Source organism: Microbulbifer marinus (assembly GCF_900107725.1).
In the GTDB taxonomy this organism is placed as follows: Bacteria; Pseudomonadota; Gammaproteobacteria; order Pseudomonadales; family Cellvibrionaceae; genus Microbulbifer; species Microbulbifer marinus.
The window spans coordinates 691,026-748,696 of the sequence record NZ_FNQO01000002.1 but is presented as its reverse complement, the minus strand read 5'-3'; the positions used below and the strand labels follow the sequence as shown (position 1 = coordinate 748,696).

Sequence of the window (57,671 nt, the reverse complement as noted above, 5' to 3'; positions counted from 1 at the left end):
ATCGAACTCTGCATTCCAGTCTTCCAGGTTGCGCTCAAACTGCTGGGATAGCTGTCGAATAATATCGGTTTCAGTCTCCTGCCATGCCACAACTACTTTTTGCACCCGCATCATAAAAGCGATGGCAATAAACAGAAAAATCACCATCAACGCCGCCATCAGGTCCGATACCGTCAGCCAATATTCGCCCGAGGTTTTTCCACTGCGAACAAAGCGATTCCAAGACTGCATAACCGCTCCTTAGGTATCAGGCTGTAGCGTTTGCTGGACCTGAGACATGGTGCCATTAATTTGACTGAGCATAGACTTGTAGTCATGCACAAAGGCACCGCTAACAGCACCAAGTTCATTGGCAAGCGCCTGGATGACACGGCTGACTTCCTGCTGCATGGCGGTATCCCAAGAGTCCCATTGGCCTTGCAGTAAATCTTTTAGCTTGAATTCTGTACGTTCGAACTGAGTGAAGATCTGCTGAACTTGTTCGTTTACCGACCGCTTCAAGTTCTCACCTGTGGACTGCATATCCAGCTTCATATCGTTAGTGACTTCACGGACACCTTTAACTAGTGAGTCACTACTACTGCGTACATCATCGGCGACATCGCCTAGGGATTTACTGATCGCCTGACTACCCTCGCGGGTCGCTTCCTTGAATTCTCCGGCGAACTTCTTACTGGTGGAAGAAAAGTCGTCCAGCATGGTGCGAGAATCCGTAAGCAGATTCTGGTAATGGCCGCTGGCGCGCTCTACCGCCTGCTCGACCGTCTTGATGGCGGACGCGATATGCTCATCGATTACCGGCAGAGCTTCTTCGGCCTTCTCACGCAGTTTGGCAAAGGACCCGAGATTAGCCGTTAATGCCTCCAACTGATCCGCATTGGCTTTCAGAATCGCATCCATCTGGCTCATATGATCAGGAATAGCTCGGGTAGACTGCTCTACTTCTGTCAGAGCCTGAGCCGTTCGCCCTTGTTGCTCAGCCGCTGATTCAAACGCTTCCGTTTGCTTCTCTATCTGTTGTTTGTATTGCTGCTGCCACTCCAGCAAGGCTTTTACCGACTCATCCAAACGCTTGAAGTTCTCTCCAAATTGCTCTGCCAGATTTTCGTTGAAATCGCGGATTACCTGCTCCAGCTGTTCGATAATCGCCTTGGTGCTCTGCTCGGCCAGCTCTTTGATGAAGTTGGCCATATCTTCACGACTTTCATTGTGGTGAAGCTGGCGCTGGGCCAGTAGCTTTTGGCTCTGGTCAGCCAGATCATTGCGGACCTTGGCAAGAATGCTGGAAATAGAGTCTTCCTTATTGCTATTCAGGTTTTCTGCCACCACTTTCATGGTTTGCGTCAGTTCCGCCTGACTATCCAGATGCCCCTGGAACATCTGCTGGAAACGCTCAGGGGTGAATTCTTCTACTGGCGAGCTGGCCAACAATTTCAGCTTTTTGTGTTTAATCCCCAACCCAAGCAAGATGCCGAAAATACTGGTCAGGAATGCGGTCTTCAGCCCTTCCAGTAGAGGGGGGATACTCCCCTGAATATCCTTTACATCGAAATTCGCCAAGCCGAGTGAAATACCTATAAAGGTACCTACAACACCGATGGTCGTCAGAGTGGTAGGGCCATGCTCCAGGGCCTGCTCGTCATTTGCCTGCCAATACCTGATAAATTGCCAGACAAGCAAACCATTAATTAGCCAAAACACCCACTCCGGCTTCAGCTCGGATAAAAACTGGGATATGGACTCCATCAGATTCCCCTCAAAAAAACATCTTTATCGATTGTTGTAATAATTGTTGGGAGCGTATTACGCCCCGCTATTAGGTTTATTGTTTTTCCACTTCCAGACTTTCAGCATTAGCCGTCGATTGATTAGCTTGGCGCTCGCTGAACACCTCCCAGGCGATCCGGTAATCCTCCTCACGGTTGGGTAGATACCAGGGTGACTCATAGGTAATCGTTTTCTCCCGCGGACCGCCGGGCAGAGTGTCATCCATTACAGTTCGATGGATACGGGTGCCGTTGGGCAAGTGCTTAGCGTCCTCCCACCCCAGAGGGCGGACTTCGGTGTGACCATCCAAAAACTCAATGGAGACAGGCGAGTCATTTTTGGCGACTTTGCGCGGCAGGCCCACTCCCAGCAAGCCTTTGCTGGGGGTAAAGACGATGCGGCCATTTTGGTCATAGTAGGTCTCGCGCTCGTACTGGCGCATGACCGGAAACTGGACACGATAAATGGTGAGCAGTTCATCTAGAGTCATACGTAAAGCCATGGCTACCAGCACATCGATTTCTAGAAGCGCTTGGCGGCGCTCGAAGTCACCGCGTAATGCTGAATCACGACTCCATTCTGCGGAAAGATCAGCAAAGAAACTTGAATTAAGCATTGGACTTGAAGTAGTCCAGGAATCTTCACCAGAGACCAAACTAAAACACTGCGACCAAAAATCTTCGAAATGATTTGTAAGAGCCGTCAAACATAGAGCCCTCAAAGAGGCCTCTTTAATCCGCAAAACAGGAAGCGTCTTCAATGTTGATGCGTACAAGTCCGACCTACCTGTTGACTTCAAATAGAAGTCATAAGGTATAGCCAATGTCGGAGTATAAACGCTCAGAAGATCGTAATTGTTATTTGCCACAGTGTTTACTGCAGCGTTGATAGTTGCCACACCAGGTGGAATTATTGAAGTAATGAGTGATCTTTCTAGGCTAAGGCCGATCATCCGACGATTTACTAATCGATAGCACTCTGAAACCCTGCTTTGATTACTTTTTTGAGATCTATTCCAAGAACTTGGAATTTTTGGTGCAAGCGTTTCGTATTCCTTTATATCGCAGGCGGGAATATAGTTAGTGCGAGGAAGGTAGTCAGAAGGCAAGCTCCTCAGATCTATCACATCATAGTCACTATTTTTTGAACAAATAGCACGAGGCGTTTTGTAGAAGGGCAACCCGACAAAAAAATGTGGGCCTGATAATATCCATTGTTGTGAACTTTCGGCGAATTGGGTCTTGCGCAGGATAGACCCATTTTTTTGCGCTTGCGTCTCGTCGAAGTGCACATCAAAAAAGTAAAGCGCATCGACCAAATCTTTTAAACGTAGCGGCTGATTGGCAAACTTTTCCTGTACGGATATCAGTTCCCGAGAATGAATGGCCGGCAAGCGCGCCCGTAGTGGCGACGCCCCAGTATCGTCGTACATCTTTGTAAATGTAATAAGAGCCCGTTGATCCACATGAACCACGCGATGAGCATGAGCCTCAGTATTCCATTTGTTTTGATCATTCTTGATACCTGGAACTGGCCCCGACCCGTCATGTATAAAACAGGCGTCCAGTGTTGCAACAGAATATAAATTAGCAATAGTTAGGAATTCAGCGTTGCTGCTTTTCTGCGAATCATAGATGTTGATGGAAAATTTCGTGTGGTGATGCACTTCTGCAAAGAGCGAAAGCTCGTTAACAAATTGAAAGTGCGCACTTAATCGCGGATAAAGCTGCTCTCGAAAATCGCCACCTTTCGAATCATCATAAACCCCCTCTGGATGCAAAAAACCACTGTTACCCTGCTTATTACCCCAACGCCAAGCTTGGGGCAGGAAGCACTTATATAGATTTGCCTTCTGTCCGCCCAGCTCAGGATAATTCTGATACGCATTGAGGAAGTTTTGCATCCCCTCTGCCTCTTCAAGCTCCCCGTACCAAGCCTGCTCGAGATGCGAATTGCGATCGAACGCTGCTTGGCGCTCGTTGCGCAACTGAGTGGCGCTGAGTTTGTGTAGCACGAAGCGAGGGTTGTAATCACCGAGTACGCCGCCCTCCTGCCACTCCACCTTAAGCCAGGGAGGGTTCCCTAACATCAGGTCGAAACCGCCTCTGAAAGCGAAGACATCGGCAAACGCCAGCTCCCAATGGAAAAAGCTATAGCGCTGCCCCAAGTCATTGGCAAGCTTGAGAGTCTTAAATACCGATTCTCGAAACAGTTTCTCCAGATTCAGTTCGCCCTGGCGATTAGTGACATTCTGCACGGCTTGGGCTTGCGGACGCAGGGTAGGTTGCGGGTCGTCGCCGAATAGAGAACTTTGCGGCGCCTCCAGTCCTGTCGCGGCGGTATTGCGCCCCCCCGCTGCACTATCAAAATCAAGGCCGCTTTGTTCCGGCGCCAATGCGAAAGTGCCGGAGCTGTTGAGAATGGTATTGAGGTCGAACAACCACTTGTCGCGGTCCGGCAGCTGGTCCACCTGATCCAACGGCCAGAACCAGAGGGCACACCAGTAGTCCATGGCCAGCTTGAGGCGACGGTAAGGAGACGCGAGGCGCGCATTGGTATTGAAGATACCTTCCGCGCGAATGCGGTCTTTAGCGGCAGTAGCCGTGTGGTGCTCCTCGCCCTCCTGACCCCAGATAGAGAACTGATCTTCGGTATTGGCGCGATCGCGGGCGAGCATTTTGGTGTGCTCGGCCCAGAGTCTATCCACTGCAGCACTTAAGGTTTGCAGGGTGGCAATTTCGTCATTGTCCAAGGGCTTGAGGAAGTCCTTCTTCCACGCCTTGATCTTGTCGAACGCCTCCGGCTTGAGCTGCTTGGCAACCTTGTCGTTCACCCCCAGCATGCCGGGGTCCGGCAGCAGGAAGTGGTAAATCTCATCTGCCTGCCGGCCGCCTTCGGCCTGATTGTCGCCCAGGGTCTCTGGCTCCAGGCGGCGCGGCACGCGGTTGTACCAGAGATCGTCTTTCGGCTGTTTGCTTAGACTGTGGGCTGGGTACACCTGGCGGCGGGCACCGACCAGGGAGTTACCGGTAAACAGCTGGTAGCCGAACCAGGGCACCTGATGCTCGCCGTTCAATGCGTTAAGCCAAAGGGAAACCTCGGCCAGCTCCACGGCGATCGGGTTTAGGTCCACGCCGAACACATTGTGGTCGGCGATATGCATTTTTACCCGCTGCAGCACAGCGGCGTATTCCTCGTGGGGAATGCGCTGGCCCAGTTCGCGCTGCTTGCGGGTGAGGTAGGCCTCGGCCAGCTGGTTGACGGCCTCATTCAAGAAGGCCGCGCTGCCCATGGCCGGTTCGCACACGGTGAGATTGAGGATCTCGTCTGCCGGCATGTCTTCGTGCAGGCGTTCCTTGAGGGTGTACTTCACCAGGGTCTTGGTGAGGGCTTCTGGAGTGTAGTAACTGGCACTCTTCTGCCGGTCGCGCCCGGCCAGGCGGTAAATAAATTTGCCTTTGGGGTGCACGCGGAGCTTTTTCTTGCCCTCTATTTTGTCGTGTACCCGCTCTTCCTCGCTGAATTCCTCCAGTTGGGCGCGGGTAACGAAGTAGCCGGTCTCCAGATCGTCCGGGTTGATGTTTTTCTTTTTCTCCGCCACCTCGTAGAGATCTTCGCTGGCGAAAAAGCCACGGTAGCTGAGCAGCGCTTCGTACACGGCACCCAACTGGTTAATACCCAGCTGCGCATAGCTCACACGGCCGCGACGGCGCCTGCCCTTCTGCGGGCGGGTCAGGGACATGGAGCAGATGACTTGCTGCAACGTCTCGTTGGTGAAGGTGACGCGGTTTAACAGCGGCGTACGTGCGGGGTCGAACAGGTGGCTATCAAGCCCTTGGAATTGGAAAGTACCGCGTGCGCCGCTGGCAGCCTGCCCCGGCTCCTCATTGGCTCCGCGTAGCTCTGGCTGCATCTGCGGACCACAACCGCGAAAGATCAAGTCGAACATCCGCTGCAGGCTGTGATGGAAGAAGGTGCCATTGCGGCTGTCGTCGCTGGTGAGGCGCACCAGCTCCAGATCCCGTAGTGAATCGAGGCTGTAGCCGCTGCGCCAGACTTCGTTGTTGGCTGGCACATAGCCCAGCTCCGGGCGCGCCTCGATATAAAACAGGAACAGGATGCGGTACATATACCGCAGGCACTCCATAGAGAGCTGTCCAGCATCCAGAGCCTGCTGGCCGCTGAAGATCCCCTTCTTGTCTTCGCGGGCTTGCTCAATCAGCTGTACGGCGGCCTCGTTGCCCAGTAGCTCGATGGCGCTGCGCAGGGCATACTTCAGATCCTCGGAGACGGAGAAGGCGTGCTTGTGGCTGTTCTCATCCAGCGCATCCAGGCGTGATTCGCCTTCGGCGGGGACCAGGCTCTCGCGATGCAGCAGGACGGCGGTGGCCTTGAGGGTGAGGTCGTCGCGGCGGCCGAGGATCTCTTCCCAGTCGAAGCGCAGCATACGGTTCTGCGCCCACTTGTAGCGGTCGACCAGCAGGCACTGGCGATCGCTCAGCAATAGTACCCAGCGGGGCGGCTCCTCCTGGCGGAAGACCTCCTCGTTCAGCAGGCGATACCAGTCGCGGTTTTTCAGCGCATCGAAATGCGGGCCCTCACCGACAAACTGGTCCGGGTGCAGGGTCAGCGACAGCGGATCCTCGCCTTCGTTTTCCGGATCCAGTGCACCCAGCACCCAGAGCTTGCTCTGAGCGCTGCCGGCCACTTCCGCCAGTAATGGCAGCTCTCGGTTGGGTGCCACGGTGACATTGACCGGCTGCCAGGGGATCTCCAGCGCCTGCAGCAACTTCTGGAAAAAAGCGCGCTGCAGCTTGATGCGCGCGCGGACGCTGCGTTCGCGTTTAAGCTTTTGGCGCAGGGCGAAGTAGTCCTGGTGCAGCGCGCGCAGGGCTTTGTGCGGCGCGGTGTAATCGCTGCTTTCCTCTGCTTGGGCGTCCCAGTCACGCACAATGCCGGCGAGATCACCTTTGAATACTTCCGCCAGGTAGTGAGCGCTATAGAAATCGTTTTCGTTGGTCAGGCCGACAAAGGTGGCGGCGGTTTCCTGTACAGCCATGAGTTAGTGCTCTGCTTCGGTATTGGCGGTAATGGCGGCAATGATCTGCAGGTGCGGCACCGCTTCGATACTGATGGTGTCGCGCACCCAGGATTCGTAATCGGCGAAGGCGTGCTTGATTTCCTTCATGCGCTTCTCGCGGCGGGCATTGATGAATACCTCGTCCTGCTTGGAATTTCCAAGTTGCAGCTCCAACTGTTCGACCTGACGGCCGCGCAGGGTCTCCAGCTCCGCCAGGCGCTGCTGGAGCAGCGGTGCCATTTCTTCGGTGTATTGACGCTGACGCACCTGCATCTCAGCGTGCACCGCCGCAATTGCCGGGCGGCGGAGCGCAGCCAGCGCTTCCAGGTCCAGTGGTTCGGCACGGTTAGGACGCTTTTTGGTGAGGTCCAGCTGCTGGAGCCAGGGCACCGCTGCCTCCACATCGGTTACGGCACCATCGCGACAGTGCACGGCGAACCACTCCCAGATGACTGGATGCGCCTTGCGGTTAGGGATCAAAGCGGAGACCAGGAACACGGTCTCGCCTGGTTGCAGCGCGTCTTCCTGCCCGGCATCGAGTGCCAGCAGCGGCGCGCTGTGGCGGGCCACTTCTGCAAGGATGCGCGACTGCAGCCAGTCCACCGCAGGATGTTGCGGCCAGAGGTAGTGCATCTTGGGCCAGGCATCTTCATCCTGACGGCTGCGACGGATCTCCTCCTCGAATCGCGGCTTGTCGGCGGTGAGCGTCAACAGGCCGTCCTTTGGGCGTACTTCTTGCGGCAGGAAGCGGAATCGGTAGTCCAGGTCGTCCGGCGGTGTCAGCGTCAGGCTGCTACTGCCGCTGTTAGCGGTGAAGTCTACGCGGCTGCGTTCGCGGTTTAGGGCCTCCAGCGCCTGAACACAGAAATCGTAGTCGGAGGCGAACAGGCTGTAGCCGTCGACCGTGTGCTGTGGTGCTTCCTCTACGGGAGCGGCCGCACTCTCCGGATTCAGGAATGCCGCTAACAGGTCGTCGCCCTCGTTGCCCTCGGGCTCGGGCTGATAGGCCTGGTCGAAGTCGCCAGCGTCCATACCCTTGGCCATGGCTTCGGCAGTCAGGCGGGTCTCTTCATCGGTGTCGTGCACTTTCATAAAAGTGGCCGGGTCGCCGATGTTTTCGTAGGCCTGCTGGTCCTTTTCTTTGAGGATCTCCAGGATGCGGGTATCGCCGCGCACCTTTTGATTCTGGCTTTCGGTAATGAGGTAGGTAATGAGCGGCGTGTGCTGCTGGCCGTAACGGTCCACCCGACCGTTGCGCTGCTGGAACACCATCAGTGACCAGGGCAGATCGAAGTGAATCAGCCTATGAGACAGGTAGTGGAGGTTGATACCTTCGGAAGCCACATCGGAACAGAGGAGAACCCGCAGGGGCGTCTCGGGTTGGCCGAAAGCCTCCACGATTGATTGCTGTTCGATATCACTCATGCCCCCGTGGAGTTGAGTAATGGCGGCAGGCTTCAGCTTGAGATCCTTTATTAGCTGTTCTTCCAGCCAGCTAAGGGTCTCGATGCGCTCACTAAAGATTACCAGGCGGTCCTCGGCGCTGCGGGGAGACCAACCGTAGTTCTTGTCACGCAGCTGCTGGAGTAGACGCTGGTATTTACCAAAAGCTGCCGGTGTGACGTTGTTTAGCGCTGAGCGCAGGGCTTCAAGTGCACCGATCTCCTCTAGCTCGTCCGCGGTCGGCGGCTCTCTGCGGTTTAACTTACGCAGTCGCTCATCCGTAGACTTGATCGCAGCCGCGGGTGAACTAAACAAGGCTTTCTGCAGGCCGATGCGTACCAGCTGCCCACGCAATTCGCCGCTGTATTCCCCTTTGTGGGTAAAAGGTACCGCCAGAAGGGCATCGTAGGCGCCCTCCTCTTCGGGGCCGGCCTGTACATAGTGATCAAAAACTCGGCGCTCTTTGAATTCCTGCGCCACCTGATCGCGGATATCTTTCTTGAAGCGGCGGATCACCAGACCTTTATCGCGGAAGTCTTCCTTTGCGTAGTCGTCCGGGTCTGAGATTGCTGTCGGATCCAGCATATTCATCAGGCTGGCAAAGGAGCGCGCCTTGCCGTCGTGAGGCGTGGCGGACAGCATGATCAGGGTATCTGAGCGATGAGCCAGCAGCTGTGCCAGCTTCGCGCGCTGGGAGCTGGTCCCGCGCTCGGCCACGTTGTGGGCCTCATCAATCACGATGATGTCCCAGTAGGCTTGTTCCAGATGGCGACGGAACTCGTTGTCCTGCTTGAGGGTGTCGATGGAGATAATCGACTTGTCGTAGTAGTAGAACGGGTTGTGGTTGCCGGGGATGTTATTACGCACCCGCTGTAAGCCTGCGGAGTCCAGCCGGGTGAGCGGGATGGTAAAGCGGTTCCAGAACTCTTTCTGGAACTGAGTCATCATGCTCTTGAGGGTGAGCACCAGGATGCGCTTGCCGCGGCCGCGGCGCATCAGCTCTGTGACCAGGATACCCGCTTCCAGTGTCTTACCCAGGCCAACGGCGTCTGCGATCAAGATGCGTTGTCTCGGCTGCGCTAGTGCCTGCATAGCTGGCTGCAGCTGAAAGGGTACCGGGTCCATAGCGGCCTTGTGGCCGAGGTGGATATGGCCATCGGCAGGAGTGATTTGTCGCAGCTGGGTTTCGATGAACAGCCGGCTTCTTTCGAAGCCGGGGCTCAGATCCTGCTCTAGTTTGGTCTCGGCAGGGTCGAGCAATCGGATATTGTCTCGCTCGAGACTGGTCAAAAACTGAGCTGACTTGCCATTTACTAGCTCTGACAGCCCGTCAACGGTCAAAATATAGCCACCGTCTTCCGCTTGATCAGCCCGACGAACGATCCATTCACAATCGCGGATTTCCACCCTGGCGCCGGGTGCGTAGCGGAGTTCGGATACCATGACCTTACGCTTCCTGAGACTTAGTCAACAAATTTAACCTAGACTATTCGACGCCCCATGATGGGGCAAGAATCTGCTTTCACTTTCGTGCTAATAACGCCCGCCGCACAATTTTTGATCGCTTTCTCCTTTCGTCGACCCGGCACTGTCCGCACCAAGCTAATTGGCCCTAAACCCGCCACAACGGATTTCGAAGACCACGTGGTGTTAACCCTAACCAGATACTCGATTTTAAAATTAGCCAGCGCAGCCGTATGTAAACAAGCCGGCATCCATTTGCGAAAATTTAGCAATCGCTTACCGCCAATCTTTTGATGACAATTCGCTTTAAATAAAGGGGAGCGAAAACTGGAACGTGTTGGCTGTGCCACTTAACTTAAGTGGTCAAATAAGGCTGAAAAAAATTATCTCTTCGTTGGAGTGAAAGCTTTTCCCTTTAATAGACGTTTACGCTCCAAATCAAAAAATCAGCGAGTTTCATCTCGGCGAATTTTTACATTCTTCAGAATTAGGAGTATTTCTAGGACAAAGGAAATCGGCGACGGATAATTACCCCCAACCGCCATTAACAAAGTGAAAAGTATCCGAAATAAAAAATATTGCGAACTGGCGATCAATACCTAAGGGCCAACCAAATGAAGATAATTTGACAGCCCTTGGGAAATGAATTTCCTTTCTATATTGAATATTTAACTTCTCTATGCGACCGTTTCTTGAGCACCTAGCTTAAAAGCGACTTTAACATTCCGAACTTTTCAGAATCTAAAAAAACCCCCTCTTTCAATGCTTCAGAGAATAGCCGGCCCCAACCAGGAGCATCTATATCCGCCGGACGCATAGTTTGCCGTCCATTTTTCCACCACGCCATTCGGATCTCTTCGCAGCCACCTTTTGTAAAAATTCGCTCCAGGCAAATGGAGTTAAACGGCTCTGCCTCCCAAGCCTGAGCAATAACATAGCAATAATCAGTCTCTTTTATTGCTATGGATTTAGCTTCTTCTTCCGTTATCATTTTGATCCTTTAGGTAAATTATTCGCGGCGCCGCGCGTTCGTATCGCAGTAGAATTAAAATCGATAGCCTTACGATTTTTTTGCTTCGGCAACGAACCGCTCCATCTGCTCCTCGAGCATCTCCATCGGCAACGCCCCATTCGCCAACACCGCATCGTGGAACGCACGCAGATCAAACTTATCCCCAAGCTCCTTCTCGGCTTTGGCTCGCAATTCGCGAATCTTGATCTCCCCCATCTTGTAAGACAGCGCCTGCCCCGGCCAGGAGATATAGCGGTCCACTTCGGCGCGCACGTTGGCGTCTGACAGGGAGGTGTTGTTGGAGAGGAAGTCCAGCGCCTGCTGGCGGGTCCAGCCCTGGGAGTGGATGCCGGTGTCGATCACCAGGCGGGCGGCGCGCCACATTTCGTAGCTGAGGCGGCCGAAATTTTCGTAGGGGGTGGTGTAGATATCGTCCATCTCCTTGCCGAGGCGCTCGGAATAGAGCGCCCAGCCCTCGCCGAAGGCGCTGAGGTAGAGGTTGCGGCGGAAGTCGGGGACGTTTTCCAGTTCCTGGCTCAGCGCGCCCTGCAGGTGGTGGCCGGGCACGGCTTCGTGCAGGGTCAGGGCCGGCAGTTCGTACAGCGGGCGCTGGTCCAGTGCGTAGGTGTTCACCCAGTAGGCGCCGCCGCGGGTGCCGCCGATGGCGGCCGGGTTATAGGAGGCGGTGGTGTAGTTGGGGGCTATCTCGTCCGGCACCGGCACCACGCCGTAGGGCAGGCGCGGCAGCTTGCCGAAGAATGCCGGCAGCTGGTAATCGATCTTCTTGGCGATATAGGAGGCTTCCTTGAGCAGGTCCTTCGGCGTTTTGGCGTAGAACTGGGGGTCGGTACGCAGGAACTCGGTGAATTCCTCGAAATTGCCGTCGAAGCCGCTGTCCTCGATCAGTTGGTCCATTTCCGCGCGGATGCGCTTCACTTCACTGAGGCCGATCTTGTGGATCTCGGCCGGGTCCATATCCAGTGTCACGTAGGTCTTGATCGCGTGGCGGTAGTAGTCCTTGCCACCGGGCAGGTCCTCTACGGCGATGGAATCGGGAGCGGCCTGCATATAGTCGCCCTCGAGGAAGTCGGCCACACGGGCGAAGGCGGGGATGGCGCTGGCCTTAATCGCGCGCTGGCCCCGGGCGCGCAGGCGCTGCTGCTCCTTCTCCGAAATGGACTCGGGCATATTCTCGAACGGCTGATAGAGCTTGCTCTGCTTCGGATCCTCCTTCACCTGCGCGCGCACGGTCGGCGCGACACCCTCGACCACGATCTTCGGCTGCACGAAACCATCCTGGATGCCCTTGCGCATATTGGCGATGTTCTCGTCGAAGTAGCGGCCGAAATCCTTGATGCGCGCGATGTAGTCCTCGTAGTCCTGTGCCTTCGTCATCGCCAGGCCGTCGTTGGCCTCCAGCGCATTGGCCCAGAAGCTGTAGAAGGTGTTGAACGGCATGCGGTCGATGAAGAGCTGGTTGCCCTCGACGGAGTTCTGCAGCACCCAGGTGAGCAGCTCGTGGTTGACCCGGTCGGCTTCGCTCAGCTGGTTGGCGTCGATCTGCTCGAGGCGCGCGAGGAATTCCTTCTCGGCGGTCAGGCGCCGCGCGTGGTCTTCCCGGGAGACACCCGGCAGGCGGTCGTTGTAATCCGGCACGCCCATGCGGCCGGCCATGATCGGGTCTTCTTTGAGGCTGTACTGCCAGTGATCGTCGATGACGCTCTGTAGCTGCTCGGTGGCGGTGGCGGCCCAGACCAGCGGGGTCAGCAGCCACAGGAGTGCGATAACGGGGAGTGCAACAGAGCGAAGCGCGATAGGGAACAGAAACGGGTGGGGCCTCGACGCCATCTTGTGTCTCCATGGTCATGGTTTTTATAACCGTCAACCATACCATGGCGGCGCACATTTGCGGCCCTCATCCCGTCGCACGGCGGCTGCGCTTTGTGGGCATAAAAAACGCGGGCCGGGGCCCGCGTTTTTCGATCAACAGAGTGGCTGCTATCCGTCAGGCGGGTTCCGCTGCGGGCACCGGCTGATCGCGCAGCTCGCGCCGCAGGATCTTGCCGACGGTCGATTTCGGCAGTTCCTTGTGCACGATCACATGCTTCGGCACCTTGTAGCCGGTCAGCTCCTGGCGGCAGTACTCGACGATCTCCTGCTCGCTGATGTCGCCCGCCAGCACCAGGTGCGCGACCACGGCTTCGCCGGTTTTGTCGTCCTCGGTGCCGGTGACGGCGGCCTCGATAATCTGCGGGTGGCGGGTCAGCACGTCCTCGACTTCGTTCGGGTACACATTGAAGCCGGACACGATGATCATGTCTTTCAGGCGATCGACGATCTTGATATTGCCGTTGGCCTGCACCATGCCCATGTCGCCGGTGCGGAAGAAGCCGTTGTGCATCACCTTGGCGGTCTCGTCCGGGCGCTGCCAGTAACCCAGCATGACCTGCGGGCCGCTGATTACCAGCTCACCCACTTCGTCCACCGGCAGCGTGTTGCCGTCCTCGTCCCAGGCTTCCACCTTGGTCTGCAGCAGCGGCGAGCCCACGGTGCCGATCTCCTCGGCGTCGAAGGTGTTCAGCGTGGCGACCGGTGAGGTTTCCGAGAGGCCGTAGCCCTCGGTCACCGGGCAGCGGGTGACGGACTGCCACAGCTCGGCCGCGGCGCTGGTCAGCGCGCTGCCGCCGGAGAAGGTCACCTTCAGGCTGGAGAAATCCAGCGCCTGGAAGCCCGGGTGGCGGCACAGGCCGACAAACAGCGTGTTGATGCCGGCGAGGCCGGTGAACTGGAACGGCTCGATGGTTTTGACAAAGCCGTCCAGGTCGCGCGGGTTCGGAATCAGGATATTCATCGCGCCCAGGCTGAACAGCGCCAGCATGTTCACGGTAAACGCGTAGATGTGATACAGCGGCAGCGGGCAGACAAAAATCTCCTCGCCTTCCGCGCAGCGCTGGCTGATGCGGTCGAGCATCTGTGCGGCGTTGGCGAGAATATTTTCGTGGGTCAGCGCTGCGCCCTTGGCGACGCCGGTGGTGCCGCCGGTGTACTGCAGCACGGCGATATCTTCACGGGTGGCGGTCAGCGGCTGCAGTTTCGGCAGCGCGGCGCCCTGCTCCAGCGCGGCGACAAAATCGTGATAGCCGTGGGTTTTTTCTTTGGGCGGCGCGATCAGGTCGGCGGCGCCGGTCACCAGCACGTTTTCGATACCGGTATCGGCTTTGATCTGTTCGAACTTCGGCAGCATGTCAGACAGGATCACCAGCGCGCGGGCACCGGAGTCGCTGAACTGGTGCTGCATTTCCCGCGGCGTGTACAGCGGGTTGGTGTTGACCACCACCAGGCCGGCGCGCAGCGCGGCGTAGGCGGCAATCGGGTATTGGGTGATGTTCGGCAGCTGGATGGCGATGCGATCGCCGGCTTGCAGGCCGCACTCGTACTGCAGCCACTTGGCCAGGCTGCGGGACTTTTCTTCCAGCTCGGCGAAAGTCAGCGTCTGCCCGAGGCAGTGGTAGGCCGGCTTGTCGGAAAACTTGTTGCAGTGGAACTCGATAAACTCCGCGGCGTTGCGGAACTGCGGATATAACTTCTGTTCACTCATTATTATTTTCTTACCTCTCTCACCAAGCGTTGTAGGCGCCGGAAGCGCCGGGGTCATTAGTGCCCGCCACCGGGCACTATTGGCTTTTTGCGTCACGCCTGTATCCGCTTACGGGGAGTACAGAGCGGGCAGTGTCCATTGTGCCGGCAGCTTCATCGAGCAAACTGTCAAATTGTTTACTTTCTTGCACCCTAAAGCTGACCGGTTTACACGAACCGGTCCGTGCATGCCGGAGGCGACAGCTAAACTGAATCTGTACTTCTCCCACGGAATCGGGAGCGACGACGCAGAGGAGGCGCGGAGTGACTGTAAAAGTTTCCCTATCCCGGCCGGCAGGTGCCGGTACTTGCGCGGCTGCAATGGCCGCAGCACTGACCCTGCTGCCGGCGTCGATGCCGGCCAACGCCACCGAGGGCGGCATCGGCTACTACGTGCCGGGCACCATGGCTACGCTGATCGACCGGGCGCCGGTGCAGGCCGGCTGGGTGATCAAACCGCAATACCTGCATTACAGCGGCGATTTCGGTGCCAGCGCCGATACGCCCATTGCCGGCGTGGTGGCGCTGGGGCTGGATGTCGACCTCGATGCCTTTGCGCCCGGTGTCATCTATACGTTCGAACAACCGGTGCTGGGCGCCAAATACAGCCTCGGTGCCTTTCCGTCTTGGGTCGATGTGACGGTTTCCGGTGCGGTCGAGACCAGCCTCGGCAACGTGCGCCGGCGGGATTCCGTCTCGGGGCTGGGGGATACCACGCTGATCCCGGCGCTGATGGCCTGGGTGGACGATTGCTGGCAATACAACTTGCTGGTTGCCGCGCACGCGCCCACTGGCGACTATAAAGTTGGCCGGCTGGCCAACGAGGGGCTCAACTACTGGGCCCTGGACCTGGTCGGCGGCGCGGCCTATTCGAACCTGGCCGCGGGTTTTAATTTCTCGGCCTTTGCCGGTGTCATGTTCAACGAGGAGAATTCGGACACCGACTACCGCAGCGGCCGGCTGTTTCACCTGGATGCCAGCATCCAGCAGATGATCAAGGCCGGCAGCGGTTTCATTACCCTGGGCCTGAACGGCTTCTGGGCGGAGCAGCTGAGCGCGGACCGCAAGCCGGGAATAATCATACCGGGTGACTTCAAGCAGCGCTCGGCGGGAATCGGGCCGGTGGCAGGCTATTTACTGCCGATGGGCAGTGACAACTTCCTGGTGGAACTGAGCTGGTTGCCGGAACTGGATACCGAGAATACGCCCGAGGGTGATTACGTCTGGCTCAAGCTGGTGTACCAGTTCCAACCGGGCAAGTAGCCGCGGTTCGCAGCGGCCCTGTCGCTGCGGAATTATCTGGGGCGGCCAGCGGCGAATGAAAAAAGGGCGATTAAAAATGGGGGAGGAATGAAAAATATCTGTGTCTACTGTGGAGCCAACGCCGGGCGACGTGCTGAATACACGGCAGCGGCCGAGGCACTGGCGGCGGAGCTGGTAGCGCGGGATATCGGCCTGGTCTACGGCGGGGCCAGTATCGGCATTATGGGCGCGGTGGCCGACGCGGTGCTGGCGCGGGGCGGCCGCGCGACGGGAATTATTCCGGAGGCGTTGGCAGTCAAAGAGGTGCCGCACCCGGGCCTGACGAAAATGCACGTGGTGGGCTCGATGCACGAGCGCAAGGCACTGATGGCGGATCTGTCCGATGGTTTTATTGCGCTGCCTGGCGGACTCGGCACCATCGAGGAACTGTTCGAAATTCTCACCTGGTCGCAGCTGGGCTTCCACACCAAACCCTGCGGGCTGTTGAACGTGGAAGGCTATTACCGGCACCTGATCGCCTTTCTCGATCACAGCGTGGCCGAGGAACTGCTGCGCCCGCAGTACCGACACATGTTGCTGGAAGCGGACGATCCGGCGCACCTGCTGCAGCAGATGCAGGACTACCGCGCGCCGGCGATGGACCAGCGTCTCAACCGCGAACAACTCTAGCGGTTGGCCACGCTCAGTGTGACGCTGCGGTTACTCACACATTACCTGGATAGATCTGTGAATAACATCGGAGTATCGGACGCGAGCCGCGTAACTACTGGCCCTGGCGGCGGCGGGTGAAAATGCAACAATAGCCGCATGGCCTGTGCGGGCGGCAGACGGGAATACCGAACAGGGTGCGAAGGAAACAATAAAAAAGGCCACCTACTGGTGGCCTTTTTTGTTCGCGCTGGCGGCGTTACGCCTGCTCCACCGTCTGCTCGATGCGGCCGAAAATGGACTGGCCGTTTTCGTCCGCCATCTCGATGGCGATGTTGTCACCGAACTGCATAAACGGCGTGCTCGGCTGGCCGTTCTGGATCGTCTCGATCATGCGGATCTCGGCGATACAGCTGTAGCCAACGCCGCCCTCGGCCACCGGCTTGCCCGGGCCGCCGTCCAGCTTGTTGGACACGGTACCGGAACCGATGATGGTGCCGGCACCCAGCGGGCGGGTCTTGGCCGCGTGGGCGATCAGCTGGCCGAAGTGGAAGGTCATGTCCACGCCGGCATTCGGCTCGCCGAACTTGCTGCCGTTCAGCTGCGATACCAGCGGCAGGTGCAGCTTGCCTTCCTTCCAGTTGTCACCCAGCTGCGCCGGCGTCACGCACACTGGCGAGAAGGCGCTGGAGGGTTTGGACTGGTAGAAGCCGAAGCCCTTGGCCAGCTCGTTCGGGATCAGGCCGCGCAGGGAAACGTCGTTCACCAGCATCACCAGTTTGATGTGCTTGAGCGCGTCTTCCGCGGTCACCCCCATTGGCACGTCATCGGTGATCACGGCGATTTCTGCTTCGAAGTCGATACCGAAGCCTTCACTCTGCGGCATTTTTACCGGCTCGCGCGGCGCGAGGAAGGTATCGGAACCGCCCTGGTACATCAGCGGGTCGGTCCAGAAGCTCTCCGGCATTTCCGCGTTACGCGCCTTGCGCACCAGCTCAACATGGTTGACGTAGGCACTGCCGTCGGCCCAGTGGTAGGCGCGCGGCAGGGGCGAGTGGCACTTGGCCTGGTCGAAGGCTTCGCCCTGGATCTCGCCGCTCTCGAGTTTCGCGTGCAGCGCTTCCAGGTCCGCCGACGCGGCCGCCCAGTTGTCCAGCGCGGCCTGAAGGGTCGGGGCGATGTCGCTGGCCACTGCCATGCGGGTCAGGTCGTTGCTGACGACGACCAGCTGGCCGTCGCGGCCGGATTTAAGACTGGCTAACTTCACTGTGCCTCCACTTCAACAGTCGGTTTGAACTCTTCTTCGCCGTGCATCCACGCGGCGTGGCGCGGTGCCTTCTTGGTGCGCGACCACTCGTCGAGCATCTCTTCCGCCACGCGCTTCAGCTCGGAGTGCATACCGGGCTTGGCGGTGTTGGCGGCCAGCTCGATGCGGTGGCCGTTCGGGTCGAAGAAATAGATGGACTGGAAAATGGTGTGATCGGTCGGGCCGAGCACGTCCACGCCGGCGGCTTCCAGTTTGGCCTTGGTCGCCAGCAGTTCGTCCATATCCTCCACTTCGAAGGCGATGTGCTGCACCCACTTGGGCGTGTTCTCATCGCGCCCCATGTCCGGGGAGTTGGGGATTTCGAAAAAGGCCAGCACGTTGCCCATGCCCGCGTCGAGAAACACGTGCATGTACGGGTCCGGCTCCTTGGTGGAGGGCACTTCGTTTTCCGCGATGGCCAGCTGGAAGTCCATGCCGAGGAGATCGCGGTAAAACTCCACGGTCTCCTTGGCATCCCTGCAGCGGTAGGCCACGTGGTGAATGCGTTTGATGCCCATCAGCCTCAGGCCTCTTTCTTGTCGCCGATCACGCCGCGCTGCAGCTGATCGCGCTCGATGGATTCGAACAGCGCCTTGAAGTTGCCCTCGCCGAAGCCTTCGTCTTCCTTGCGCTGGATGAACTCGAAGAACACCGGGCCGAGCATGTTGGCGGAGAAGATCTGCAGCAGCAGGCGCGGCTGGCCGCCTTCGGTGGTGCCGTCCAGCAGGATGCCGCGGGACTTCAGTTCACCGGTGGGCTCACCGTGGCCCGGCAGGCGCTCTTCCAGCATGTCGTAGTAGGTGTCCGGCGGCGGGGTCATGAATTCCATGCCGCGCTCTTTCAGGCGGTCCCAGCACTGGATCAGGTCGTCACAGGCAAAGGCGATGTGCTGGATGCCCTCGCCGTTGTACTTCATCAGGAACTCTTCGATCTGGCCGCCGCCACCGGCTGCCTCTTCGTTCAGCGGGATGCGGATCTTGCCGTCCGGCGCGGTCATCGCCTTGGACAGCAGGCCGGTGTACTCGCCCTTGATGTCGAAGTAGCGGATCTCGCGGAAGTTGAACAGGTCTTCGTAGTACTTGGCCCAGTACTCCATGCGGCCGCGATAGACGTTGTGGGTCAGGTGATCCAGGGTGTGGAAGCCACAGCCTTTCGGATGGTGGTCGACGCCTTCCAGCCACTCGAAGTCGATGTCGTAGATGGTCTCGCCTTCCTTGTAGCGGTCGATCAGGTACAGGGTGGCACCGCCGATACCCTTGATCGCCGGCAGGCGCAGCTCCATCGGGCCGGTGTGCATTTCGCGCGGCTGCGCGCCTTTCTCCAGTGCCCGCTCGTAGGCGGCCTTGGCGTCCTTCACACGGAAGGCCATGCCACAGGCAGACGGGCCGTGCTCCTGGGCGTAGTAGTGGGCGTGGCTGCCCGGCTCGTAGTTGGTGACGAAGTTGATATCACCCTGACGCCACAGTTCGACGTCCTTGGAGCGGTGGCGGGCTACCTTTTCGAAGCCCATGGCCGCGAATACGTGCTCGAGGATGCCTTTTTCCGGCGCGGTGAATTCGACAAACTCAAAGCCATCGAGACCCATCGGGTTTTCAAACAAATCGGCCATGTGGTCCTCCGTTTTTTCTCTCGTTGGGCTGCCATCCGTGCGGCAGCATACTCATTAGTTTCAGGTGCAACGAAGTTAGTTACACGTGCAACTAATGTCAAGGGGTGCGGGCACAATCTGTGGTCTCCGATGCGGATTCCGGTCATCCAATTGGCGCGAAGTCCGCTATATGGCGGCCAGATGGCGCCAAAATTCAGCAAAACCAGCCTAGTCCGCCAGTTTCTGGTCCAATCCAGCTAGTGGCTTGCACTATTTCTAACGTGCACAGAACCCAAACCGCAGCGCCGGGAGCTGACACCAACCGGCAGCTTTACGGCTCAAACGAACCAGTAACGGTCATCTACGCCCGATACAATCCGTCGGCAGAACCTTTCTACGCCCCGACGGAACAACAATGAAAAAAACCATCACGCTACTGCTGGGCAGCGCGGCCGCACTGCTGCTGGCCCTGGCACTGCTGGCGCCGAGCCTGCTCGGCTTTTCCATCACCCAGCTCGGCAGCGCCGTGCGCGTCGCCACCGGCATGGGCGCCAAGCTGGCCTGCTCGGCCCGTTTCGTGTCCGGCTTCGACGAGGCGCGCATCGTCGACGACCTGGCCTCCTACTCCCCGGCCAACCGCCTGCTGGATCTGCACTACGCCGACAAGCGCGTCAGCGCGGCGCTGCTCGGCATGGGCCGCACCAGCGCCAGCTACCGCGACGGCCTCGGCTGCACACTGGATATCGGCGATACCAGCACGCTGGATCAGGTGCAGGTGCAGCCGGTGCTAACGAACGGCGACGAGTGGCCGCTCGGCAGCAGCGTTTCGTCCATCGACGCCAATCTGCAGCAGCGTGTTGAGGCGATCGTCGCCCGGGACAACGCCGCCGGCCTGCAGACCCGCGCTTTAGTCGTGGTGCAGGACGGCAAACTGCTTGCAGAGGCCTACGGCCCGGGTATCGATGCCGAGACACCGCTGCTCGGCTGGTCGATGGGCAAGAGCCTGACGGCGATGATGCTGGGGCGCATGGAAGCCCTGGGACTGGCGAACAGCCAGAGCAAGCCGGTGTTCGCCGCATGGGCCAGGGACGCGCGCGCGCAGATCGCGCTCGAGGATCTGCTGCGGATGTCGTCGGGCCTCGACTTCGACGAGACCTATGCGCCGGGCAGCGACGCGACAAAGATGCTGTTCAACGCGCACAGCGCGTCGGACGTGGCCATGGTGAGCCCGGCCATGTATGAGCCGGGACAACACTTTTCCTATTCCTCCGGCACCACCAACCTGCTCGCGCGCTGGATGCACGAGCAGCTCGGCGGCGACGTGCAGGCGAGCCTGGATTTCTTCAGCCGCGAGATACTGCAGCCGCTGGGCATGGCGCATACGGTGTTCGAGGTGGATCCGAGCGGGGTGTTCGTCGGCAGTTCCTATATCTATGCCTCCGGCCGCGACTGGGCGCGGCTGGGACAGCTGATGCTGAACCGCGGCGAGTGGCGCGGCGAGCAGCTGCTGGGCGCCGACTGGGTCGCGCGCGCGGCGGCGCCGAACCCCAGCGCCAACGAACCGCGCTACGGCTACCAGTTCTGGCTGAACGGCGGCGGCGATGCGCTGCGCTACCCGCAGTTGCCGGCGGATGCCTATTTCATGAGTGGCAACCGCAAGCAGGTAGTGATGATCTCGCCCTCGACCAACACCGTGGTGGTGCATTTGGGCTGGTCTGCCGGCGGCTATCCGACCGGGGAGAACTTCGCCGAGTTGCTGCCCGGCGCCTGATTACTTTTCGTCGTTCCGGCGCAGGAACGTCATGCCGGGCTCGATCCGGTACCGGAAACCAGCGACTCCGATAGTTGTTCTGGATACCGGCCTGCGCCGTTGTGACGATTTGGAAACAGAAGATTACTTACGACAAGGGCGAACCAGTTGGTTCGCCCTTGTTCGTTGCCACTATTGCGCGCTCAGGCCGCGTGGGGTACCTGCGCCTCGATCAGGTGCGCGGCCTCCTCGGAGATACCGAGCTTCGCCGCCAGCTGATCCATGTAGGCGTGTTCGCGCGGGTTGTCCTCGTTGATCGTCATCGCCGATACCAGGTAGACGTCGAATGCGGTAGCCGGGTCCTGCACTCGGTCCACGACCTGGTCGATGTCCACCGGCGTGGTGAGGAGTCGTTGCAGCTCGCGCAATTCCGCTCTGTCCAGCTGGCCCTCCAGCGCGCCGAGGATATTGCGCTGCTCCTGCTCGTCGATGCGGCCATCCGCCTGGGCGGCGGCGACCATCGCGTGCAGCATCAGCTCGGCCTGCTCCTGGCCGTGGGGACTGCTGTCATTGGCGGCAAAACCCAACATGCCGCTTTGGCCCGCCTTGCGCCAGGCACTGGCATCTGTGCCCTGCCCCAGCGGGCCCTGCTGGCCGAATTTGCCGTTCAGGCGGCCGAAGATCTGGCCGAGGATATCGTTCAGGTCGCCGGTGCCGGCAGGCGTGCCCGCCGATGCGCCGGTCGTGCCGCGCTGCTGCATCTGCTGGAAGATGCGGCGGGCGATATCCATCAGTACCGCGGCTCCACCAACCGTGGGAACGGCGCCAGGCTGTGCCCGACCGCCGAAGACATTGTCCAGCCCGCTGTCCTGCGGCGCACGGGTGGAGGTCGGCGGCGGCACTCGGGAGAAATCGGGAGGGGGGATATGCGGCGTCTCGGTCGGTGGTGCCTGACGGCGCTTCTTGTTCAACATGGATATGCCGGCGCCGATCAGGGCGCCCAACAACAGTTTCTTGTTCATGCCAAGGGCCCTTACACAGTTGCTCGGGTACCCCTTCACTGTAATGCGCCGACGCCACAGGCCCCACTGACCGGCCGGACTGCCCCCGGCTGGACTGCCCCAAACGGCAGCGCGCGAAACCCCATTAGGGTTTCAGCAGCTGGCATCACCAGCACAGACTGAGCCGACCGTGCGACAGCCCGCACGGCCGGCTCGGCTGGCTGGTTGTACGGAGAGGAGCGCGGCTATTGCGGCTGTTGGACGCCGCAGGTGCCATCGTCTTGGCAGGCACCGCCCTCGTGGAAGGTGCCGTTCAGCCCCTCGCACTGTTCCCGGGTCACCGGACTGGCACAGGAATTGTCCGCCTTCTGGCAACAGCCCGCGGCCGGCGCCATTTCCTTTTCCTCGCGAACTTCCTCGCGTTTTTCGCGTTCACCGCAGGCGGTGCACAGCACCGTCAGGGCGAGCACCGCCAATACACCGTTCACTGCCTTCAACGCCATCTCGAATACCTCATGTGTGGGTTAAGGTCGAAGAATCCGGGCCGGTCTGCAGTCGCCGGCGCATCGCATCGCGCCAGACAGAACCCTACAGAGTTACCCGCGTATGCATTCACTCTAGATCAGTATTTGCGCTAAAGCCTGCTGACCGGCCGGACTACCGCGGCAATTTGTACGATGTGGGAATGCTATTTCGCCGGCGCCCTTCCTGAATCTGACGGAGCCGGTACAATCGGCCCCCCGTTTGCCGGGCGATTGCCCTAATCTCTACCGTGACTGTATCGACATAGGACGCCATATGATTCTCGCCGCCCTCGCCATCATCGCCGGATTCGCGCTACTGGTCTGGAGCGCCGACCGCTTCGTCGAGGGCGCGGCGGCGACCGCCAAGCACGCCGGCATGCCGACCCTGCTGATCGGTATGGTGATCGTCGGCTTCGGCACTTCCGCACCGGAAATGGTGGTGTCTGCGATGGCGGCGCTGGACGGCAGCCCGGGCCTGGCGCTGGGCAACGCCTACGGCTCCAACATTGCCAATACCGGCCTGATCCTCGGCGTTACCGCGCTGGTGATTCCATTGGCCGTGCACTCGAAAATCGTGCGCAAGGAGCTGCCACTACTACTGGCCATCAGCTGCCTGACCGGCGCCTTCCTGTGGAACGACAGCCTGGAGCGCTGGGAAGCGATGGTGCTGCTGGCGGGCTTCTTCGGCCTGATCGGCTGGACCATCTACTCGGCCATGACCGGCAAGGGCGATGTGATGGAGAGCAGTATCGAGGGCGAGCTGGAAATCCACGCGATGACCCTGGGGCGCGCCATCTTCTGGGTGATCGCCGGCCTGGCGCTGCTGATCGTCAGCTCGCGCATCCTGGTGTGGGGCGCGGTGACCATCGCCGAATCACTCGGCGTCAGCGACCTGATCATCGGCCTCACCATTGTCGCGCTGGGCACGTCATTGCCGGAACTGGCGGCCACCGTCGTCGCCGCCCGCAAGGGCGAACACGATATCGCCATCGGCAATGTGGTGGGCTCGAATATGTTCAACCTGCTGGCGGTGGTGGGTATTGCCGGCGCCATTGCACCCATGTCGAGCGTACCGCCGGAACTGCTGTCGCGGGACTGGCCGATGGTGGTGGGCCTGACGATCGCGCTGTTTATCTTCGGCTACGGCTTCCGTGGCCAGGGCCGCATCAACCGCTTCGAGGGTGCGGCGCTGCTGCTGGCCTATATCGCCTACAACACCTATCTGGTGATGACGATTACCCGGGTGGCGACCAGCTGACCGGCCCTGCGGACAAACCTAATCCTCCCGACTTTCCAGGCGCGCCAGCCGCGCCTGCAACCGCTCGATTTCCTCGAGCAGGTCCAGCGCCAGCGCCGCACCGGCCAGATTGACGCCGAGATCCCGCTCCAGCGTGTAAACCTTGCGCACCCGGCGCACGCAGATACCACTGAAGCGCCAGCGCGTGCGGTGGCCGCGCGGCTCGATGACGCCTTCCTCCACCAGCGCGATGATCCGCTCCGCCGGCATGCCGCAGGCGCGACACAGCTCGCTGAGGCTCAGTTCGCTCTCTTCATCGAGAATGGCGCCGGTGATCTCGTCGTGATGTCTGATCGCCATTGCTAGCCTCCCATGCCGGTGCGCGGATCGAATTCAAATGCCTGGCTGAACTGGCGATAGGCATCCTTTTCCGCCTCGGTATTGGCCGGCGGTGCCACCACATTCAGCACGACGTACAGGTCGCCGGGCTCCTTGGCCGGAATACCGCGCCCCTTCAGGCGCAGCTTGCTGCCGTCCTTGCTGTTCGCGGGTATCGTCAGGTGTACCGGGCCATCCGGCGTCGGTGCCTGCACCTTGGCACCGAGGGCCGCCTCCCAGGGGGTCAGCGGCAGGTCCAGGTATACCGTCTTGCCCTCGGCATGATACAGCCGGTGCGGATTGAAGGTGATTTCCAGGTAGAGATCGCCGGGCTTGCCCTCGCCGACGCCGGGCTCGCCCTGGCCGGTCAGACGGATCTGCTGGCCCTCAGTGATACCCTTCGGAATCTTCACGTTGAGCTTGCGCTCCTTGATCTGGGGGCGGCCGTCGGGCCCGAGTACCGAGTGCTTCAGCGTGATCTGACGGGTACCGCCGCGATAGCTGTCCTCCAGGTCGATGGCGATCTTGGCGTAGGTGTTCTCGCCCTCGGCGTGGAACTGCCGCCGCTGGGCGCCGCCGAAACCGCCGCCAAAGCCGCCGGCGCGGCCGAACAGGCTCTCGAAGAAATCGCTGAACGCCTCCGGATCGGCCTCGGTGTAGCCGCCGCCGTGGAACTCGAAGCCCGCGTCCCAGCCGGGCGGTGGGCGGAACTCCTCGCCGGAGTGATAGCCGGCACCGACCTGGTCGTAGGCGGCGCGCTTCTCCGGATCCTTGAGCACCTCATAGGCCTCGCTCACTTCCTTGAAGCGGTCCTCGGCCTGCTCCTCCTTGCTCACATCCGGGTGGTATTTGCGCGCCAGCTTGCGGTAGGCGCGCTTGATTTCGGCCTGATCGGCACCGCGCTCGAGGCCGAGAATGCTGTAGTAGTCCTTGTATTCCATCGTTCTATAAAAGCCGAAAAGTCAGCGGCTCGCCACACTGGTTTAAACACAAAAAAGCCGCCCTAAGGGCGGCTTATCATGCTGGTAAATCAGGCTTCGGTTTCCGGGATCTTGGTGAAGTCGCCGACACCGGCCTCCTTCAGCAGGGAATCGACCAGCGGCGCCATGGCGCGATGCTTCAGTGCGCTGCCGACCAGGGCTTCCGGCAGGCTCTGGCCCTTGACCTCGCCATCGCTGTCGAGGATGCCGCCGCTGGCGCGGCCGTCGATGCCGTTCAGGCCCTCGACGGAAATGATCTTCATGCCCTCGATGCTCTCCAGCGGCTTGACGCTCTCGCGGATGATATGCGGCAGGTTCTCGTGCAGGCTGAGCACCTGCTTCAGGGCGATCTGCGCGTCACTGAGGCTGTTCAGGGCCTCATTCATCAGGCGCTGACCCTCGGCGTCCACCGCGTACTTCTCGCGATCCGCTTCCACTTTGATGCGCACGGCTTCAGCCTCGGCGGCAGCCTGCAGACGCAGCGCTTCGGCCTTGTCTTCCGCCGCGGATTTTTCCGCTTCGGCGGCCACCTTGATCGCGGTGGCCTGGCGCTCGGCTTCCTTCTGCGCCTCGATGATTTCGATGCGCTTGTCGCGCTCGGCGACTTCCACGTCCTTGGCGGTGCGCACCTGCTCTTCGGCTCTCACCGCTTCCGCCAGCGCCACGTTGGCCTGCTGGTCGGCGACGGACTGCTCCTTGGATTTTTCCGCGACGGCGATCGCGCGTTCCTGCTCGGCAATCTCGACGGATTTCTGCTTGGAGATACGCTGTTCATCGAGAATGCGCTCGCGCTCGATCTCCTGCTCTTGCAGGCGTTTTTCCTTTTCGATTTCCAGCAGGCGCGTGGCCTGTTCGGCGCTGATGCGCGACTGGTCCACTTCGCGCTGCGCCTCGATTTCCGCCTGGCGCGCGGCGCGTTCCTGGGCCGCGAGTTCCTTGGCCATGTCCGCCTTCTGCGCCGCTTCGCGGTTTTCGATTTCGCGCTGCTGTTCCAGATACGCGTAGCGTTTTTCCTTGTCGATCTCCAGCTTCTGGCGCTCGGCTTCGAGATTTTTCAGCTCGATCTGCACCATGGTTTCCTGTTCGACGTCGTTCACTTCCTTGCGCCGCGCCTCGATCGAGCGGGTCATGCTGGCGAGACCCTCGGCGTCGAACACGTTGTCCTGGTTGAAGAATTCCTTGTGGGTCTGGTCGAGACCGGTCAGGGAAACGGATTCGAGTTCCAGACCGTTTTTCAGCAGGTCCTCGGATACCACCTGCTGCACTTTCTGCACAAACTGGCTGCGCTGCTCGTGCAGCTCCGCCATTTCCATTTCGGCGGCAACGGAACGCAGCGCGTCGACGAACTTGCCCTCAATCATCTCTTTCAGCGCTTCCGGATCCAGCGTGCGGATACCCAGGGTCTGCGCGGCGTTGGCGATCGCATCGGTATCCGGCTTCACGCGCAGGTAGAATTCGGCCAGCACGTCGACGCGCATGCGGTCCTTGGTGATCAGCGCCTGGTGTTCCTTGCGCGATACGGCGAGGCGCAGGGTATTCATGTTGACCGGGATGATTTCGTGCAGCACCGGCAGCACCAGCGCGCCGCCGTTCATGATCACCTTCTGCCCGCCCATACCGGTGCGCACGAAGGAGCGCTCCTTGGACGCGCGGGTATAGAGGCGCGCGAAGATGGTGCCGATCACGATCAGGCCAACCAGTACCGCGCCGGCCATAAATAGAATCGTGGAAAAATTATCGATCATGTTCATATTTGTTTTTCCTTTTAGTTATTTACCAGGTGCTGGTTGGTCGGGCGAATCACGCGGAAATTCGCTCCGCGCTCCTCCACCAGCAGCACCTGCTCTCCCTGACTGAAAGTGTCATCGGCATCAGGCTCCACCATCACATAGTGGGTGGTGCCGAACTCATCGCTGAAGCGCGCCTCTGCGGGCGAGCCGGCGGCGGCCTCGCCGATGGTGATGGTCGCCACGCGGCCGATAAAGGAATTGCGCCCGACCGCTTCGGTTTCGTCGCCAACGGCGAAACGTCGCAGCAGGTTGCCGACAAAGCGCACCTGCGGCAGCGCCAGCAGCAATACCGGAATCGCCAGCAACCAGCCGGGCAGCAGGAAACCGACCATTGAATCCACGAACATCTGGATCAGCAGGCCGCTGATACCGAAGGCGACCAGAAACGCGACCAGCAGTATCAGCGCCGGCACTTCACCGAAGCGCAGCCAGCCGAGAAACTTGGTCAGCACGCCGCCGACTTCGGTGTCCGGCGCATCCAGGTCGACGTCGACATCCGGCAGCAGGTTGTCGAGCAGATCGGAGATGCCGACACCGATCAGCGTCATGACGCCTTCCAGCACCGCGATCATCAGCATCAATACCAGCGCACCGGTAAACAGCAGATTGCCGTCTTGAAGCAGGAACGCCATTAGGCCTCCGATTTAATTTTTGCCAGCCGCTCCTTGATGCGGTTGTTGCGCGCGAGCTCTTCCAGCTCGGCCAGCTTGCTCGCATCGGCACTGGACTGTGCGGTGGGCACACCGGCATTTTCCAGCACGCGGTTGAAGGCGCCCTCGGCCTGATCCACCCTGTCGGCGGTGTTGCGGCTGCTGCCGCGCTGTTCGCCACCGGCGCCATCGCTGACATGCTCGCTGGCCTTGGCGAATTCGCGCAGCTGTTCGCGCATATCGCGCTTCTTGCCCTGGAGCGCGCTGATATAGGAATTCAGCTCACTGATTTCGGCATCGGCATCGTTTATGGCCTTCTCCAGAACCGGCAGCTGCGCCTCGATATCCATCTGCTTGGCAATGGCGGCCTCGGCCAGATCATCGCGGTTCTCTTTCACCGCAATGTCGATCTGCTCCGCCAGCGCACTGTGACGATTGTTTTCATCGTTGAGGGTTTTGCTGCTGAGGTATTTGGCCGCTTCGGCCTTGCCCAGCTGATCGCGCACCTCGGCAATGGCATCGTCGATTTCGCGGATCGCCTGTTCCATTACCAGCTGCGGGGTGGCGTTTTCCACCGAATCCACCACGGCGTTGGCGGAGGCGGATATCAAGCGGGAAATGCGTTTTACCAGTCCTTCTTTCATTGTTTTCTCCTTCCGTTTGGTTCATTTAACTATTTGTTCAGCAGGCTATCGAGCTGTTTTTTTATTCTTGCGGCAGATTCGGGATCGGCGGTGCGGGGGCTGTCCTGCAGCGCGAGTAACAGAATTTTTTCCAGGAAAGCCTCGATGGCGGGCAGTGACTTTCGCTCCAGTTGCGGCGCCAGCGGCTGCTCATCGGCACAGCTCTGCACCGCCGCGGCGCCCTCGGCGAGCAGTTCCAGCAGCGCCTCCACCAGCAGGCTGCGGTTATCTTCCTCTGCATAGCGGGCCTTGATCGGCAGCACGGCTTCGGCGGAGGCGATGTAGGCACGCGCAAAGCTGTGCATGCCGACGGATTCGCGCGCCATCGCGATCAGCTCGCGCACTTTTTCGCTCTGGGTGACCGCGCCGTTGCGGTCGATGGACATCAGGTAGGCGTAGTCGTCCGCTGACAGGCGCGCCGATATGGATTGGCTTTTATTGAGCATGATATTCCCTTCTCTGCGATGTATACAAAAGTACACACGCGTTTAGAACCGGTCAACGCTTATCGAATGAAATATTTTCCCAAAACGAATGACGCGCCAGACAGGCAGCCTGCGGCGCTTGTGCTTTGCTTTCTAAGGGAGCAATAGCCAAAGGGGGCACGCACTTACCCGAATGTCCGCGCATAACCTGATTCTCAACGTCGACAGCTACAAGGCGAGCCACTACCTGCAGTATCCGCCGGGCGCCGAGTATGTGAGCAGTTACATCGAGTGCCGCGGCGGCGAGTTTCCGGAGGCAGTATTTTTTGGCCTGCAGGCGTTTATCAAGCAGTACCTGCAGACGCCGATCAGCGCCGCGGATATCGACGAGGCGGAGGCGATGCTGCACGCCCACGGGCTGCCGTTTCACCGCGCCGGCTGGGAACACATACTGCAAGAACACGGCGGCCTGCTGCCGCTGGAGATCTCCGCGGTGCCGGAGGGCACGGTGGTGCCGCTGCACAATGTCATGCTGCAGATAGTGAATACCTGCCCCGGCTGCTTCTGGCTGACCAGCTATATCGAAACGGCGCTGGTGCGCGCGACCTGGTATCCGATGACAGTGGCGACGCAGAGCCGCGAGATCAAGAAAATCATCGCCGGCTACCTGCGGGACACCGCCGACTCGCTCGACAACCTGCCGTTCAAGCTGCACGACTTCGGCGGTCGCGGCGCCAGCAGCCTGGAGACGGCGATGCTGGGGGGCATGGCGCACCTGGTGAATTTTCAGGGCACCGACACGGTCTCCGGCCTGGTGGCGGCACGGCAGTTCTACGGCGCCGACATGGCCGGCTACTCGATCCCCGCCGCCGAGCACAGCACCATGACCGCCTGGGGCAAGGCGCGCGAGGCGGACGCCTACGCCAACATGCTCGACCAGTTTGCCGGGCCGGGCAAACTGGTGGCGGTGGTCAGCGACAGCTACGACATCTGGCACGCGATCGAGAATATCTGGGGCGGGGTGCTGAAGGAGCGGGTCATCAACAACGGCGGCACGCTGGTGATCAGGCCCGACTCCGGCGATCCGGTCAAAATCGTCACCGAGAGCCTCGAGCGGCTGATGCGGATTTTCGGCTGCTCCACCAACCGCAAGGGCTACCGGCTGCTGCCGGATTTCGTGCGCGTGATTCAGGGCGACGGCATCTCGCGGCACTCGATACCGAAGATTCTGCAGGCGATGAAAGAGCGCAAGCAGAGCGCCGACAATGTCACTTTCGGCATGGGCGGCGAGCTGCTGCAGAAGCTGGACCGGGATATTCTCAGCTTCGCGATGAAGGCCAGCGCCATCCGTATCGACGGCCACTGGCACGACGTCTACAAGAACCCGGTGACCGGTCCGGAGAAAAAGTCCATGCGCGGCCGCCTGGCGCTGATCGAGAACGCCGCCGGCGACATGGAGACGATCCGCCTGGAAGAGCTAGGCGATAGGCAGAGCCTGCTGCAGCCGGTCTACCGCGACGGCCAGCTGCTGACAGAGACCAGCTTCGACGAAGTGCGGGCGCGCGCGGCGCTATAAAGAGTTGGTTCGTCATGCCGGCGCAGGAACGACGAGGGGCGCTTCCCGATCACCAAGATGCCCCCTCGCGTTGAATGCGCCGCCACTGCCCGGGCCAACCATTCAGCTTCACCAGCCCTCAACTCAACGTCCCGCCGCTTTACAAACGCCGGCCGACAGGATTAGCTGTTCCTTTCGACCGCTGGTGGCTGCGCCGACCGATGTACGGCGTGGAGCCCACGGGCTGCCCCGCGCAGCGGACAATAACAATAACCAATCTCCCGACTACGCCCTCGGCGACCCTCGCGGTCGGGAGCTCGGGGAGGACAATGGACAGAAGAAAATTCCTCAAACTCGCCGGTGTCGGAGCCGGCGGCATCATGCTGCCTGTCTACGGCGTACCGGTATCCGCGGCACAGCTGGCCAGCAACGGCATGGACGTGGGCCAGAAGAAAGTCCTCGCCGACGTGGTCCTGAATACCGCCCGCAAGGCCGGTGCCAGCTACACCGATGTGCGCATCGGCCGCTACCTGAACCAGTTCGTGATGACCCGCGAAACCAACGTCGAGAATATCGTCAACACCGAATCCTTCGGTGCCGGTATACGCGTGATCGCCAACGGCACCTGGGGCTTCGCCGCCACCAACGACCTGACCCCCGACGGTGTCGCCAGGGCCGCGCGCCAGGCCGTCGCCGTGGCCAGGGCCAATGCCAAATACCAGAGCGAGCCGGTGCAGCTGGCGCCGGTCAAGGGTGTCGGTGAGGTGTCCTGGCAGACGCCGATTCAGAAGAACGCCATTCAGGTGCCGATCAGCGAGAAGGTCGACTACCTGATGGAGGTGAACAACAGCGCGCTCAATGCCGGAGCCAGCTTTATCAATTCGGCGCTGTACCTGGTCAACGAGCAGAAGTACTTCGCCTCTAGCGACGGCTCCTATATCGATCAGGACGTGCACCGCCTGTGGGCACCGATGCAGGTGACCGCGGTGGACAAGAAGAGCGGTGTCTTCAAGACCCGCGACGGCCTGAGCACCCCGGTGGGCCTCGGCTACGAGTACCTGGATGGCCGCGAGGAGGACAAGATCCACGGCCAGACCACGCTGTACAAAGATTCCTACGATATGGTCGAGGACGCACAGCTCGCCGCCGAACAGGCGAAGGCAAAGCTGTCAGCCAAGTCGATCGAACCGGGCAAATACGACCTGGTGCTGGAACCCCTGCACCTGCGCCTCACGATCCACGAATCCGTCGGCCACCCGCTGGAGCTCGACCGCGTACTCGGCTACGAGGCCAACTATGCCGGCACTTCGTTTGCGACGCTGGATAAGTGGCGCAGCGGCAAGTTCAAGTACGGTAGCGACAAGGTCAATTTCTTTGCCGACCGCACCCAGCCCGGCTCCCTCGGCGCCGTGGGCTATGACGATGAGGGCGTGCAAGCGAAGCGCTGGGACCTGGTCAAAGACGGCATCCTGGTGAACTACCAGGCCACCCGCGATCAGGTACACATGATTGACCAGAATGAATCCCACGGCTGTTCCTATGCCGACAGCTGGTCCAGCGTGCAGTTCCAGCGTATGCCGAACGTGTCACTGGCACCCGGCAAGGAAAAGTACTCGGTCAAGGACATGATCCGCGATGTGGAGAAAGGTATCTACATTCTCGGCCGCGGTTCCTACTCCATCGACCAGCAGCGTTACAACTTCCAGTTCGGCGGGCAGCTGTTCTACGAGATCAAGAACGGCGAGATCGTCGGCCAGGTGGAAGACGTCGCTTACCAGTCGAACACGCAGGAGTTCTGGAATTCCTGTAGCGCCATCTGCGACGAGAGCGATTACCGCCTCGGCGGTACCTTCTTCGATGGCAAGGGCCAGCCGAGCCAGGTGAGCGCCGTTTCGCACGGCTGTGCCACCTCCCGGTTCGACCAGATCAATGTAATAAACACCAAACGGAAAATTTCGTAGGGAATCTTTAAATAGTTTTTTCGTCACCCCGGCGCAGGCCGGGGTCCAGGCGGTTCGAGAGTTTCTGGATTCCGGCATTCGCCGGAATGACGAATTTCGGAGATTCCCAAGACGAACGAACAACAATAAATTTTTGGAGCAAAAAACATGGCAATTTTATCCAGAAGTGAAGCGAAGCGTATTCTCGACAAGGTGCTGAAATACAGCAAAGCCGAAGCGGCCAGTGCGCAGCTGACCGGCGCCGAGACCGGCAATATCCGCTACGCGCGCAACAGCGTGTCCACCAGCGGTGTCGTCAACGATATCGAGCTGGCGGTGGAAGCGCGATTCGGCAAGAAATCCGGCATCGCCACCATTAACGAATTCAGCGATGCGTCGCTGGAGAAAGTCATGCGCCGCGCCGAGGAGCTGGCCAAGCTGTCGCCGGACAATCCGGAAGCCATGCCGCTGCTGGGCAAGCAGAAATACATGAGCGTAGACGGCTTTGCCAAATCCACCGCAGACATGACACCGGATCAGCGCGCCAAGGCGGCCGCCGATTCGATCATCGCGGCCAAAGAGAAAAAAGTCGTCGCGGCCGGTTACCTGGAGGACGCGCGCTCCTTTGCCGCGGTCGCCAACACCAATGGCCTGTTCGGCTACCACGCCGCGACTTCCGCCAACTTCACCGTGACCATGCGCACCGAAAACGGCCTCGGCTCCGGCTGGGCGCAGAGCGACGTATCCGATTTCGCCGCGATGGACACCGGCAGCGTGTCCGGTGTCGCCATCGACAAGGCGGTCATGTCCCAGGAGGCGCGCGCACTGGAGCCGGGCAAATACACCGTGATCCTGGAGCCGAGTGCGGTATCCGGACTGGTCGGCTTTATGATGTGGAACTACGACGCGCGCAGCGCCGATGAGGGCCGCAGCTTTATGAGCAAGAAAGGCGGTGGTAACCGCATCGGCGAGAAGATGTTCGACAAGCGCGTACACATCTACTCCGACCCCGCCGACCTGAATGTGCCGGCCATGCCCTGGGCGGAAGACGATCATATGGCGCTGGAGCGCGTCGACTGGATCAAGGACGGCGTGGTGCAGAACCTGCCGCGCAGCCGCTACTGGGCCAGCCAGTCGGAGGAAAAGGCGATACCGCAGGGGAACAACCTGATTATGGTTGGCGGCGACAAGTCGACCGCGGAACTGATCAAGAACACCCGTCGCGGCGTGCTGGTGACCCGCACCTGGTATATCCGCATGGTGGATCCGCAGTCCCTGCTGCTGACCGGCCTGACGCGCGACGGCACCTTCTATATCGAAAACGGCAAGATCAAATACCCGATCAAGAATTTCCGTTTCAATGAAAGCCCGGTGATTATGCTGAACAACATCGAGGAGATGGGCCGTGCCGAGCGCGTCGGCATGTGGGGTTATTCGGCGATGATTCCCGCACTGAAAGTGCGCGACTTCACCTTCAGCAGCCTTTCCGACGCCGTATAACGGCCACAGCTAAACGAGGATTCCGAAATGGATAGAAGAAAGTTTCTCCAGCTGAGTGGCGCCGGTCTTGGTTTTTCCATGCTGCCGCTGTCCGGCATCGCAGTTGCGGAAAGTAAACTGACCCAGAGCGGTATGGATGTCGCGGTCAAAAAAGAACTGGCGGACGCGGCCCTGAATACGGCGACCAGACTCGGCGCCAGCTACGCCGACGTGCGCATCGGCCGCTACCTAAATCAATACGTGGTAACCCGCGAGATGAAAGTGCAAAACGTGGTCAATACCGAGTCCATCGGTATGGGCGTACGCGTGATTGCCAACGGCACCTGGGGCTTCGCCGCCACCAACGACATGAGCAGCGACGGCATCTCCCGCGCCACCGCACAGGCCGTGGCCACCGCCAAGGCCAACTCCAAGTACCAGAAGGAGCCGGTAGAACTGGCACCGGTCAAAGGTCACGGTGAAGTCAGCTGGCAAACGCCGATCCAGAAAAACGCCATGCAGATTCCGCTGGCGGAAAAAGTCGACCTGCTGATGGAAGTGAACAAGTCTGCACTGGATGCCGGTGCCAGCTTTATCAATTCCATGCTGTACCTGGTCAACGAGCAGAAGTATTTCGCTTCCACCGACGGCTCCTATATCGATCAGGACGTGCACCGCCTGTGGGCGCCGTTCAGCGTGACCGCGGTAGACAAGAAAGACGGCGGCTTCCGTACCCGTGAAGGCCTGAGCCAGCCGGTAGGGCGCGGTTTCGAATACCTGGACGGCCGCGCCGAGGACAAGATCCAGTCGCAGACGGTGCTGTACCGCGACTCCTACGACATGGTCGAGGACGCCCGCCTGGCCGCCGAGCAGGCGCAGGAAAAACTCACCGCTAAATCCGTCACACCCGGCAAGTACGACCTGGTGCTGGATCCGAGCCACCTGTGGCTCACCATCCACGAGTCCGTCGGCCACCCGCTGGAGCTGGACCGTGTGCTCGGCTACGAGGCCAACTACGCCGGCACTTCGTTCGCGACGATCGACAAGTGGCGCAGCGGCAAATTCAAGTACGGCAGCGACAAGGTCAACCTGTTCGCCGACAAGGTACAGCCCGGCTCACTGGGCGCGGTCGGCTACGACGACGAGGGCGTGAAGACCGGCAACTGGGATCTGGTGAAGGACGGCGTGCTGGTGAACTACCAGGCGATCCGCGACCAGGTACATATGCTCGACCAGAAGGAATCCCACGGCTGCTGCTACGCGGACAGCTGGTCCAGTGTGCAGTTCCAGCGCATGGCCAACGTGTCGCTGCTACCGGGCAAGGAGGAGCTCAGCGTCGACGACATGATCAAGGATGTCGAGAAGGGTATCTACATCGTCGGCGACGGCTCCTTCTCCATCGACCAGCAGCGCTACAACTTCCAGTTCGGCGGCCAGCTGTTTTACGAGATCAAGGAAGGCAAGATCGTCGGTATGCTCGAGGACGTCGCCTATCAGTCGAACACGCAGGAATTCTGGAATGCCTGTTCGCAGATCTGTGACAAGCGCGATTACCGCCTGGGCGGCTCCTTCTTCGATGGCAAGGGCCAGCCGGGTCAGGTCAGTGCCGTGTCCCACGGCAGTTCCACCGCGCGCTTCGACAGCGTGAACGTGATCAACACCAAGCGTAAGCTCGGTTAATTAATAGTTTCGTTGCTCCGGCGCAGGCCGGAGCCCAGTTACCAGAAAGCTGGATGCCGGCCTGCGCCGGCATAACGAATCTGTTTTTTGCCGGACCACCATAGAAGTTTCAGTGCAGTAACCATGTCCCTCACCCGCAAACAATTTCTGCAGAGCCTGTTGCTGGGCAGTTGTGCCGCGGCACTGCCGCTGGGCCTGCGCGCGCAGAGTGCGGCACGGGAGCATTACGACTTTTACTTTACCCGGCTGATGTACGAATCCGGCGACTGGGACGTGGATCAGCGCATGCCTTCCAATGTGCTGAACTCGCTGGTGGAATACACCAACCTGAAGGTGGATCCGCGCGAGCGCATCGTGCCGCTGGCGGACCCGGAAATGCTGCTGGCGCCCTTCTGTTATCTGGCCGGGCACAAGCTGGTGGAATTCACCGAGGCCGAGGCGCGCAACTTCCGCGATTACGTCAATCGCGGTGGTTTCATCTTCGTCGATGACTGCAACCACGATATCGACGGCCTGTTCGCCAAATCATTCGAAGCGCAGATGGTGAAACTGTTCGGCGAGGACTGCCTGCAAAAACTGCCGGACAACCACGATCTGTATACCTGTTTTTTCCAGTTCGACGAACTGCCGGTGACCAGTTTCGAGCTGAACGGCTGGGGCGACGACCTGGTGCACGATTACCTGAAGGCGATCGTCGTCGACGGGCGCATTGCCGTGCTCTACAGCAACAAGGATTTCGGTTGCGAGTGGGATTACGACTACCGCAACAAACGCTGGCTGGCGATCGACAATACAAAATTCGCCGTGAACATTGTTATCTACGCACTGACAAGCTGAACCGCCATGTCCAACACCATTGACAGCACCATTGAAGACACCATCGAGCAGCGCCTAAATGGCCTGGAAACCCTGAGACAGGAGATCGGCAAGGTCATCGTCGGCCAGCGGGAGGTGGTGGACCAGATGCTGATCTGTCTGCTGGCCCGCGGTCACGCGCTGCTCGAGGGCGTTCCCGGTCTCGGCAAGACGCTGCTGGTAAAAACCCTGGCCGACTGCACCGAGCTGGCGTTCAAGCGCGTGCAGTTCACCCCGGACCTGATGCCGGGCGACATCCTCGGCAGCGAGATTCTCGAAGAGGATCACTCCACCGGTAAACGGTTTTTCAAATTCCAGCGCGGGCCGATTTTCACCAACGTTCTGCTGGCGGACGAAATCAACCGCACACCGCCGAAGACCCAGTCGGCGCTATTGGAGTCGATGCAGGAATACTCCGTGACCGTCGGCGGCGAGACCATGGCACTGCCGGAGCCTTACTTCGTACTGGCGACGCAGAACCCGATCGAACAGGCCGGCACCTACCCGCTGCCGGAAGCGCAGCTGGACCGCTTCCTGCTGAATATTCATATCGACTATCCCAGCGAGCAGGACGAAGTCGAAATACTGCGCGCGACCACCGGCGCCAGTGCGGCCAAACCGCAGCCGTGCCTCGATGCCGCCGGGCTAGTTGAAATGCAGCGACTGGTGCGCGAAATCCATATCAGCGACGATCTCTATCACTATGTCGCGCGCCTGGTGCGCGCCACTCGCACCGGTGAAGGTGGCGACACCCAACTGCAGCAGTGGATCAAGTGGGGCGCAGGCCCACGCGCCGGCCAGGCACTGATCCTGGCGGCCAAGGCACGCGCGTTTCTGCAACAGCGTTTGTCCGTGACCCGCGCTGATATTCAGGCGCTGCTGCTGCCGGTACTGCGGCACCGCATACTGCTGAGTTTCCACGCCCAGGCGGACGGCGTCACAGTTGAGCAGGTACTGCGCGAACTGCTCGCCGCCGTGCCGGAGCCGGGACGGGACTGACACCGTGGAGTTGGCCCTGTGAAACTGATCGACCCGCTGACGCTCGCCAGCACCCGCGATCTCGCCTGGCTGTCGCGCCATATCGCCGAGGGCATGCTGCTGGGTATGCAGCACAGCCAGCGCCGCGGTGCGGGTATTGAGTTCCAGCAGTACCGCAGTTACGAGCCGGGTGATTCCATTCGCCATATCGACTGGAAGCTGTATGCGCGCTCGGACCGCTACTATGTGCGCGAGGCGGAACAGGAAAGCCAGATGCACGTGTGCATCGTGCTCGATACCAGCGCATCGATGGCGCAGCCGAGTTTCGCCTATCCCGAACTGAGCAAACTGCAGTACGCCAAGTGCTGGATCGCGAGCCTGTGCTGGCTGCTGCACAACCAGGGCGATCGCTTTTCGCTGCTGGCGCTGAACGACAGCGGCAGCCACTACCTGCCCGAAGGCCAGGGCGAAGGACACCACCGCCGCCTCGCACTGGAACTGCAGCGCCTGCAGGCGGCTGGTCACTGGCCGGATAAAAGCCAGCTCGCCAGTGTCTGGCAATATTTCGAGCAGCCCTGCCAGGTGGTGCTGGTCAGCGATTTCTTCGAGCGCGCGCAGGAGATCAGCGCATTCGCCGCCCGCCTGCACGGGGCCGGGCGGCCCTGCCTGCCGCTGCAGCTGCTGGTCGAGGCCGAGGAGTCCTTTCCGTTCGACGGCGAACTGAAAATCCGCAATCCGGAGGCCGCCGGCATTCTCGAAGTCGGCGCGCGCCAGCAGCGCGACGATTACCTGCGCGCTTTTGCCGCGGCGCAAAAGCAACTGGCCGCTCGCTTCGCCGGCCAGGAATGTCCGTTGACCAGCGTCACCATAGAGCAGCCGCTGGAGCAATCTCTGCGGCGCTTTATCGGTGCCCATTCGAGGGTGGGCTGACATGCAGTGGTTGTCGGCTACTCTGCAATCGCCGCTGTGGCTGTGGCTGCTCGGTGCTCTCGCCATCCCGCTGCTGATTCACCTGCTGCGGCGCAGCAACCCGCGCGAAATCACCTTCGCCGCCGCACATTGGTTGCAGCAGAAGCCACAACAGAACTGGAAGCGCCTGTTCCTGCGCGACAAATTACTGCTGTTGTTGCGGGTGCTGTTAATTGCCCTGCTGGCACTGCTGCTGGCACAGCCGTTACTGCCGCGCGGCGCGCAGTCGGGCAAATCTATTCTGCTGGTAGACCCGCGTGTGGGGCGCACAGAGCTGCGCGCGTTCCTCGACAGCAAATTCCCCGGTGACGGCGCAGCCTTTACCGACATGCTCTGGTTGCAGGCGCGTCCGTTGCCGATCGACGAGCAGCGGCCGCCGGCACCGGACCTGTGGCATGCACTGTCCGCTCTTGCCGACCAGGCCGCCTTCCGTCGCGCGCATATCCTGCTGCGCAGTGGCAAAAATCCCGCCGGCCACGGCCTGCTTAGATTCAGTCCGCACTGGCAGTGGCATGCATTGCAGCAGTCGGGTAACAGCGACGACGCCATCGCGCCGCGTATCGCGCTGCTCGGCGACGGCCCCGCGTGGCTGGAGCCCGCGCTGCGGCATTTGCGCAACTCAACACTGCCGCAGTTGGCGCTGCAGCAGGCGGCTTCGGCAGATGCTCTGAGTGCAGAAACGGTGGACTGGCTGATCTACGATTCACCCGGCGCGTTGCCCGAGATACTGCACGGTTTCATACGCGACGGCGGCCTGCTGATCACCGATCAGCGGGTACAGCCAAGCGCGGAACTGATATTCACCGAACTGGATACTGTGCAGGGTGAGCCGCTGGAGGCGGCGGCCATCGGCCGCGGCAGCTGGTTGCGCTACCGGCGCGACTGGCACAGCGAGCAATTTTTCCGCCGCGCCGACCTGCCGCAGCGCCTGTGGCGACAGTGGGCGGCACAGGACTGGGCGCTGCAATCCCGCAGCCGCGCCAGCTGGTCCATCGACGCACCGCCCGGTATCGCCGTGCCGGACACCGCAGTACGGCCGGCAGCGCGCGCAAGCTTCGCGCGACCATTGCTAGTCGCACTGCTGTTGCTGCTCGCCCTGGAACGCTTGCTCGCTTTGAGCGGCGCCTTGCGGCAGCAAGTGCAGAGAGAAGGTGAGCGCCATGTCTGAGCGAGCACACCAGACTCTGCAACGGGCGCAGAATCGCTGGCGGCGCGGCAGCCTGCCACCTTACCTGTGGCTGGTCCTGCTGACCGGGGTTGCGGTCGCCGCGGGCAGTGTCTATTTGCAGTGGCCTGGCTGGCTGGCAATCGCCTGTGTGGCGGCAATCGCGGTGGCACTGTTGCTGGACCGCAACTGGCGCCTGCCCGCCGCCGAATTGTGTCGACAGCTGGACCGGCGCTACCCTGAATTGCAGGACAGCAGTCAGCTGTTGCGGCGACCACCGGAGACACTGGCACCGCTGGCGCAACTTCAGCGGCAGCGCGTCGCCACCGCCCTGCAGGGAATTTCGCAGCGCGGTGAACTGAGAAACTTTCGACCGAGCTGGCACCGCAGCCCGCTGGCGAATGCCGCCGGTGCCTGTTTCGGCCTGATGTTGTTTGTCACTATCGACAGTCTGCCGCAAAGGCAGGCCGCCGAGACAACATCCACAAACGAGAAATTAGTTGCGTCGCAATCGATCGCCATTGTCGAGGCCGTTACCGAGATTCAACCACCTGCCTACACCGGCCTGCCGCAACAGACGCAATCGCTGCAGGTAAGTGCGCTCGAAGGTGCCCGCGTCACCTGGAATATCGAACTCAACGATACTGCAGACGGGCTGACGATGCTGGCAGCGGAAAAGGAGTTTCAATTTGAGCCGGCAGGCACCTTACCGAGCCGCCGCTGGCTATTGACACGCACCGTAGCCGCGCCAGATTTTTACCAGCTATCGGTACACAGCAGTGGCGAGCAAAAACTGTTGCCGGAAATTCACAATATCGAAATCCAGCCGGATCGCGCTCCGGATTTTTCGTTCGATTATCCGCGGGACAATGTAACCGTCGTCAGCGCCGGTGCCGATTCATCCGTACTGCTGCAGGTCAGTGTCGAAGTGGCAGACGACTTCCAGGTAATCGACACGGAACTGCTGGTTACGCTGGCCAGTGGCAGCGGGGAAAATGTCCGCTTCCGCAACGAAACCATTCGGCTGCAACCCTCTGAGGACGCTAGTAAGACAAAACACTATCGCTTCAGCATACCGGTAACACGCTACGACATAGAACCGGGTGACGAGCTCTACTGGTTCCTGCGGGCGCGCGATAACCGCGCGCCGCAGGCCAACGTGGTGAAAAGCCAGCATTTCATCGTCCGCTGGCCGCAGGAGGAGATTTTCGGTCTCAGCGATGCAGAGGGCATGGCGATCAAGGTATTGCCGGAGTATTTCCGCAGCCAGCGGCAGCTGATCATCGATACCGAGGCGCTGCTCGCAGAACAGGAGCAACTGACCCCAGCGAAATTCCGCGCGCGCGCTGCATCCCTGGCCTACGAACAGAACCTGCTGCGCATGCGCTACGGTCGCTTCCTCGGCGAGGAGGACTCGGCGCTGGAACACGCCGGCGATGCCCATGGCGACGAAGCGCCGGGCGAACACAGCGGCGACCACGCCGAAGCACATTCGGCAGAGCATAATCCCGGACAGAATGAGGAACACGGCGCGCCGCCGGTACAGTTCGGCGACGATGCCGGCGTCGTTGCGGCCGCCGGCCACCAGCACGACGACTCGGAGCACGCGACACTGTTCGATCCGCAGACGAAGGAATTGTTGCGCAGTGCATTGAATGCCATGTGGAGTTCCTGGCGCGAACTGTCCGTCATCGAACCGCGCGCTTCCCTGCCCTACCAGCATACGGCGCTGCGTTATATCAAGGAGGTGCAACAAGCCTCGCGCATCTATCTGCAGCGCGTCGGTTTCGAGCCGCCACCCTTGGACCAGAACCGCCGGCTGAGTGGCGAGCTGGACGACGTGGCGCCACCAGCCGTTACCGCCGCAGCCAGCAGCGGCGAGCGCGTGGAAATTCTCACGCTGCTGGCGCAGGTGCGGGGCAGCGAGGCGTTGAGCGAGGACATTGCGGCGGAACTGCAGCAGTGGCCGTCGCTGCAAACGCAGCCGCAATTGCAGATGGAGCTGGCAAAATCCCTGCGCCTGTACCGGCAACAACGCGACTGTAACGAGTGTCGGCAGCAGCTTGCGGCGCTGCTGTATCGGCTGCTGCCGGAGCCCCAGGCGCAGCCATCGCTGCCGCGACTGCGCGACGCGGCAGGCGAGTTCGATCAGTGGTTGCAGGCACAGCGGGATAGCAACGACGACGCGGAGGTGCGCCGATGATTCAGTGGCTCACTCTGCTCGTTACCACCGCGCTGTCGATATCGCTGTTGCTGATGCTGCGCCGTCGTGCAAGCGTACCGCAGCGGATCGGTGCCGCCCTGACACAGGTACTGATCTGGGCGGCTGCCTGGATGCTGTTGCAGCCGCCGGCCTTGCTGCCGCCAACAGCAACCGCAAGCCTGCAGACCGACGGCGCGGCAATCCTGGATCCCGAACTCGCACCCGCGGAAATCGCCGGTCTGCAGAAGCTGAATGTTAGAGGCGATGGACTGCGGCGCGATGCGCTGCGCGATCTGCCGCCGGTGCGGCTGGCAACTGCCGCGCATACCTCCGCGCCGAGCTGGCACGTCGACTGGCCGCGGGAATTGTTATTGGGTGATTCGCTGCGCCTGCAGATCTCCGCTGACACCGCATTGGACAGCGCGACTGAACTGACGCTTGAAGATCCGTTCGGTGGTGCGATCGACAGTGCGACCATCGCCGCAGGCACGAAAATGGAAGTGTCGTTGACTGCCGTGCCCAAGCTCGAAGGTCCACAGCTCTACCAGCTGCGCATCGAAACGTTTGCCGAGAATAAAAGCGAAGTTCGTCGCGAGCCTGTGCCCGTGGTAGTGCACAGTGCCGAACAGCCGGCAGCGCTGTTGTGGCTGGCACGGCCGTCGTTCGAGACGGCGGCCCTGGTCCGCTGGCTGCGGCAGTCCGGCGTGCCGACGCAGGTCATCACCCAATTGGCACCGGCGGTAGTGCGGCGCGAGAATTTCAACGGTCTGGAAAATAGCGCCTCACAGCCGCTGGATGCGGCCGCCCCCTTCGACCTGGTGATACTCGACAGCCGTCTGTGGCCACAGCTGACGGCGGCGCAGCGCCGCGCATTGCCGGACATCGCCGCGCAACAGTCGCTGCTGTGGCTGGTTGGCGATGACAGTCCACGCGGCTTTATCGACTATGCCAGCGCGCAACAAATGCCACTGCAAATAGCCGACACCCGGGCTGCGAAAAACCCGTTCGCTATCGATGATGCCCTGCCGCCACTGCGGTTGCACGCCTATCAGCCGCAGCGGCCACAGACGGGCGATCTGCAGCTGCGCGGAGACAAGGGTGTGCTTTACTGGGGCCGCAATAATCAGGACGGTGCGCTGGGTTTTGCACTGTTCGGCGACAGTCACCGCTGGCCGACCGCCGGCTACGCGACCGAATACGCGCGGCTGTGGAAAGCGGTATTCGATCACCAGCTCGCTCGCCGCGGCAGCCGCGCACCGATCTCGCTGTCGACGGAATTGCCCTTGGCGGGCCGTCGGCTCACGCTGTGCAGCAGCGTATTTACCGATGGCGCACCGCAATTGGTGCGCACCGCTGCTGAAGAGAAAAGTTCGGCCACGCCGCTTGTGGGAAGCGCCGCGGCAAGAACTGACAGCGGCTACTGCTATTCCTACTGGCCGGCGCAGGCAGGCTGGTATCTAAGTGACAACGACAGTAATCCGTTTGCACTGTATGTATTCCCCACCGGGGTCTGGGCAGAATGGGACAGGGCCCTGAAACGCACACAGACGCGGCAGATGGCCAGTGCGCGTCTCGGCCCGGCGACGCAGGCACAAGCTCCGCAACAGCCATTGCCACTACATTGGCCGGCGCTGGCGCTGCTGTTGCTGCTGAGTTTTACCTGGTGGCGCGAGCGCGGTTCACTGCGCTGACCGTTGATCTACTGTGTCGCCGGCGCTGCGGCCTGGTCGACAAAAATCAGCCGCCCGGTCTGATAACCCAGCGCGGCAGCACGCTGGACTAATTCGTTCACCGTGCTCTGCGGCAGGCTTGGCGTGCGCGACAGTATCCACAGATAGGATTTGCTGTAGCCACTGACCAACGCATACTGATAGTCCTTGTCCAGTTCGACGATGACATAGGATGCGTAGAAAGGGCCGAAGAAAGAAACCTTCAGGTGACCGACATCTTCGCTGTCGACAAAAGTCGCCCGCCCCTCGACCTGCTTCCATTTGTCTTGCTCGCGGGAGTAGCCGCGGTTGACGACGCGCACCGAACCGTCCGGGTTCAGGCTGTATTCTGCGGTGACCCGCGACAGCCCGCGCTCGAAGGAGTGATCGAGGCGCGCTATCTCGTACCACTTACCCAGATATCGGTTCAGCTGGAAATTCTGCACCGGCTCGACATTCTCCGGCACCCCGGTGCAGCCGGCCACGCCGAGCAGCACCAGGCACAGCAAGAGTTTGGAAAGCTTTGTCACCGATTTACTCCCGAAAATAGCCGTCACAACTGTTGCTCGGCGTTAGTCGCCTGGCGTTGTACGTCCTGCCTAGAGAATAGGATCAGTGCAGCGGGTTTTCACCCATAAAAAAACCACCCGTCCGGGTGGTTTGTAAAAACAGGCAGAAGACAACTGATTACCTGTGGCTTCACTGGAAACGGGAGTGCCGCGATTCGCGACAGCACACCAGAGTCGACACTCCGAAAACGTTTAACATCCGGGTCTGTCCCTGCGCGCATTCCGTCGCGCAGACACTGTCGAAGTACCGACTCCGCTATGCTGTCACTGCAGACAAAAAGAAAGCAGAGCGCGGCGATAGCGGTCGCCGCGCCCCACTGCAGGGATTATTTCTCGACGAAGGCGCGCTCGATCACGTATTCGTGCGGAACACCGGCGCGGGTCTCGCGGAAACCCCAGTCGTCGAGAATGCCGGTCAGATCCTTCAGCATCGCCGGGCTGCCGCACAACATAAAGCGGTCCTCTTCGACATTCGGCTGCGGCACGCCCAGGTCCTGGAAGATTTTGCCGGACAGCATCAGGTCGGTCAGACGGCCGTTGTTGCGGTAGGGCTCGCGGGTCACCGTCGGATAGTAGAGCAGCTGTTCGCGGACCATCTCGCCGAAGTACTCGTGGTTCGGCAGCTCGTTTTCGATGTAGTCCTGGTAGGCCAGCTCGGAAACGTGGCGCACACCGTGGGTCAGGATCACCTGGTCGAAGCGCTCGTAGACATCCGGATCCTTGATGATGCTCATGAACGGCGCCAGCCCGGTACCGGTGGACAGCAGCCACAGCCGCTTGCCGGGCAGCAGATGGTCGGCCACCAGCGTACCGGTGGGCTTGCGGCTGACATAGATCTCGTCGCCGGGTTTGATATTTTGCAGCTGCGAGGTCAGCGGGCCGTTCGGCACCTTGATGCTGAAGAACTCCAGTTCGTCCTCGTAGTTGGCGCTGGCAATAGAGTAGGCGCGCAGCAGTGGGCGGCCGTTATCCTGCTGCAGGCCGATCATCGTAAAATGACCGTTCTCGAAGCGGAAACCGGGATCGCGGCTGGTCTTGAAGCTGAACAGCGTGTCGTTCCAGTGGTGGACTTCCAGGACCTTCTCTATATTCAAATTAGACATAAGCTTAAAACTACTTATTCCTGACCTCTCTTAATGGTTGAATTCTAGCTCTGGAATATCTATTGGCAAAATGGGATATTTGGATATTCCTTATCGATTTTGCCAATTACATCCGGAGCTAATCGTGCGCTACTCACTGCGACAGCTGGAGGTGTTTCTCGCCTGCGCCCACTACGAGAACGTGAGCCGCGCGGCGGAAAGCCTGAACATGTCCCAGTCCGCCGCCTCCACCGCGCTGAAAGAGTTTGAACAGCAGTTCGACCTGCGCCTGTTCGAGCGCACCGGCAAGCGCCTGCGCCTGAACGAGCTGGGGCGCCAGCTGTGGCCGCGGGCGGAGGAACTGCTGGAGCGGGCGCGTGAGCTGGAACAGACCCTGGCCACCCACCGCGACCTGGGGCGGCTAAAAATCGGCGCCACCCTGACCATCGGCAACTACCTGGCCGCCGGCGTCATGGCGCGCTATATGGAGGAACAGCCGGGCACGCGGGTGGAACTGGAAGTGGCCAACACCGCCGCCATCGCCGAGCGAGTACTGAACTTTGAGTTAGATCTGGGGTTGATCGAGGGGGAACTCAACCACCCGGACCTGGAAATGATTCCCTGGCGCGACGACGAACTGGTGGTGTTCTGTGCGCCGCAGCACCCGCTGGCCGGGCGCAAGCGACTCTCCGACAAGGACCTGACCGCAGCCACCTGGATTACCCGCGAACCCGGCTCCGGCACCCGCCAGACTTTCGAGCGCGCCATGGCCGGCCTGCTGCCGCAGATGCACATCTTATTGGAGCTGCAGCACACCGAGGCGATCAAACGCGCGGTGGAGGCAGGGCTGGGAATCAGCTGTCTGTCGCGGGTGTCGCTGGCGGACGCCATGAAACGCGGCTCACTGGTGGAGCTGCCGGTACCGCAGCGGGATTTCCGCCGCGAATTTTATTTTGCCCTGCACCGGCAGAAATACCGCAGCTCCGGCATCGAGCGCTGGCTGGAACTGTGCCGGCAGGTGCAGATATAAAAAAACCACCCGTGAGTGGGTGGTTTTTTTGTTGCAACGTGTCAGCTATCGAATCACTGAACGCGCACCAGCTGCGACTTAACGTCTTCCGACACCTGATCGATGGAAGCAATGGTCAGACCACCCATCGGTGCAGAGGCGGTCGCCGGCTGCAGGGTTACATTCGCTGATTCCGGCAGTTTCCACATTGCGCCGGTCGCCGGGTCCACGATCAGCATGCCGATCAGGCCGCCGAACAGAATGTTGCCGATATACCAGCCGTCCATACCGGCAGTCAGCTGAAAGCTCTGCTCGTTGTAGCCAGCCATCTGGTATTTCACGGTGTAGCTCGCGGAGGAGAAGAAACCGTCGGAGGCGGCCAGGGTAATGGTGTCCGGAGTCACGCCAGTGTGAACGTCCAGACCCGCTTCATTTACTACGCTGAAGTTCGCACCGGACGGGGTGCTATTGATGGTCACCGGATAGCTGCTGTCACTCAGAATGCTCGCACAGCCCGTCGCCAATACCATGCCGGCAGCGGCAACCCCCATAGTCAACTTCTTAAACATATGATTTCCTAACTTTTTTTAGTTTTATAGCGCCAACATCCTATATGTAGGCGGCGCGCAGGTTACCATATTTTTTGTCAGTCAGTGACAGGGCGTTGCACGGTCAGTTTTCGTGACGGGTGCGGCGCGCGTCCAGCCTGCGGGCAAACTCCTCGAGTATCAGTCGGTAGAGTTCGCGACCGAGATATTTATCTTCCACGCCGCTGTCGATCGACGGGTTGTCGTTCACCTCGATCACGTAGCCTTTGCCGGCGGACTCCTTCACATCCACACCGTAGAAACCGTTGCCGATGGGCTTGGTCGCTTTCAGCGCTGCCTGCAGCACCGCTTTCGGCACTTCAAAGGTCGGCAGTGTGGTAAAGCCACCGCTGGTAGTTTTCTTGTTGCCGTGGTTGTAAATCTGCCAGTGATTTTTCGCCATGTAGTAGCGGCACGCATACAACGGTTTGTTGTTCAGCACGCCGATACGCCAGTCGAACTCCGTGTACAGAAATTCCTGCGCGAGCAGCAGACTCGATTCGGCAAACAGCTCGCCCAATTTGTCCCGCAGCTCCTCTTCGGTCTTTACCTTTACCACGCCGCGGGAGAAGGAACCGTCGGGAATCTTTACCACCATCGGCAGACCAAGTTCCGCGAGCGCCTTCTGCAGGCCTTGCTCATCGCCGCGCCGCAGAATACAGGTCCTCGGCGCCGGCACCTTGTGGGTCGCAAACAGGTCGGCCAGATAAATCTTATTGGTGCAGCGCAGGATACTGGTCGGGTCATCCAGCACCACCAGCCCTTCGGCCTCGGCTTTTTTGGCGAAGCGGTAGGTGTGGTGGTCGATGGCGGTGGTCTCGCGAATAAACAGCGCATCGAACTCGGGCAGGCGCATATAGTCCGCTGGCGTGATCATTTCCACCGAGAAGCCCAGCTCGCGGCCGGCGCTGGCAAACTTTTTCAGCGCGCTCTGGTCCGACGGCGGCAGCGCCTCTTCCGGGTTGACCAGTATCGCCAGGTCGTAGCGGCTGTTGGCGCTCTTCTTGAGTGGGCGCCACACCTGCTTGCTGAAACTGTCCAGCGCTTCTGCGAACTGCGTTTCCTCCGCATCGGTCAGCTCGCGGTGCGAGCAGATACGCAGGTCGGCGATCTCCCAGTTCTTGTCGCAGGCCAGGTGGATTTCCAGTACCGGGCAGGCGAAACGGTCGAACAGCAATCGCGCCAGCGGCTGCAGGGCCGGCTCGGCACACTGACCAAAATAGGACTTCACCACTAGGTGGCTGCCCGGCTCCCGCGGTGCCTGCAGTTTGTTCAGCGCCGGCACCAGTGGCGCCAGCTGCAGCTTGTACAGCTGCGGCACCGACAGGTCATTGAGCGTGCGCACGCTGGGCAACACGTGGTGGCTGCGCGCCTCGGCCAGCAGTGAGCAGTAGTAGCCCTCCGACCGGTAGTCGTAGTCGGCACAGAGGTTGATGACCCGCACCCGCTGTTGGCGGGCCGGGAGCTGCAGATAATCCGCAAAGGTGATCACGCGCTCACTGGGGTAGTAAGGCGCCCAGTCGCTGGGCTGGTCGATCACAATAAGCACCTGGGACATGGAGGAAAGGCGCCTCTAAATAGGTAGGTCGGTTGCGCGAAAGATAGAAGAAAAGCTGTCGGCCTCCTATCTTTTTTTGATGCTTTTTTTGCAGTTTTTGCTAATGTTGCCAGGCCGCAACATCGCGGTGTCCTGAGCCGCCAGCAGGCGGGCCGTAAAATGTCGTCCCAAGCTTTCCCCACCTTTGTGGTTCGCCCCGCCAGCCCGGGGGATGTGCCGGCGTTGCACGCGCTGGAACAGGCCTGTTTTGCCAGCGACCGCCTGAGCCGGCGGCGACTGCGCCACTGGGTGGCGGCGGACAACCGCGTGTTTCTGGTTGCCGAGCGGGCCGGACAAATCCTCGGTTACGTACTGGTGCTGCTGCGCCGCGGCACGCGCCTGGCGCGCCTCTATTCCCTCGCCGTTGGCCCGGCCGGCCGCGGCCAGGGTCTCGGCAAGGCACTGCTGTCGGCGGCCGAAGAAGCCAGCAGTCACAGCGGCCGGCTGTTCATGCGCCTGGAGGTGGCAGAGGACAATCACGCCGCCATCGCCCTCTACCAGCAGCTGGGTTACCGTACCTTCGGCAGTTATGCCGATTACTACGAGGACCACGGCAACGCGCTGCGCATGCAGAAGCGCATTCGCTATCGCCCGGAGAACCTGCACAGCCTGGCGGTACCCTGGTACGGCCAGACGACCGAATTCACCTGCGGGCCGGCCGCGGCGATGATGGCCATGGCGGCGCTGCGCTCCGACTATCAACCCTCGGTCAGTGAGGAGCTGGCGCTGTGGCGCGAAGCCACCACCATTTTCATGACGTCCGGCCATGGCGGCTGCCACCCGATCGGCCTGGCGCTGGCACTGCAGCGGCGCGGTTTCGACAGTGAGGTTTACCTAAACCAGGCATCGCCGCTGTTCGCCGACGGCGTGCGCTCGAGCGCGAAAAAGGCGGTGATCCAGCAGGTGGATACGGACTTCCGCGCCGCCGCCCGCGACAGGGGCATTGCCGTCATCGAGCAGGAATTTACCCAGGAACAGCTGCAGCAGTGGCTGGAGGAAGGCGCGCTGGCGTTATTACTGATCAGTACCTATCGCCTGGACGGCAAGAAGGTGCCCCACTGGGTGACGCTGACCGGTATCGACGGGGAGTGCCTCTATGTGCACGACCCGGACTTCGACGACGAGCAGAACCCGCTCGACAGCCAGTACCTGCCGATCGCCCGCGATGACTTTGCCAGGATGTCGCTGTTCGGAAGGGAGCGGCTGCGCACCGCGGTCGTGGTGCGCAGAGTGAAGCCGGCGGACTGAGCCAGCCGCGCCGGTTTTGTCTGCGGTTTAGTTGTTCCCGAACAGCTCCCCGAAGAAATCCCCCTTGTACCATCGCGGCTTCCTGTCGGCGTCGGCGACTTCGCGGGCAATGGCGTAGTTCACCTCGGTGAACTGCTTGGCGGCAGCGTAGCTGATCTGCGCATCGGCCACATCCGTGGGGCGATGGTAGCGCTCGCGCAGGAATTTGGTCTGCATCGCCGTGCCGTCGATTGCCGGATCCAGCGCTTCGCGACCGGTGATCAGGTAGATGGCCGGCACTCCCTGACGCACGAAGTTGTAGTGATCACTGCGCACGAAAATCACCTGTTCCGGCATCGGGTCGGGACTCAGTTTCAGGCCGGTGCGTGCGGCAGCGCGCTCGGCGGTTTTGCCCAGCGACGAGTGCTCGGCACCGAAGGCGATGATGTCCCGGAACGGGTACAGCAGCATCGGCATATCCAGATTGATATTGGCCACGATCGACTGCGGTGGCACCGGCGGGTGCTGGGCGAAATAATCCGAGCCCAGCAGCCCTTTCTCCTCGGCGGTCACGGCGACAAATAGCAGCGAGCGGCGCGGCGCGCGGCCGGATTCGATAAACAGGCGCGCGGTTTCCAGCATCACCGCGATGCCGGCGGCATTGTCCTGGGCACCGTTATTGATCTGCCCATCCGCATCCACACCGATATGGTCGAGGTGCGCGGAGAAGACGACGTATTCATCTTTCAGCTTGGGATCGCTGCCTGGCAACACGGCCACCACATTGGGGCTGACAATTTTCTTGTGCGTTGCGCCGCTGGTCAGCGCGGCGCGGTAGGGTAGCGCGAAGCCGCGCGGCGCCAGGCCGTTTTCGATCTCGGTATAAACGGTATCCAGGCTGCGCTGCGCGCCCATAAACAGCTGGCGCGCCGCCGGCATATCCAGCATCACGCCGGGGTGCAGGCTGGGTATGGCATCACCGGGCATATCGTCGGCGCCGAGCCAGTCGAAACTGTCTTCGTGTACGTGCTCTACGGAACGCTTGAATGACCGGCGCTTCTCCCGCTGAGGCGTGTTCAGAGTGATGTAACCGACCGCACCGTGATGCGCGGCGGTCTCGCGCTTGGTGCGGCCGGAAGAGTAGTGAGCGCCGACTTCGCTGGGCAGGTTCTTCGGTCGGCCACTCAGCATCACGACTATCTTGCCGCGCACGTCGAGGCCGGCGTAGTCGTCAATACCGTAGGCCGGCGCGTCGATGCCGAAGCCGACAAACACCAGATTGGCCGCTGTCGCGGTGGCTTCACTGACGGTGGGCGGTGCGGCGATAAAGTCCTCACCGAAGTTGAAGGTGATATCGCCGTCGCGCCCCTGCAGCACCAGGGTCGGCTCGCGGCCATTCCAGCTGGCGCGGCGGAACGGCACCTGCTGCAGGTAGCCCTGGCTGCCGGCCGGCTGCAGGCCCAGCTGCTCGAACTGGCGCGCGACATAGTCGGCCGCCTGGCGGTAACCGGCACTGCCGGTCTCGCGCCCGGCCAGCTCATCCGCGGCCAGGTATTCCACATCTCGGCGAATATTTTCGCTGTCGGCGCTGGGGATAGGGGCGGGAAAGTTAGTGGCGCAGGCCACCAGCGCGCCCGCAACCAGGGCGCCGAGCAGGGTTCTGATTTTCATCGAATCATTCTTGTCGTTGGAATTCGTTAGCGGGCCAGCGCTGCGCGGCCGCTGCTAAGTCAGCAAGCTTACCATGATCCACAGCAGCGGAATGGCGGCCAGGTTCAGTTTCAAACCCGCGCGCAGCATCTGCCCCTGGCGAATCATGCCGGTGCCGTAGGCGAGCGCGTTGGGTGGGGTTGCCACCGGCAGCATAAAGGCGCAGGTAGCGGCCAGGCCGACACCGAAGACCAGCGGGTAGGCGATCGCGGGGTCGAACTGCTGCGCCAGTGCGTAGATCACCGGCACCAGAATCGCGGCGCTACCGGTGTTCGATGCCAGCTCGGTGAGGAAAATCATCAGCGCGATACAGGCGGTGATCAGCAGCCAGGCGGGCGCCTGCTCCAGGCCGCCGAGCAGCGACTGTGCCAGCCACAGGGAAGTACCGGTCTGCTGCAGTATCGCCGACAGGCACAGACCACCGCCAAACAACAGCAATATGCCCCAGTTGATCTGCCGCTGCAGGTCCGGCCACGTGATCAGGCCGAACAGCGGTGCCGCGGCGGTAATTCCGAGCCCCACCACCGCATCGAAGCTCCTGCCCAGATCCAGCCAGCGCGCGATCAACCCGGAAAAGCTCCAGCACAGTACCGCGGTCACAAACAGGATCACCGCCCCTATCGCGCCCGCGCTCCATTCCTGTGTCGGTACTTCCACCCGCTGGATTTCCGCCTCTTCCCGGTCCGGCCGCAGCACCAACCACAACACCGCCAGCACCAGCGGGAACATGGCCAGCGTCACCGGCAGGCCGACCTGCAGCCAGGAGACGAAATCCAGCTCGAGCACGCGCGCGGCAATGGCGTTGGGCGGGCTGCCGACTATCGTCGCGAGGCCGCCGATATTGGCCGCGTAGGCGGTGCCGAGAATGGCGAAAGCGCGAGTGCGGGGATGGGTGTCGTCCACCAGCGACAGTGCGATCGGCAGCATCATCGCGGTAGTGGCGGTGTTGCTCATCCACATCGACAGGAACGACACCGTGGCCAGGAAGCCGATCAATGTCGGCCACAGGTGGCCGCGTCCGAACTTGAGTACCCGCGCGGCCAGGCGCCGGTCGATACCGTGATTGTTCAGCACCGCGGCCAGCGTAAAACCGCCCATGAACAGAAAGATGATCGTGCTGGAAAAAGGCGCGAGTGCGTCGGCCGCCGGCATCAGTCCACTGAAATAGGCCGCCGCGGGCACCAGCAATGCGGTGACCGGCAGTGGAATGATTTCACTCATCCACAGTCCGGCGGCGGCGAGCAGGATGAACAGCCCCTGCCGCTCCAGTCCCTGACCCGCGAGCGCAGTGGCGACAATACTGGACAGCAGCAGCCACGCGGCGATGACCACCAGCTTGATCGGCAAGGACAGGTTTTGCACAGGAGGGCTCCGCGTTGTGGTTATCGGTCGCTAAAGATAACAAACAACGGCGCCGGCCATATTCCCTCAATCGGGTCAGGCGGCGAGATCGAGATCCGGGAAAGCCCTGGTCACTGCCGCGACCGCTTGTTCATGGGCACTGTCGGCACAGAAGTCGCCGTGGGCGGCCATAAAATGCAGGAAGGGCAATCGCAGCAGCCGCTGGAAATCCTCTTCCAGCCAGTGCGCCGGATCGCATCCCTCCGGTGTCATGCGCAGCCGCCACGTCGGTGCCACCTGCATGCCGCGGCGGAAGCCAGCCAGGCGCAGCAGGTTTCTGCCGCACCAGCTGCAACCGTGCCACGAGTCCCAGAACTGCAGCGCGTCGCAACTCAACAACAGGCCGCCATTGAGCGGCACCCACATCACCGCCTCCGGAAAACGGCTGTGGGAGAACTCGATAAAGCGGCCATCAGGGACCGGGCAGGCGCCACCTTCGCGCAGCAGTTCGTCGGCGACCGGCGGGTAGAAATCGGAATCGGCCTGACGCCAGAAGGTGACGTTGAAACGGTCGCGATAATAGAGATCGTCACAGCCGTGGTAATAACCGAGGCGCACCGCATGGCGCACATTGCCCAGGTCCTGCAGCTTTTCCTCCTGCTGGGGGCGCAGGCGTACCGGGTTGACCAGGGTCAGGTCGTCACCCCAGCGCACAATGACCATATTGCGGTTGATGATCGTCGCTGGTGCGAGTTTGGACGTGCCGGGCACATAAAAGAAATCCGGCAGTAGCCGGCGGATTTCACCGTGGGGCTGGGGCGGGGGGTATTCGATCCGCATAGCGGTACCGCGCTGCCCGCTAGCGGCTCAACTGTACTGTGCCCGGTTGCAAATCCCTCGCAGCAGCTGCAGCGCTTGCTGAGCTTTTTCCTGTGGCACAAATACGTGATCGTGATGCAGCGCCGCCACCACGTTGGCACTGATGCCCGCGTTGGCGAGTTCGGTGGCGACCGCCGCAGTAAGGCCGACCGCATTGAGACTGGAAAACACCTGCAGGGTAATCTGGCAGAAGCCTTTACTCGCTGTCAGCCCGCGCTGCTCGGCTGCGGATTGTGGCAGTATCGCGCTAAGCCCTTCCCGCTCGTGAAAAACGCACAGACAGTCGTCAAGTAATTCGTGCAGTTCGGCAGGCTGTATTTGGCAAAAAACGTAAACCCCTTCCTGTATCTGTGGATCCAGATTCTGTAGCAGCTTTTCCAGGCAGACTTCTGCATTCATACCGTGTGATCGCCACCATCAAGTCGGGTTTCAGTTGCTTTTTGTCTTGCGCGCGCTGCGCCCGGCGCTGCCGGCAGAAAATTCGGTAAACTCCTCGCCTTCGAATTCCGGCTCGCCCTCTGCCGGAGTGGTATCCACTTCAATTTCGGCGCTGGGTCGCGCGTCCCGTTCCCAGCGATTCAGGGCCAGGTCGATATCCTGTTCCAGATTCAGACTGGGAAAGTCCGGGCAAGGTGCATCCTTTTGCGGATCGTGCCAGGCGGACAGCGGCGCGACAAATACTACCAGAGATTTGTGCAGACGATTGCGGCCGATACTCGCCTCGGTCCAGGTGGTCTGCCAGGCAAACTTTCCCTTTACCGCGTAATCGCTTTCGTAGGATTTTAGCGTCAAGAAATATGGGTACAGTTTCCCGCCGCGGCAGACGATACGGCGCTCGGTTTTAATATTGGTCATCTGCGTGAACGGATCGAAATACCAATGGATATCGTATCCGTAGGCAAAACGCATTTTTCCCTGTCGTTCGAGAAAGGCGTAAGAGCGGCCGGTGCCGTCTGACTTCAGACTCCAGACGTGGCGCGCCTCGCCATCGCGGGAAATCAGCCAGGCGCCGACCCACTGTTCCGCCTCGAAACGCGATTCCGCCTCCCAGCCCGCCGCCTCACTTTCCGAGGCGGTTTCTTCGGCCAGGGCAGCGACACACGCAAACAGCAATGTCAGCGTGAGAATCAAGCGTCGCTGTATCACTGCGTTACTCCAGTTCCGCTTTACTCCTCCGTGAAATTTATTTCCTTCTCGTTCAGTAATTGGCGTTGCCGGGACAGCGCACATTAACTCGTCAGGTCGGGGCAGCTGCCTCCGGCGCGTGGCGTATTCCAGCTGCTCAGGCGGCGCTGAAAGCTCAGCAGACCTCCGCCGTCCTGCAGCCAGTGGCGACCGTCCACTACCGAAAAGTCTAAGGTGATCGGACTCCAACCGGTAAAGCTCACCGCGACGACGCCGCCGTTACAGCGCACCGAGGCGCCGGTGCGGACACGCACGCGATCGCCCTTCAGTTGCCAGCTGATCGCAAAGCCGTGGGACAGACGACCACTCGGATGAAAACCGTACGCAAACCCTGTGCCGTCGGCGTGTAGCTGCCACACCAGTTGATCGTCGCCTTCACTGACGACCAGCCAGTTACCGGCCCACTGACGCTGTGCGGATTCCGCCGCGGCGGCCAGTGGCAGCAGCAGGAACAGCAGCAAAATCACTGCATGGGTTTGTAGGAAGGAAATCAACAGACGGGCGGCCGAGGGATGACGCAACAACTTCATGCGTACCTCTGCTTTGTTCGACCGGAAGCCGGAACTTCGGGTCAGGGTTACTGCGACTGGCGGCGCTGGTCACCGCCGATTTTCCTGTCCGGGGTACAGCGATGGCGCCGCACTCCGGCATGAAAAATCGCTTAGGCGCTATTTTTCACGTCCCTTGCCAAATAAGGCTAGACGCAAAATCCCACCATGGCAGCAGAAGCTTCAAAAATATTCATTCAGACGCCACAGTCAGTGCGCCGTGGCTGTTGGGCTTGCCTGGTTGGCATTTGCCTACCTGGTGCGTGCTTCGGAGAAGTTTTTGTCGGCGCGCCAGACGCGGTATTTCAGCTCGATTCCCGCCGGCACATAGACGACCAGCGGCAGGTCCGCATTGTAGGGCAGCATCAGGCTTTCATCGCGCATGCGGACGAAGCGCCGCTTTTTCTTGTAGCCCGGCGGGCAGGCCTTGAGGGTGGTGGCGCCGGCCACCGGATCGGACAGCACATAGTAGGTGTAGCCCCAACCCTCCACGGTTTTGCGCTCAATCTGCGCGTGGTAACTGCGCCGGTTGCAGTCGACCAGTTCCATACGGCCGGGAACCAGTTCCACCATAAAGCGGTTCTCGTTCGCCACCTGGGGCAAGCGAATGACCTGGCGCTGCTTGCCTTCCACTGTGGCCGGAAAAGCATCCAGGTCGCCCGCGCCCGCCGGGGCAACCAGGCAAAACAGTGTGGCAAGCAATACACAGCGCAGTGCCATGGCGACCTCCTTACTTGCTTCTGGATCGTCCTGCTGGCGTGTAAATCTTCTTACAGTCTAGACAGTTTTCTGCGGCGCAGGCCAAACCAGAGCAACAGACCGAGCGCCACTGCGGCGGCGAACAGGAATGCGGCCCACAGGTAATAGTGCTGCGTAGCTGCGGGGGGCTCCAGGCCGGCGCGGGCCTGACTGAGGGCGCCGCGCAAGCGCTGGAAGGCGGCGATCACCTCCGCATTGGGAGCATCACCGAGAATCGCGCTGCGCAGCGCCTGCCAGTACTCGGACAGCTGCGCTGCCAGCGGCGCGTCGCGTTCGCTGAGCTGCTCGCGCACCGGTGCGTAACCCTGCCGGAAGGCGAGCATCAGCTTGTGGTAGGCACTGGCGCTGTCGCCGGCGCGGTAGGCGGTTTCCGCCAGCTGCAGCAAGCCGTCGGCGCGCGCCAGCGGATGCTCCAGCGCCCGCACCCGCTCCGGGTGACCGCGCGACCACAGCAGGGCCTCGGCGGCGTCCGCCGGCAGTTCGACCGGCCGCGTCGTCGCCATGGCCGGCAGGCCGATCAGTGCCGGGTAGCGCTGGGCCAGATCCGCCGGCGGCGGTGCGTCGCCGGCCACCGCGAAGTTGGCCACGGTCACCGCCAGTGCCCAGCGCTGCCGACTGCTTAGATCGCCATCGATGCGGGCGCCGTGTACTTCGTCGGCAAGCGGGTCGAGCGTGTTGTAGAGGTCGTAGAGGCTGAAACTGGCCATGCGCTGGGGGTCGCGCAGGTCTGGTGTGTCGCCGCCACCCTGGCCGTCCGCGCCGTGACAGCCGGCACAGCGCTCCCGGTAGAGAGGTCGGGCAAAAGCCGCGGACGGCAGCATCTCTGCCGGCGAGCGCTGCAGCTGGTAGAGTGCGGCGAGGCGGTCGGCGGCGGCATTGGCGCGCCGGCGGATCTGTTCGCCATCGCGTTTCTCGGCAATCGCCACATCCAGTTCCAGCACGCTTTTTTCCAGCGCCGCGCGGCCGGGCTTGTCCGGCAGCTGGCGCACCAGCTCCAGTGCCCGCGCCAGGTAACGGCGCTGCTGTTGGTAGAGGGAATTGTCCTGAATTTCCCCGTTCTTGACCGAATCCCCATAATCCACGGCGATATAGGAGAGCAGATTGCTGGCCTGAGCTGCGAGGGGTTCCCGCTGCGGCGCGTCCTGCGCCAGTACCACCGGCGACAGCCACAGGCTAAGGCTCAAGAGCAGGCACAGACGGAAAACTGACCGGTAGCGTCGCATCGGAAATTCTTTTTCTGGATTCGGCAAAATGTTAGCAGCCCGGCGCGCGAAGCGGCGTGTTGGGCGAATACAAAACGCTGCGCGGTTTCGCCGTCGGCAACCGCCGGGCAATAAAAAACCCCGCTCGTGGCGGGGTTTTGCATCGATGAACCGATCAGCCGCGCTCGGCGCGCTCCTTGGCGATCAGGTAGTCCGCAACCTGCAGCATCAGCTCCTGACCGTTGCTCTTGCCTTTGAGGCCCGGCAGCGAGGTGCTGATACGGTACTTGCCGGCGACAACCATTTCGGGTGTGCCAGACAGCTGGTAGGCGCGCTGATTGGCCATGCCCTGCTTGACCTTGCTGTTGATGGAGAAAGAGTTCATCAGCTTGGCGGCCTTGGCACCGTCGGCGCCGTGCTTGTTGAACAGCTCCTCGATCGCCGCCAGGTCCGGGTTCCAGTTGCGGCCGTCGCGGGTGGCAAACATCTTGCGCTGATTATTGATCGCGTTGAAGATCGGTGAGTGCATCTTGTCCAGTACACCCATCGCATCGGCGACGTAGTACATACGGGCATGCACTTCCATAACCGGCTGCCAGATCGCCGGGATCTTCACCAGCTCCACATCCGCCGGCATGTCTTTTTTCCAGCTGTCCAGCGACGGCTCGAAGTGATAACAGTGGCCACAGCCGTACCAGAACAGCTCGGTCACTTCGATCTTGCTGTCGTCTTTCTGCGGTACCGCCTGCGGCAGGACCTGGTAGTGCTGGCCGGCCTTGAACTCACCGCTGTCCTGGGCGCAGGCGACTAGGCTGAAC

Annotated in this window: 47 protein-coding genes (2 of these 47 cut by a window edge); 16 read left to right on the top strand and 31 right to left on the bottom strand. The window is 60.8% G+C overall.

What is annotated here, in order from left to right:
* From BLW36_RS11240 to BLW36_RS11215, 7 genes are all read right to left on the bottom strand, one after another.
* Positions 1-231, bottom strand: the beginning of a protein-coding gene (locus BLW36_RS11240) for an OmpA/MotB family protein (RefSeq protein ID WP_091388290.1). 456 nt of this gene lie to the left of the window's left edge; 231 of the gene's 687 nt are visible here — the first part of the coding sequence; the start codon lies at positions 229-231; its stop codon lies beyond the left edge, outside the window.
* 9 nt (positions 232-240) lie between these two features.
* Entirely contained in the window at positions 241-1,746 is a 1,506-nt protein-coding gene (locus BLW36_RS11235) for a coiled-coil domain-containing protein (protein ID WP_091388288.1), read from the bottom strand.
* Between the two features lie 76 nt (positions 1,747-1,822).
* A complete protein-coding gene (locus tag BLW36_RS11230; RefSeq protein ID WP_091388286.1) occupies positions 1,823-6,826 on the bottom strand; it encodes an N-6 DNA methylase in 5,004 nt (1,667 codons plus the stop codon).
* Between the two features lie 3 nt (positions 6,827-6,829).
* Positions 6,830-9,733 carry a DEAD/DEAH box helicase gene (locus tag BLW36_RS11225; protein WP_091388284.1) on the bottom strand — a complete coding sequence of 968 codons (2,904 nt, stop codon included), beginning with the start codon at positions 9,731-9,733 and terminating at the stop codon, positions 6,830-6,832.
* 721 nt (positions 9,734-10,454) lie between these two features.
* Positions 10,455-10,745, bottom strand: a complete 291-nt coding sequence (locus tag BLW36_RS17155; protein WP_139304868.1) for a hypothetical protein — start codon at positions 10,743-10,745, stop codon at positions 10,455-10,457.
* 69 nt (positions 10,746-10,814) lie between these two features.
* Complete coding sequence (locus BLW36_RS11220; RefSeq protein WP_091388283.1) at positions 10,815-12,614, bottom strand: DUF885 domain-containing protein; 1,800 nt, start codon at positions 12,612-12,614, stop codon at positions 10,815-10,817.
* 157 nt (positions 12,615-12,771) lie between these two features.
* The gene (locus BLW36_RS11215; RefSeq protein ID WP_091388281.1) at positions 12,772-14,364 is read right to left on the bottom strand and encodes an AMP-binding protein; all 1,593 of its coding nucleotides are present in this window, start codon (positions 14,362-14,364) and stop codon (positions 12,772-12,774) included.
* 302 nt (positions 14,365-14,666) lie between these two features.
* On the opposite strand from BLW36_RS11215, the gene BLW36_RS11210 reads away from it, so the two are divergent.
* Both BLW36_RS11210 and BLW36_RS11205 read left to right on the top strand, forming a co-directional pair.
* Positions 14,667-15,665, top strand: a complete 999-nt coding sequence (locus BLW36_RS11210) for a SphA family protein (protein WP_139304867.1) — start codon at positions 14,667-14,669, stop codon at positions 15,663-15,665.
* 87 nt (positions 15,666-15,752) lie between these two features.
* Positions 15,753-16,334, top strand: coding sequence for an LOG family protein (locus BLW36_RS11205; RefSeq protein WP_091388277.1), 582 nt, complete (start codon positions 15,753-15,755; stop codon positions 16,332-16,334).
* 238 nt (positions 16,335-16,572) lie between these two features.
* On the opposite strand, the gene BLW36_RS11200 is transcribed toward BLW36_RS11205, so the two are convergent.
* From BLW36_RS11200 to hppD, 3 genes are read right to left on the bottom strand one after another with little or no spacing between them, the layout of a single operon-like run.
* Complete coding sequence (locus BLW36_RS11200) at positions 16,573-17,580, bottom strand: fumarylacetoacetate hydrolase family protein (protein WP_091388275.1); 1,008 nt, start codon at positions 17,578-17,580, stop codon at positions 16,573-16,575.
* Positions 17,577-18,137, bottom strand: coding sequence for a VOC family protein (locus BLW36_RS11195; RefSeq protein ID WP_091388273.1), 561 nt, complete (start codon positions 18,135-18,137; stop codon positions 17,577-17,579). Before BLW36_RS11195 ends, BLW36_RS11200 begins: the two co-directional genes overlap by 4 nt.
* Positions 18,138-18,142: 5 nt before the next feature.
* Positions 18,143-19,228: a 4-hydroxyphenylpyruvate dioxygenase gene (gene hppD / locus BLW36_RS11190; protein ID WP_091388271.1), complete on the bottom strand. Its 1,086-nt coding sequence runs from the start codon at positions 19,226-19,228 to the stop codon at positions 18,143-18,145.
* Between the two features lie 394 nt (positions 19,229-19,622).
* Between hppD and BLW36_RS11185 the strand changes: the two genes are divergently transcribed.
* On the top strand, positions 19,623-20,978 hold the full coding sequence (locus BLW36_RS11185) for a serine hydrolase domain-containing protein (protein ID WP_091388269.1): 1,356 nt from the start codon (positions 19,623-19,625) through the stop codon (positions 20,976-20,978).
* 182 nt (positions 20,979-21,160) lie between these two features.
* Here the strand turns inward: BLW36_RS11185 and BLW36_RS11180 are convergent, their stop codons facing one another.
* Both BLW36_RS11180 and BLW36_RS11175 read right to left on the bottom strand, forming a co-directional pair.
* Entirely contained in the window at positions 21,161-21,979 is an 819-nt protein-coding gene (locus BLW36_RS11180) for a DUF533 domain-containing protein (protein ID WP_091388267.1), read from the bottom strand.
* Positions 21,980-22,203: 224 nt separating this feature from the next.
* Positions 22,204-22,461, bottom strand: a complete 258-nt coding sequence (locus tag BLW36_RS11175) for a hypothetical protein (protein WP_091388265.1) — start codon at positions 22,459-22,461, stop codon at positions 22,204-22,206.
* 295 nt (positions 22,462-22,756) lie between these two features.
* On the opposite strand from BLW36_RS11175, the gene BLW36_RS11170 reads away from it, so the two are divergent.
* Positions 22,757-23,740, top strand: coding sequence for a calcium/sodium antiporter (locus BLW36_RS11170; protein WP_091388263.1), 984 nt, complete (start codon positions 22,757-22,759; stop codon positions 23,738-23,740).
* Positions 23,741-23,758: 18 nt separating this feature from the next.
* Here BLW36_RS11170 and BLW36_RS11165 read toward each other — a convergent pair whose 3' ends face one another.
* The 6 genes from BLW36_RS11165 to BLW36_RS11140 all read right to left on the bottom strand — a co-directional run bounded on the left by BLW36_RS11165 (position 23,759) and on the right by BLW36_RS11140 (position 28,646).
* Complete coding sequence (locus BLW36_RS11165) at positions 23,759-24,079, bottom strand: chaperone modulator CbpM (protein WP_091388261.1); 321 nt, start codon at positions 24,077-24,079, stop codon at positions 23,759-23,761.
* Between the two features lie 2 nt (positions 24,080-24,081).
* Complete coding sequence (locus tag BLW36_RS11160; protein WP_091388259.1) at positions 24,082-25,038, bottom strand: DnaJ C-terminal domain-containing protein; 957 nt, start codon at positions 25,036-25,038, stop codon at positions 24,082-24,084.
* A gap of 89 nt (positions 25,039-25,127) precedes the next feature.
* A complete protein-coding gene (locus BLW36_RS11155) occupies positions 25,128-26,828 on the bottom strand; it encodes a flotillin family protein (RefSeq protein WP_244506220.1) in 1,701 nt (566 codons plus the stop codon).
* A gap of 14 nt (positions 26,829-26,842) precedes the next feature.
* Positions 26,843-27,499, bottom strand: a complete 657-nt coding sequence (locus tag BLW36_RS11150) for a YqiJ family protein (RefSeq protein WP_091388257.1) — start codon at positions 27,497-27,499, stop codon at positions 26,843-26,845.
* Positions 27,499-28,161: a PspA/IM30 family protein gene (locus BLW36_RS11145; RefSeq protein ID WP_091388255.1), complete on the bottom strand. Its 663-nt coding sequence runs from the start codon at positions 28,159-28,161 to the stop codon at positions 27,499-27,501. Before BLW36_RS11145 ends, BLW36_RS11150 begins: the two co-directional genes overlap by 1 nt.
* 29 nt (positions 28,162-28,190) lie before the next feature.
* Entirely contained in the window at positions 28,191-28,646 is a 456-nt protein-coding gene (locus BLW36_RS11140; RefSeq protein WP_091388253.1) for a hypothetical protein, read from the bottom strand.
* Between the two features lie 172 nt (positions 28,647-28,818).
* Between BLW36_RS11140 and BLW36_RS11135 the strand changes: the two genes are divergently transcribed.
* From BLW36_RS11135 to BLW36_RS11090, 10 genes are all read left to right on the top strand, one after another.
* Positions 28,819-30,201, top strand: coding sequence for a nicotinate phosphoribosyltransferase (locus BLW36_RS11135; protein WP_091388251.1), 1,383 nt, complete (start codon positions 28,819-28,821; stop codon positions 30,199-30,201).
* 308 nt (positions 30,202-30,509) lie between these two features.
* Positions 30,510-32,141: a TldD/PmbA family protein gene (locus BLW36_RS11130; protein ID WP_091388248.1), complete on the top strand. Its 1,632-nt coding sequence runs from the start codon at positions 30,510-30,512 to the stop codon at positions 32,139-32,141.
* 147 nt (positions 32,142-32,288) lie between these two features.
* Positions 32,289-33,620 carry a TldD/PmbA family protein gene (locus BLW36_RS11125; RefSeq protein ID WP_091388246.1) on the top strand — a complete coding sequence of 444 codons (1,332 nt, stop codon included), beginning with the start codon at positions 32,289-32,291 and terminating at the stop codon, positions 33,618-33,620.
* A gap of 27 nt (positions 33,621-33,647) precedes the next feature.
* Positions 33,648-35,279 (top strand): TldD/PmbA family protein, encoded by a 1,632-nt coding sequence (locus BLW36_RS11120; protein WP_091388244.1) that lies wholly within the window; start codon positions 33,648-33,650, stop codon positions 35,277-35,279.
* Positions 35,280-35,402: 123 nt separating this feature from the next.
* On the top strand, positions 35,403-36,116 hold the full coding sequence (locus BLW36_RS11115) for a DUF4159 domain-containing protein (RefSeq protein WP_091388243.1): 714 nt from the start codon (positions 35,403-35,405) through the stop codon (positions 36,114-36,116).
* A gap of 6 nt (positions 36,117-36,122) precedes the next feature.
* Positions 36,123-37,133, top strand: a complete 1,011-nt coding sequence (locus tag BLW36_RS11110) for an AAA family ATPase (RefSeq protein ID WP_091388240.1) — start codon at positions 36,123-36,125, stop codon at positions 37,131-37,133.
* A gap of 18 nt (positions 37,134-37,151) precedes the next feature.
* A complete protein-coding gene (locus BLW36_RS11105; RefSeq protein WP_091388238.1) occupies positions 37,152-38,042 on the top strand; it encodes a DUF58 domain-containing protein in 891 nt (296 codons plus the stop codon).
* A 1-nt stretch (position 38,043) separates the two neighbouring features.
* Complete coding sequence (locus tag BLW36_RS11100; RefSeq protein WP_091388236.1) at positions 38,044-39,249, top strand: BatA domain-containing protein; 1,206 nt, start codon at positions 38,044-38,046, stop codon at positions 39,247-39,249.
* Positions 39,242-41,449 (top strand): hypothetical protein, encoded by a 2,208-nt coding sequence (locus tag BLW36_RS11095; RefSeq protein WP_091388234.1) that lies wholly within the window; start codon positions 39,242-39,244, stop codon positions 41,447-41,449. Before BLW36_RS11100 ends, BLW36_RS11095 begins: the two co-directional genes overlap by 8 nt.
* On the top strand, positions 41,446-43,140 hold the full coding sequence (locus tag BLW36_RS11090; protein WP_091388232.1) for a hypothetical protein: 1,695 nt from the start codon (positions 41,446-41,448) through the stop codon (positions 43,138-43,140). The genes BLW36_RS11095 and BLW36_RS11090 overlap by 4 nt, the downstream gene beginning before the upstream one ends.
* A gap of 8 nt (positions 43,141-43,148) precedes the next feature.
* Here BLW36_RS11090 and BLW36_RS11085 read toward each other — a convergent pair whose 3' ends face one another.
* Together BLW36_RS11085 and BLW36_RS11080 are read right to left on the bottom strand one after the other, a co-directional pair.
* Positions 43,149-43,688, bottom strand: a complete 540-nt coding sequence (locus BLW36_RS11085) for a lipocalin family protein (protein WP_211567186.1) — start codon at positions 43,686-43,688, stop codon at positions 43,149-43,151.
* Positions 43,689-44,053: 365 nt separating this feature from the next.
* Entirely contained in the window at positions 44,054-44,830 is a 777-nt protein-coding gene (locus BLW36_RS11080; protein WP_091388230.1) for a ferredoxin--NADP reductase, read from the bottom strand.
* 124 nt (positions 44,831-44,954) lie between these two features.
* On the opposite strand from BLW36_RS11080, the gene BLW36_RS11075 reads away from it, so the two are divergent.
* On the top strand, positions 44,955-45,839 hold the full coding sequence (locus BLW36_RS11075; RefSeq protein ID WP_091388228.1) for a LysR family transcriptional regulator: 885 nt from the start codon (positions 44,955-44,957) through the stop codon (positions 45,837-45,839).
* Between the two features lie 53 nt (positions 45,840-45,892).
* Here BLW36_RS11075 and BLW36_RS11070 read toward each other — a convergent pair whose 3' ends face one another.
* Together BLW36_RS11070 and BLW36_RS11065 are read right to left on the bottom strand one after the other, a co-directional pair.
* Entirely contained in the window at positions 45,893-46,387 is a 495-nt protein-coding gene (locus BLW36_RS11070) for a hypothetical protein (RefSeq protein ID WP_211567185.1), read from the bottom strand.
* A 103-nt stretch (positions 46,388-46,490) separates the two neighbouring features.
* Positions 46,491-47,963 carry a RimK family protein gene (locus BLW36_RS11065; RefSeq protein WP_091388227.1) on the bottom strand — a complete coding sequence of 491 codons (1,473 nt, stop codon included), beginning with the start codon at positions 47,961-47,963 and terminating at the stop codon, positions 46,491-46,493.
* Positions 47,964-48,122: 159 nt separating this feature from the next.
* Here BLW36_RS11065 and BLW36_RS11060 point away from each other — a divergent pair, with 159 nt between their 5' ends.
* Positions 48,123-49,250, top strand: a complete 1,128-nt coding sequence (locus tag BLW36_RS11060) for a GNAT family N-acetyltransferase/peptidase C39 family protein (protein ID WP_091388225.1) — start codon at positions 48,123-48,125, stop codon at positions 49,248-49,250.
* Positions 49,251-49,277: 27 nt separating this feature from the next.
* Here the strand turns inward: BLW36_RS11060 and BLW36_RS11055 are convergent, their stop codons facing one another.
* From BLW36_RS11055 to BLW36_RS11015, 9 genes are all read right to left on the bottom strand, one after another.
* Complete coding sequence (locus tag BLW36_RS11055) at positions 49,278-50,900, bottom strand: M28 family metallopeptidase (RefSeq protein WP_091388222.1); 1,623 nt, start codon at positions 50,898-50,900, stop codon at positions 49,278-49,280.
* A gap of 54 nt (positions 50,901-50,954) precedes the next feature.
* Entirely contained in the window at positions 50,955-52,301 is a 1,347-nt protein-coding gene (locus BLW36_RS11050; RefSeq protein ID WP_139304866.1) for an SLC13 family permease, read from the bottom strand.
* Positions 52,302-52,376: 75 nt separating this feature from the next.
* Complete coding sequence (locus BLW36_RS11045) at positions 52,377-53,120, bottom strand: hypothetical protein (protein WP_091388218.1); 744 nt, start codon at positions 53,118-53,120, stop codon at positions 52,377-52,379.
* A 27-nt stretch (positions 53,121-53,147) separates the two neighbouring features.
* Entirely contained in the window at positions 53,148-53,558 is a 411-nt protein-coding gene (locus tag BLW36_RS11040; RefSeq protein WP_091388216.1) for an ACT domain-containing protein, read from the bottom strand.
* Between the two features lie 30 nt (positions 53,559-53,588).
* The gene (locus BLW36_RS11035) at positions 53,589-54,305 is read right to left on the bottom strand and encodes a hypothetical protein (protein WP_139304865.1); all 717 of its coding nucleotides are present in this window, start codon (positions 54,303-54,305) and stop codon (positions 53,589-53,591) included.
* 83 nt (positions 54,306-54,388) lie between these two features.
* The gene (locus BLW36_RS11030) at positions 54,389-54,874 is read right to left on the bottom strand and encodes a hypothetical protein (protein ID WP_091388212.1); all 486 of its coding nucleotides are present in this window, start codon (positions 54,872-54,874) and stop codon (positions 54,389-54,391) included.
* 270 nt (positions 54,875-55,144) lie between these two features.
* Positions 55,145-55,612: an ecotin family protein gene (locus tag BLW36_RS11025; protein ID WP_091388209.1), complete on the bottom strand. Its 468-nt coding sequence runs from the start codon at positions 55,610-55,612 to the stop codon at positions 55,145-55,147.
* A 50-nt stretch (positions 55,613-55,662) separates the two neighbouring features.
* Positions 55,663-56,874 (bottom strand): c-type cytochrome, encoded by a 1,212-nt coding sequence (locus tag BLW36_RS11020; protein ID WP_091388207.1) that lies wholly within the window; start codon positions 56,872-56,874, stop codon positions 55,663-55,665.
* A 154-nt stretch (positions 56,875-57,028) separates the two neighbouring features.
* Positions 57,029-57,671, bottom strand: partial view of a thiol:disulfide interchange protein DsbA/DsbL gene (locus tag BLW36_RS11015; RefSeq protein ID WP_091388205.1) — the 3' portion only. It continues 56 nt past the right edge of the window; 643 of the gene's 699 nt are visible here — the last part of the coding sequence; its start codon lies beyond the right edge, outside the window; its stop codon occupies positions 57,029-57,031.

Bases quoted from the DNA above. Each gene is read 5' to 3' on its own strand.
- BLW36_RS11140 (WP_091388253.1), bottom strand. From the start codon at position 28,646: ATGCTCAATAAAAGCCAATCCATATCGGCGCGCCTGTCAGCGGACGAC.
- BLW36_RS11180 (WP_091388267.1), bottom strand. From the start codon at position 21,979: ATGAACAAGAAACTGTTGTTGGGCGCCCTGATCGGCGCCGGCATATCC.
- BLW36_RS11020 (WP_091388207.1), bottom strand. From the start codon at position 56,874: ATGCGACGCTACCGGTCAGTTTTCCGTCTGTGCCTGCTCTTGAGCCTT.
- BLW36_RS11125 (WP_091388246.1), top strand. From the start codon at position 32,289: ATGGCAATTTTATCCAGAAGTGAAGCGAAGCGTATTCTCGACAAGGTG.
- hppD (WP_091388271.1), bottom strand. From the start codon at position 19,228: ATGGCCGATTTGTTTGAAAACCCGATGGGTCTCGATGGCTTTGAGTTT.
- BLW36_RS11235 (WP_091388288.1), bottom strand. From the start codon at position 1,746: ATGGAGTCCATATCCCAGTTTTTATCCGAGCTGAAGCCGGAGTGGGTG.
- BLW36_RS11110 (WP_091388240.1), top strand. From the start codon at position 36,123: ATGTCCAACACCATTGACAGCACCATTGAAGACACCATCGAGCAGCGC.
- BLW36_RS11205 (WP_091388277.1), top strand. From the start codon at position 15,753: ATGAAAAATATCTGTGTCTACTGTGGAGCCAACGCCGGGCGACGTGCT.
- BLW36_RS11230 (WP_091388286.1), bottom strand. From the start codon at position 6,826: ATGGCTGTACAGGAAACCGCCGCCACCTTTGTCGGCCTGACCAACGAA.
- BLW36_RS11175 (WP_091388265.1), bottom strand. From the start codon at position 22,461: ATGGCGTTGAAGGCAGTGAACGGTGTATTGGCGGTGCTCGCCCTGACG.
- BLW36_RS11195 (WP_091388273.1), bottom strand. From the start codon at position 18,137: ATGGGCATCAAACGCATTCACCACGTGGCCTACCGCTGCAGGGATGCC.
- BLW36_RS11025 (WP_091388209.1), bottom strand. From the start codon at position 55,612: ATGGCACTGCGCTGTGTATTGCTTGCCACACTGTTTTGCCTGGTTGCC.
- BLW36_RS11160 (WP_091388259.1), bottom strand. From the start codon at position 25,038: ATGGAATACAAGGACTACTACAGCATTCTCGGCCTCGAGCGCGGTGCC.
- BLW36_RS11165 (WP_091388261.1), bottom strand. From the start codon at position 24,079: ATGGCGATCAGACATCACGACGAGATCACCGGCGCCATTCTCGATGAA.
- BLW36_RS11030 (WP_091388212.1), bottom strand. From the start codon at position 54,874: ATGAAGTTGTTGCGTCATCCCTCGGCCGCCCGTCTGTTGATTTCCTTC.
- BLW36_RS11170 (WP_091388263.1), top strand. From the start codon at position 22,757: ATGATTCTCGCCGCCCTCGCCATCATCGCCGGATTCGCGCTACTGGTC.
- BLW36_RS11150 (WP_091388257.1), bottom strand. From the start codon at position 27,499: ATGGCGTTCCTGCTTCAAGACGGCAATCTGCTGTTTACCGGTGCGCTG.
- BLW36_RS11095 (WP_091388234.1), top strand. From the start codon at position 39,242: ATGTCTGAGCGAGCACACCAGACTCTGCAACGGGCGCAGAATCGCTGG.
- BLW36_RS11115 (WP_091388243.1), top strand. From the start codon at position 35,403: ATGTCCCTCACCCGCAAACAATTTCTGCAGAGCCTGTTGCTGGGCAGT.
- BLW36_RS11120 (WP_091388244.1), top strand. From the start codon at position 33,648: ATGGATAGAAGAAAGTTTCTCCAGCTGAGTGGCGCCGGTCTTGGTTTT.
- BLW36_RS11185 (WP_091388269.1), top strand. From the start codon at position 19,623: ATGAAAAAAACCATCACGCTACTGCTGGGCAGCGCGGCCGCACTGCTG.
- BLW36_RS11090 (WP_091388232.1), top strand. From the start codon at position 41,446: ATGATTCAGTGGCTCACTCTGCTCGTTACCACCGCGCTGTCGATATCG.
- BLW36_RS11215 (WP_091388281.1), bottom strand. From the start codon at position 14,364: ATGAGTGAACAGAAGTTATATCCGCAGTTCCGCAACGCCGCGGAGTTT.
- BLW36_RS11060 (WP_091388225.1), top strand. From the start codon at position 48,123: ATGTCGTCCCAAGCTTTCCCCACCTTTGTGGTTCGCCCCGCCAGCCCG.
- BLW36_RS11055 (WP_091388222.1), bottom strand. From the start codon at position 50,900: ATGAAAATCAGAACCCTGCTCGGCGCCCTGGTTGCGGGCGCGCTGGTG.
- BLW36_RS11135 (WP_091388251.1), top strand. From the start codon at position 28,819: ATGTCCGCGCATAACCTGATTCTCAACGTCGACAGCTACAAGGCGAGC.
- BLW36_RS11070 (WP_211567185.1), bottom strand. From the start codon at position 46,387: ATGTTTAAGAAGTTGACTATGGGGGTTGCCGCTGCCGGCATGGTATTG.
- BLW36_RS11145 (WP_091388255.1), bottom strand. From the start codon at position 28,161: ATGAAAGAAGGACTGGTAAAACGCATTTCCCGCTTGATATCCGCCTCC.
- BLW36_RS11080 (WP_091388230.1), bottom strand. From the start codon at position 44,830: ATGTCTAATTTGAATATAGAGAAGGTCCTGGAAGTCCACCACTGGAAC.
- BLW36_RS11225 (WP_091388284.1), bottom strand. From the start codon at position 9,733: ATGGTATCCGAACTCCGCTACGCACCCGGCGCCAGGGTGGAAATCCGC.
- BLW36_RS11040 (WP_091388216.1), bottom strand. From the start codon at position 53,558: ATGAATGCAGAAGTCTGCCTGGAAAAGCTGCTACAGAATCTGGATCCA.
- BLW36_RS11130 (WP_091388248.1), top strand. From the start codon at position 30,510: ATGGACAGAAGAAAATTCCTCAAACTCGCCGGTGTCGGAGCCGGCGGC.
- BLW36_RS11100 (WP_091388236.1), top strand. From the start codon at position 38,044: ATGCAGTGGTTGTCGGCTACTCTGCAATCGCCGCTGTGGCTGTGGCTG.
- BLW36_RS17155 (WP_139304868.1), bottom strand. From the start codon at position 10,745: ATGATAACGGAAGAAGAAGCTAAATCCATAGCAATAAAAGAGACTGAT.
- BLW36_RS11065 (WP_091388227.1), bottom strand. From the start codon at position 47,963: ATGTCCCAGGTGCTTATTGTGATCGACCAGCCCAGCGACTGGGCGCCT.
- BLW36_RS11045 (WP_091388218.1), bottom strand. From the start codon at position 53,120: ATGCGGATCGAATACCCCCCGCCCCAGCCCCACGGTGAAATCCGCCGG.
- BLW36_RS11220 (WP_091388283.1), bottom strand. From the start codon at position 12,614: ATGGCGTCGAGGCCCCACCCGTTTCTGTTCCCTATCGCGCTTCGCTCT.
- BLW36_RS11155 (WP_244506220.1), bottom strand. From the start codon at position 26,828: ATGAACATGATCGATAATTTTTCCACGATTCTATTTATGGCCGGCGCG.